The sequence below is a fragment of the Microbacterium sp. lyk4-40-TSB-66 genome (genome assembly GCF_030209475.1).
Lineage (GTDB): Bacteria > Actinomycetota > Actinomycetes > Actinomycetales > Microbacteriaceae > Microbacterium.
The window spans coordinates 1-56,795 of record NZ_JARVRW010000001.1 but is presented as its reverse complement, the minus strand read 5'-3'; the positions used below and the strand labels follow the sequence as shown (position 1 = coordinate 56,795).

Annotated in this window: 52 protein-coding genes, 1 tRNA gene and 1 pseudogene (1 of these 54 running past the window's edge); 29 read left to right on the top strand and 25 right to left on the bottom strand. The window is 70.8% G+C overall.

Translation table 11 applies throughout. The annotated features are described in order from the left end of the window. From QRO03_RS00270 to QRO03_RS00255, 4 genes are all read left to right on the top strand, one after another. Positions 1 to 517 carry the 3' end of an MFS transporter gene (locus tag QRO03_RS00270; RefSeq protein WP_285135525.1) on the top strand. The gene continues 911 nt to the left of window position 1, outside the view, so 517 of the gene's 1,428 nt are visible here — the last part of the coding sequence; its start codon lies off the left edge, out of view; the stop codon is at positions 515 to 517. A gap of 5 nt (positions 518 to 522) precedes the next feature. After that, positions 523 to 2,694, top strand: coding sequence for a molybdopterin oxidoreductase family protein (locus QRO03_RS00265; protein WP_285135524.1), 2,172 nt, complete (start codon positions 523 to 525; stop codon positions 2,692 to 2,694). Then, entirely contained in the window at positions 2,687 to 4,303 is a 1,617-nt protein-coding gene (locus QRO03_RS00260) for an FAD-dependent oxidoreductase (protein ID WP_285135523.1), read from the top strand. The genes QRO03_RS00265 and QRO03_RS00260 overlap by 8 nt, the downstream gene beginning before the upstream one ends. Before the next feature lie 321 nt (positions 4,304 to 4,624). Further along, positions 4,625 to 5,257: a LysE family translocator gene (locus tag QRO03_RS00255; protein WP_285135522.1), complete on the top strand. Its 633-nt coding sequence runs from the start codon at positions 4,625 to 4,627 to the stop codon at positions 5,255 to 5,257. Between the two features lie 161 nt (positions 5,258 to 5,418). Here QRO03_RS00255 and QRO03_RS00250 read toward each other — a convergent pair whose 3' ends face one another. Next, entirely contained in the window at positions 5,419 to 6,894 is a 1,476-nt protein-coding gene (locus QRO03_RS00250; protein ID WP_285135521.1) for an FAD-dependent oxidoreductase, read from the bottom strand. 983 nt (positions 6,895 to 7,877) lie between these two features. On the opposite strand from QRO03_RS00250, the gene QRO03_RS00245 reads away from it, so the two are divergent. Further along, positions 7,878 to 8,546 carry a TetR/AcrR family transcriptional regulator gene (locus QRO03_RS00245; RefSeq protein ID WP_285135519.1) on the top strand — a complete coding sequence of 223 codons (669 nt, stop codon included), beginning with the start codon at positions 7,878 to 7,880 and terminating at the stop codon, positions 8,544 to 8,546. Between the two features lie 234 nt (positions 8,547 to 8,780). Here the strand turns inward: QRO03_RS00245 and QRO03_RS00240 are convergent, their stop codons facing one another. After that, complete coding sequence (locus QRO03_RS00240) at positions 8,781 to 9,323, bottom strand: YbaK/EbsC family protein (protein WP_285135518.1); 543 nt, start codon at positions 9,321 to 9,323, stop codon at positions 8,781 to 8,783. A 350-nt stretch (positions 9,324 to 9,673) separates the two neighbouring features. On the opposite strand from QRO03_RS00240, the gene QRO03_RS00235 reads away from it, so the two are divergent. The 3 genes from QRO03_RS00235 to QRO03_RS00225 all read left to right on the top strand — a co-directional run bounded on the left by QRO03_RS00235 (position 9,674) and on the right by QRO03_RS00225 (position 13,470). Continuing rightward, a complete protein-coding gene (locus QRO03_RS00235; protein ID WP_285135517.1) occupies positions 9,674 to 10,915 on the top strand; it encodes an acyl-CoA dehydrogenase family protein in 1,242 nt (413 codons plus the stop codon). Positions 10,916 to 11,248: 333 nt separating this feature from the next. Then, positions 11,249 to 12,421: an AI-2E family transporter gene (locus QRO03_RS00230; RefSeq protein WP_285135516.1), complete on the top strand. Its 1,173-nt coding sequence runs from the start codon at positions 11,249 to 11,251 to the stop codon at positions 12,419 to 12,421. Between the two features lie 5 nt (positions 12,422 to 12,426). Then, positions 12,427 to 13,470 carry an ATP-dependent DNA ligase gene (locus QRO03_RS00225; protein ID WP_285135515.1) on the top strand — a complete coding sequence of 348 codons (1,044 nt, stop codon included), beginning with the start codon at positions 12,427 to 12,429 and terminating at the stop codon, positions 13,468 to 13,470. Between the two features lie 1,053 nt (positions 13,471 to 14,523). Here the strand turns inward: QRO03_RS00225 and QRO03_RS00220 are convergent. From QRO03_RS00220 to ligD (QRO03_RS00210), 3 genes are all read right to left on the bottom strand, one after another. Beyond that, on the bottom strand, positions 14,524 to 15,555 hold the full coding sequence (locus QRO03_RS00220; protein WP_285135514.1) for a COG1361 family protein: 1,032 nt from the start codon (positions 15,553 to 15,555) through the stop codon (positions 14,524 to 14,526). 228 nt (positions 15,556 to 15,783) lie between these two features. Continuing rightward, positions 15,784 to 17,661 carry an alkaline phosphatase gene (locus QRO03_RS00215; protein WP_285135513.1) on the bottom strand — a complete coding sequence of 626 codons (1,878 nt, stop codon included), beginning with the start codon at positions 17,659 to 17,661 and terminating at the stop codon, positions 15,784 to 15,786. Positions 17,662 to 17,852: 191 nt separating this feature from the next. Continuing rightward, complete coding sequence (gene ligD, locus QRO03_RS00210) at positions 17,853 to 18,881, bottom strand: non-homologous end-joining DNA ligase (RefSeq protein WP_285135512.1); 1,029 nt, start codon at positions 18,879 to 18,881, stop codon at positions 17,853 to 17,855. A 358-nt stretch (positions 18,882 to 19,239) separates the two neighbouring features. On the opposite strand from ligD (QRO03_RS00210), the gene QRO03_RS00205 reads away from it, so the two are divergent. Next, positions 19,240 to 19,866 (top strand): DUF1684 domain-containing protein, encoded by a 627-nt coding sequence (locus QRO03_RS00205; protein ID WP_285135511.1) that lies wholly within the window; start codon positions 19,240 to 19,242, stop codon positions 19,864 to 19,866. 449 nt (positions 19,867 to 20,315) lie between these two features. Here the strand turns inward: QRO03_RS00205 and QRO03_RS00200 are convergent, their stop codons facing one another. The 3 genes from QRO03_RS00200 to QRO03_RS00190 all read right to left on the bottom strand — a co-directional run bounded on the left by QRO03_RS00200 (position 20,316) and on the right by QRO03_RS00190 (position 25,109). Then, the gene (locus tag QRO03_RS00200) at positions 20,316 to 21,449 is read right to left on the bottom strand and encodes an SseB family protein (RefSeq protein WP_285135510.1); all 1,134 of its coding nucleotides are present in this window, start codon (positions 21,447 to 21,449) and stop codon (positions 20,316 to 20,318) included. Positions 21,450 to 22,138: 689 nt separating this feature from the next. Next, positions 22,139 to 24,571, bottom strand: a complete 2,433-nt coding sequence (locus tag QRO03_RS00195; protein WP_285135509.1) for an ATP-dependent helicase — start codon at positions 24,569 to 24,571, stop codon at positions 22,139 to 22,141. A gap of 61 nt (positions 24,572 to 24,632) precedes the next feature. Then, positions 24,633 to 25,109: a YflT domain-containing protein gene (locus QRO03_RS00190; protein WP_285135508.1), complete on the bottom strand. Its 477-nt coding sequence runs from the start codon at positions 25,107 to 25,109 to the stop codon at positions 24,633 to 24,635. A 141-nt stretch (positions 25,110 to 25,250) separates the two neighbouring features. Between QRO03_RS00190 and QRO03_RS00185 the strand changes: the two genes are divergently transcribed. Beyond that, on the top strand, positions 25,251 to 25,658 hold the full coding sequence (locus tag QRO03_RS00185) for a YccF domain-containing protein (protein ID WP_183418422.1): 408 nt from the start codon (positions 25,251 to 25,253) through the stop codon (positions 25,656 to 25,658). A 56-nt stretch (positions 25,659 to 25,714) separates the two neighbouring features. Here QRO03_RS00185 and QRO03_RS00180 read toward each other — a convergent pair whose 3' ends face one another. Together QRO03_RS00180 and QRO03_RS00175 are read right to left on the bottom strand one after the other, a co-directional pair. Then, positions 25,715 to 26,650: a hypothetical protein gene (locus tag QRO03_RS00180; RefSeq protein WP_285135507.1), complete on the bottom strand. Its 936-nt coding sequence runs from the start codon at positions 26,648 to 26,650 to the stop codon at positions 25,715 to 25,717. An 88-nt stretch (positions 26,651 to 26,738) separates the two neighbouring features. Beyond that, positions 26,739 to 27,107, bottom strand: a complete 369-nt coding sequence (locus tag QRO03_RS00175; RefSeq protein ID WP_285135506.1) for a VOC family protein — start codon at positions 27,105 to 27,107, stop codon at positions 26,739 to 26,741. Between the two features lie 54 nt (positions 27,108 to 27,161). Here QRO03_RS00175 and QRO03_RS00170 point away from each other — a divergent pair, with 54 nt between their 5' ends. The 4 genes and pseudogenes from QRO03_RS00170 to QRO03_RS00155 all read left to right on the top strand — a co-directional run bounded on the left by QRO03_RS00170 (position 27,162) and on the right by QRO03_RS00155 (position 29,606). Then, a complete protein-coding gene (locus tag QRO03_RS00170) occupies positions 27,162 to 27,599 on the top strand; it encodes a MarR family winged helix-turn-helix transcriptional regulator (RefSeq protein ID WP_285135505.1) in 438 nt (145 codons plus the stop codon). A gap of 124 nt (positions 27,600 to 27,723) precedes the next feature. After that, on the top strand, positions 27,724 to 28,629 hold the full coding sequence (locus QRO03_RS00165; RefSeq protein WP_285135504.1) for a DMT family transporter: 906 nt from the start codon (positions 27,724 to 27,726) through the stop codon (positions 28,627 to 28,629). Next, positions 28,610 to 29,350: pseudogene (locus tag QRO03_RS00160) on the top strand (GntR family transcriptional regulator); the annotation flags it as partial. The gene QRO03_RS00165 and the pseudogene QRO03_RS00160, both read left to right, overlap by 20 nt. 180 nt (positions 29,351 to 29,530) lie before the next feature. Then, positions 29,531 to 29,606, top strand: a tRNA-Met gene (locus QRO03_RS00155). 106 nt (positions 29,607 to 29,712) lie between these two features. Here the strand turns inward: QRO03_RS00155 and QRO03_RS00150 are convergent. From QRO03_RS00150 to QRO03_RS00125, 6 genes are all read right to left on the bottom strand, one after another. After that, positions 29,713 to 30,822 (bottom strand): mandelate racemase/muconate lactonizing enzyme family protein, encoded by a 1,110-nt coding sequence (locus QRO03_RS00150; RefSeq protein ID WP_285135503.1) that lies wholly within the window; start codon positions 30,820 to 30,822, stop codon positions 29,713 to 29,715. Between the two features lie 75 nt (positions 30,823 to 30,897). Beyond that, positions 30,898 to 31,842: a glycine betaine ABC transporter substrate-binding protein gene (locus QRO03_RS00145; protein WP_285135501.1), complete on the bottom strand. Its 945-nt coding sequence runs from the start codon at positions 31,840 to 31,842 to the stop codon at positions 30,898 to 30,900. An 84-nt stretch (positions 31,843 to 31,926) separates the two neighbouring features. Then, a complete protein-coding gene (locus tag QRO03_RS00140) occupies positions 31,927 to 32,715 on the bottom strand; it encodes an ABC transporter permease (protein WP_285135500.1) in 789 nt (262 codons plus the stop codon). Further along, positions 32,715 to 33,746, bottom strand: coding sequence for an ABC transporter ATP-binding protein (locus tag QRO03_RS00135; RefSeq protein WP_502882988.1), 1,032 nt, complete (start codon positions 33,744 to 33,746; stop codon positions 32,715 to 32,717). Before QRO03_RS00135 ends, QRO03_RS00140 begins: the two co-directional genes overlap by 1 nt. Further along, positions 33,739 to 34,404 carry an ABC transporter permease gene (locus QRO03_RS00130; protein WP_285135499.1) on the bottom strand — a complete coding sequence of 222 codons (666 nt, stop codon included), beginning with the start codon at positions 34,402 to 34,404 and terminating at the stop codon, positions 33,739 to 33,741. Before QRO03_RS00130 ends, QRO03_RS00135 begins: the two co-directional genes overlap by 8 nt. A 116-nt stretch (positions 34,405 to 34,520) precedes the next feature. Beyond that, on the bottom strand, positions 34,521 to 35,372 hold the full coding sequence (locus QRO03_RS00125) for an IclR family transcriptional regulator (RefSeq protein ID WP_285135498.1): 852 nt from the start codon (positions 35,370 to 35,372) through the stop codon (positions 34,521 to 34,523). 120 nt (positions 35,373 to 35,492) lie between these two features. Here QRO03_RS00125 and fae point away from each other — a divergent pair, with 120 nt between their 5' ends. From fae to QRO03_RS00075, 10 genes are all read left to right on the top strand, one after another. After that, positions 35,493 to 36,002, top strand: a complete 510-nt coding sequence (gene fae / locus QRO03_RS00120) for a formaldehyde-activating enzyme (protein ID WP_285135497.1) — start codon at positions 35,493 to 35,495, stop codon at positions 36,000 to 36,002. A 17-nt stretch (positions 36,003 to 36,019) separates the two neighbouring features. Further along, entirely contained in the window at positions 36,020 to 36,952 is a 933-nt protein-coding gene (locus QRO03_RS00115) for an NAD(P)-dependent oxidoreductase (protein WP_285135496.1), read from the top strand. Beyond that, positions 36,949 to 38,439, top strand: a complete 1,491-nt coding sequence (locus QRO03_RS00110) for an NAD-dependent succinate-semialdehyde dehydrogenase (RefSeq protein WP_285135495.1) — start codon at positions 36,949 to 36,951, stop codon at positions 38,437 to 38,439. The genes QRO03_RS00115 and QRO03_RS00110 overlap by 4 nt, the downstream gene beginning before the upstream one ends. Beyond that, positions 38,436 to 39,218: an SDR family oxidoreductase gene (locus QRO03_RS00105; RefSeq protein ID WP_285135494.1), complete on the top strand. Its 783-nt coding sequence runs from the start codon at positions 38,436 to 38,438 to the stop codon at positions 39,216 to 39,218. The genes QRO03_RS00110 and QRO03_RS00105 overlap by 4 nt, the downstream gene beginning before the upstream one ends. Before the next feature lie 30 nt (positions 39,219 to 39,248). Next, positions 39,249 to 40,712 carry an FAD-binding oxidoreductase gene (locus QRO03_RS00100; RefSeq protein ID WP_285135493.1) on the top strand — a complete coding sequence of 488 codons (1,464 nt, stop codon included), beginning with the start codon at positions 39,249 to 39,251 and terminating at the stop codon, positions 40,710 to 40,712. Further along, a complete protein-coding gene (locus QRO03_RS00095; RefSeq protein ID WP_285135492.1) occupies positions 40,712 to 42,121 on the top strand; it encodes an FGGY-family carbohydrate kinase in 1,410 nt (469 codons plus the stop codon). The genes QRO03_RS00100 and QRO03_RS00095 overlap by 1 nt, the downstream gene beginning before the upstream one ends. Before the next feature lie 38 nt (positions 42,122 to 42,159). Beyond that, entirely contained in the window at positions 42,160 to 42,669 is a 510-nt protein-coding gene (locus tag QRO03_RS00090; RefSeq protein WP_285135491.1) for a DUF1697 domain-containing protein, read from the top strand. Positions 42,670 to 42,782: 113 nt separating this feature from the next. Further along, positions 42,783 to 43,253 (top strand): helix-turn-helix domain-containing protein, encoded by a 471-nt coding sequence (locus QRO03_RS00085; protein WP_285135490.1) that lies wholly within the window; start codon positions 42,783 to 42,785, stop codon positions 43,251 to 43,253. A 65-nt stretch (positions 43,254 to 43,318) separates the two neighbouring features. Further along, the gene (locus QRO03_RS00080; RefSeq protein ID WP_285135489.1) at positions 43,319 to 43,675 is read left to right on the top strand and encodes an antitoxin; all 357 of its coding nucleotides are present in this window, start codon (positions 43,319 to 43,321) and stop codon (positions 43,673 to 43,675) included. Between the two features lie 22 nt (positions 43,676 to 43,697). After that, positions 43,698 to 43,922: an RNA-binding S4 domain-containing protein gene (locus tag QRO03_RS00075; protein WP_285135488.1), complete on the top strand. Its 225-nt coding sequence runs from the start codon at positions 43,698 to 43,700 to the stop codon at positions 43,920 to 43,922. A gap of 147 nt (positions 43,923 to 44,069) precedes the next feature. Here QRO03_RS00075 and QRO03_RS00070 read toward each other — a convergent pair whose 3' ends face one another. The 3 genes from QRO03_RS00070 to ykgO form a co-directional block, all read right to left on the bottom strand. After that, positions 44,070 to 44,366: a hypothetical protein gene (locus QRO03_RS00070; RefSeq protein ID WP_285135487.1), complete on the bottom strand. Its 297-nt coding sequence runs from the start codon at positions 44,364 to 44,366 to the stop codon at positions 44,070 to 44,072. After that, complete coding sequence (locus QRO03_RS00065; RefSeq protein ID WP_285135486.1) at positions 44,363 to 44,671, bottom strand: ArsR/SmtB family transcription factor; 309 nt, start codon at positions 44,669 to 44,671, stop codon at positions 44,363 to 44,365. The genes QRO03_RS00070 and QRO03_RS00065 overlap by 4 nt, the downstream gene beginning before the upstream one ends. A gap of 91 nt (positions 44,672 to 44,762) precedes the next feature. Next, entirely contained in the window at positions 44,763 to 44,885 is a 123-nt protein-coding gene (gene ykgO / locus QRO03_RS00060; protein ID WP_285135868.1) for a type B 50S ribosomal protein L36, read from the bottom strand. 79 nt (positions 44,886 to 44,964) lie between these two features. On the opposite strand from ykgO, the gene QRO03_RS00055 reads away from it, so the two are divergent. Both QRO03_RS00055 and QRO03_RS00050 read left to right on the top strand, forming a co-directional pair. Beyond that, on the top strand, positions 44,965 to 45,960 hold the full coding sequence (locus QRO03_RS00055; protein WP_285135485.1) for a GTP-binding protein: 996 nt from the start codon (positions 44,965 to 44,967) through the stop codon (positions 45,958 to 45,960). 78 nt (positions 45,961 to 46,038) lie between these two features. Next, on the top strand, positions 46,039 to 46,230 hold the full coding sequence (locus tag QRO03_RS00050) for a hypothetical protein (RefSeq protein WP_285135484.1): 192 nt from the start codon (positions 46,039 to 46,041) through the stop codon (positions 46,228 to 46,230). Between the two features lie 108 nt (positions 46,231 to 46,338). Here QRO03_RS00050 and QRO03_RS00045 read toward each other — a convergent pair whose 3' ends face one another. From QRO03_RS00045 to QRO03_RS00030, 4 genes are all read right to left on the bottom strand, one after another. Then, positions 46,339 to 47,436: an ABC transporter permease gene (locus QRO03_RS00045; RefSeq protein ID WP_285135483.1), complete on the bottom strand. Its 1,098-nt coding sequence runs from the start codon at positions 47,434 to 47,436 to the stop codon at positions 46,339 to 46,341. Then, positions 47,433 to 48,521 carry an ABC transporter ATP-binding protein gene (locus tag QRO03_RS00040; protein ID WP_285135482.1) on the bottom strand — a complete coding sequence of 363 codons (1,089 nt, stop codon included), beginning with the start codon at positions 48,519 to 48,521 and terminating at the stop codon, positions 47,433 to 47,435. The genes QRO03_RS00045 and QRO03_RS00040 overlap by 4 nt, the downstream gene beginning before the upstream one ends. A gap of 211 nt (positions 48,522 to 48,732) precedes the next feature. After that, complete coding sequence (locus QRO03_RS00035; RefSeq protein ID WP_285135481.1) at positions 48,733 to 49,662, bottom strand: NAD(P)/FAD-dependent oxidoreductase; 930 nt, start codon at positions 49,660 to 49,662, stop codon at positions 48,733 to 48,735. A 174-nt stretch (positions 49,663 to 49,836) separates the two neighbouring features. Beyond that, complete coding sequence (locus tag QRO03_RS00030; protein ID WP_285135480.1) at positions 49,837 to 50,811, bottom strand: glycerophosphodiester phosphodiesterase family protein; 975 nt, start codon at positions 50,809 to 50,811, stop codon at positions 49,837 to 49,839. Between the two features lie 142 nt (positions 50,812 to 50,953). Here QRO03_RS00030 and QRO03_RS00025 point away from each other — a divergent pair, with 142 nt between their 5' ends. Next, positions 50,954 to 51,823 (top strand): Bax inhibitor-1/YccA family protein, encoded by an 870-nt coding sequence (locus QRO03_RS00025; RefSeq protein ID WP_285135479.1) that lies wholly within the window; start codon positions 50,954 to 50,956, stop codon positions 51,821 to 51,823. 361 nt (positions 51,824 to 52,184) lie between these two features. Next, entirely contained in the window at positions 52,185 to 53,414 is a 1,230-nt protein-coding gene (ligD, locus tag QRO03_RS00020; protein WP_285135478.1) for a non-homologous end-joining DNA ligase, read from the top strand. Here the strand turns inward: ligD (QRO03_RS00020) and QRO03_RS00015 are convergent. Continuing rightward, on the bottom strand, positions 53,381 to 53,938 hold the full coding sequence (locus QRO03_RS00015; RefSeq protein WP_285135477.1) for a TetR/AcrR family transcriptional regulator: 558 nt from the start codon (positions 53,936 to 53,938) through the stop codon (positions 53,381 to 53,383). The genes ligD (QRO03_RS00020) and QRO03_RS00015 overlap by 34 nt on opposite strands. Before the next feature lie 73 nt (positions 53,939 to 54,011). On the opposite strand from QRO03_RS00015, the gene QRO03_RS00010 reads away from it, so the two are divergent. Beyond that, entirely contained in the window at positions 54,012 to 54,722 is a 711-nt protein-coding gene (locus QRO03_RS00010) for an MBL fold metallo-hydrolase (protein WP_285135476.1), read from the top strand. 243 nt (positions 54,723 to 54,965) lie between these two features. Here QRO03_RS00010 and QRO03_RS00005 read toward each other — a convergent pair whose 3' ends face one another. After that, positions 54,966 to 56,333 (bottom strand): glycosyltransferase, encoded by a 1,368-nt coding sequence (locus QRO03_RS00005; RefSeq protein ID WP_285135475.1) that lies wholly within the window; start codon positions 56,331 to 56,333, stop codon positions 54,966 to 54,968. Positions 56,334 to 56,795: the final 462 nt, after the last annotated feature.

Genomic DNA, 56,795 nt, shown 5'->3' with positions numbered 1-56,795 from the left:
CAAGGGCATCGCGATCGGCACCGCAACCGTCACCCTCGCCTTCATGGGCGCCCTCGTCGGCTCGCTCGCCCGCCCCTACGGCGGACGCCTCGCCGACCGCTTCGGCGGCACGGTCATCACGATGGGCGCGTTCACGGTGATGGGTCTCGGCATCCTGGGTGTCATCCTCACCCTGCCGATGCAGAACTTCGCCGTCTTCCTGCTGTGCTTCCTGGTGCTCTTCGCCGCCGCGGGCATGGGCAACGGGGCGACTTACCGCATGATCCCGACGATCTTCGCCCTGCGCTCCGACAACGGCATCGGCGCGCAGCGCAAGGCCGCCGCGGCCCTCGGCCTGATCTCGGCGATCGGCGCGTACGGCGGATTCTTCATCCCGCAGCTGCTCGGCTTCTCGAAGACGACGTTCGGCTCGTACACCCCCGCCCTCGGCTGGTTCGCCCTGGCCTACCTCGCGTTCCTCGCGATCACCGCCGGCGTCTACCTGCGGATGTCGAAGAAGACCGGATCCCGGATCTGACCGCCATGAGCTCCGCCGACACCCACTGCCCCTACTGCGCGCTGCAGTGCGCCATGACCGTGAGCCACGACGGCACCACCACGGTCACGGGCCGCGACTTCCCCACCAACCGGGGAGGACTCTGCGCCAAGGGCTGGACGTCGGCGGAGCTCCTGGCATCCCCCCACCGACTCCGGATGCCGCTGATGCGGCGCTCCGATGGCACCCTTGCCGAGACCACTTGGGACGAAGCACTGGATGCCGTTGCGGCGGCGTTCCGCTCGACGCGCAAGAACCACGGCCCCGACGCCAACGCAATCTTCGGTGGCGGCGGACTCACCAACGAGAAGGCCTACCAGCTGGGCAAGTTCGCCCGCGTGGCTCTCGGCACCTCGCGCATCGACTACAACGGCCGGTTCTGCATGTCGTCGGCCGCGGCGGCATCCAATCGCGCTTTCGGCATGGACCGCGGCCTGCCCTTCCCCGTCACCGACCTCGACGACGCCGCGACGATCCTGCTGCTCGGCTCCAACGTCGCCGCGACCATGCCACCCTTCCTCGCCCACCTCGCCGGGGCTCGCGCCGCGGGCGGCCTCATGGTCGTCGACCCGCGCCGCTCAGCCACCGCGCGCCTCACCGAAGACGGCGCCGGCACTCACCTGCAGGCGGCGCCCGGCACCGACCTCCCCCTTCTCCTCGGCCTGACGCACATCGTCCTCGCCGAGGGCCTCGCCGACCGCGCCTATATAGAGGCGCGCACGAGCGGATTCGATGCGCTGCGCCGGAGCGTCTCGTCGTGGTGGCCCGAGCGCACCTCCGCGACGACCGGGGTCCCCGTCGCCGACCTCCGAGCCACGGCTCGCCGCCTCGCTGCGGGACGCGCGTACATCCTCACCGGACGCGGCGTCGAACAGCACGTCGACGGCACCGCCACCGCGACCGCCGCGATCAACCTCGCGCTCGTGCTCGGCCTCGTCGGCCGCGAGGGCTCGGGCTACGGCACCCTCACCGGACAGGGCAACGGCCAGGGCGGACGCGAACACGGCCAGAAGGCCGACCAGCTGCCCGGCTACCGCTCCATCCGCGACTCCGAAGCCCGCCGCCACGTCGCCGGCGTCTGGGGCGTCGACCCCGACGAGCTTCCGGATGCCGGGATCCCCGCGACCGCCCTGCTCGGCGAACTCGGCGGGCCGGTGAAGACGCTGCTGGTCGCGGGCTCCAACGTCGTCGTCTCGGCCCCCGACGTCGAGGCCGTCCGCGCGCGGCTGGAAGCCCTCGACACCCTGATCGTCTGCGACTTCTTCCTCTCCGAGACCGCGGAGCTCGCCGACATCGTGCTGCCGGTGCTGCAGTGGGCCGAGGAGGAGGGCACGATGACCTCACTCGAGGGCCGGGTGATCCGCCGCCGCCGCGCGCTGGCGGGGCCCGACGGTGCCCGCAGCGAGCTGTGGATCATGTCCGAGATCGCGCGGCGCCTGGGCGCGGCATCCACCTGGTCGACCGATCCGTCGGAGGTCTTCGACGAGCTCGCCCGCGCCTCGGAGGGCGGCGTCGCCGACTACTCGGGCCTCTCGCACGCGCTGCTCGACACCGGCGTCGAGGCGTTCTGGCCGTACCGCGCCGAAGGCACCCCGCGCCCGTTCACCGAGCGCTTCGCCCACGCCGACGGGCGCGCGCGTCTCGTGCCGGTGGAGGCCACTCCCCCGACGCCGACCGACCGCGGCGGCGACCTCACCCTCGTCACCGGCCGCTACCTGCAGCAGTACCAGTCGGGCACGCAGACCCGCCGCGTCGCCGAGCTGAACGGCGCCCGCCCCGAGGCCCGGCTCGAGATCCACCCGGCGACCGCGTCGCGGCTCGGCATCCGCGAGGGCGCGCTCGTCGCGGTGTCGAACGAGCGCGGCACGGTGAAGGCGCGGGCGAGCGTGACGACCGACATCCGCCACGACACCGTCTTCCTGCCCTTCCACTACGCCGGCGACGAGTGCGCGAACCGCCTGACCGAGGCGCTCGTCGACCCGACCTCGGCGATGCCGGAGTTCAAGCGCACGCGCGTGCGGGTGGCTCCGGATGCCGCCGTGCCCGCGGTGGCGGCGGGAGAGCACGGGCCGGTGGTGGTGTCGGAGCATCCGGGGGTCGGGCCCGCGGCATCCACTTCTTCCCGTGTCAGCGGAATCGACGAGGAGATCCATGTCTGAGCGTGTGGTGCTGGTGGGCTACGGCCCCGTCGGAGCGCGGCTGATCGAGGGACTCCTGCCGGCCGTGCGCGAGGGGCGCATCGACCTGACGGTCATCGGCGCCGAGACGCACGACGTGTACAACCGCGTGCTGCTCGCCGAGTACGCCGTCGGCCGCGCCGACCGCGGAGGCCTCGACATGGGCGACCGACGCGTCGCCGAAGTAGCCGGCGTGAACTTCGTGCTCGGGATGACGGTGGTCGGCGTCGACCGCGACCGTCACGTGGTGCGCCTGCACGATGGCATCCGGATTCCGTACGACCGTCTCGTGCTGGCGACCGGCGCTCGCGCGAACGTGCCGACCCTCGCGGGACTCGAGCGCGCGCAGCGGCACCGTGCGGCCCGGCCGGCCGTCGCCGCGGAGCTCGACCACGGATCCGCCCCGCTGCCCCGCGGAGTCGTCGCACTGCGCGATCTCGCCGACGCGGAGCACGTGCGCGCGGCGGTGTCGGCCGGACAACGGATCGTCGTGCTCGGCGCGGGCGTGCTCGGCATGGAACTGGCGCTGGCCGCCGCCGAAGCCGGCGCCGAGGTGGTGGTCGCGTACCACTCCGCCGCCCCGATGAACCGCACGCTGGACGAGAACGGCGGACGCGTACTCGCCGCCGCAGCCGCCGCGGTCGGTGTCGAGATGATGCACCACGCCCGCGCCGAGAGCATCGTGCAGCGCTACGACGACCACGGACAGGCGTGGTTCGACGGCCTCGTCTGCGCCGACGGCAAGGTGCTCGCCGGCGACCTGCTCGTACTGTCGTGCGGGGTCGCGGCGCGCACCGAGGTGGCATCCCTCGCCGGGCTCGCCACCTCGACCGGCGTGCTGGTCGACGGGGCATCGCGCTCGTGGACCGACCCGAACGTCTTCGCCATCGGCGACTGCGCGCACGTCGCCGATCCCGCCGACGCGGGTGACGACGGCCGCGTGCCCGGCGGACCGAGCGGGCTCATCGGCCCCGGCTGGCGGCAGGCCGACCGGCTCGCGGCGCTACTGGCTGCGGGGCCTTCAGACGCGGCATCCGCGAGCTCGGCTCTTGCCTCGGGGGCCGCGGCATCCGCTGTTCCGGCGCCGGTCGAGCGCCTCGGTGTCGTCATGCTGAAGGCCGAGGGCATCGACGTCGTCGCCGGAGGCGCGGTCGACGCCGACCCCTTCTCGCACGCTCCCGGATGCCACGGACCCCAGGTCACCCTCTGGGCCGACCCCGCGCGCGGCGCGTACATCAAGCTCGTCACCTTCGACGGCGTGCTCACCGGTTTCGTCGCCGTCGGCATGCCGCGCACCGGCGCCGAGCTCACCCTGCTGTTCGAGCGGGGCTCCGAGCTGCCCGCCGACCGCTCGTCGCTGCTGCGGCTCGACGCCCCCGACGCGGGCATGGCCGTCGTCGCCGACCCCTTCGCGGCGGATGCCACGGTGTGCTGGTGCAACGGCGTGAGCGCGGGGGCGATCCGCGACGCCGTCGCCGCCGGAGAGCCGACGGTGGCGTGCGTGAAGGCGTCGACCCGCGCCGGCACGGGCTGCGGCGGCTGCGTGGGGCGGATCACCGAGCTGATCGCCCGGGAGGCCGTGCCCGCGTAGGGCCGTGGAGGGGGCGGGCCGAACTCCGGACGATCGGCCGCCCACCCCACGCATTCCGCGTCAACCGACCCGCGAACCCGCAGTCGTCCGGAGATGCGCACGCCCCCCTCATCGAGCGAAACGCCCCCGCGCGCGGACGGCTGGGCGCCGAGCACCCGCCGGACCGCAACGCGCCTCGGATCCCGGCGTGCCGAACTCCGGAAAAATTGGCTCGAACCTCCCGTGAGCCATGGCTGGGGGCCCATGGCATCGGGTTTCTCCGGAGTCCGGACGGCGATCCCGCGAGACGCCATCGAAACGCGACGGCAGTACGCTTCCGGCATGCCTCCGATCGAGAACCTCGTGGCCTTCGTCGCCGCGTCGGTCGTCATCATCGTCATCCCGGGTCCGAGCGTGCTGTTCGTCATCGGTCGCTCCATCGCGCTGGGCCGCCGCGCCGGCGTGCTGAGCGTCGTCGGCAACGCGCTGGGCACCGTGCCCGCGGTACTCGCGGTGGCGTTCGGCGTCGGCGCGATCGTCGCCTCGTCGATCGTCGCCTTCACCGTCGTGAAGATCGTCGGCGCGATCTACCTCGCGTGGCTCGGCATCCAGGCGATCCGACACCGCAACGCGCACGTCTCCGGCGCCGCGATCGCCCCCACCTCGTCCTTCACCCTGCTGCGTCAGGGCTTCGTCGTGGGACTCACCAACCCCAAGACCATCGCGTTCTTCGTCGCCGTGCTGCCGCAATTCGTCGACCCGCACGCCGGTGCCGTCTGGCTGCAGCTGCTCGTGCTCGGCCTCGTCTTCCAGGTGCTCGCGCTCACGTGCGACAGCACCTGGGCCCTCGCCGCCGGCACCGCGCGCACGTGGTTCGCGCGCTCCCCGAAGCGCATTTCGACACTGTCGGCGACCGGCGGCGTCATGATGATCGGCCTCGGCGGCGCGCTGGCGTTCACCGGCGCGAAGAGCTGAGGCGTTTCGCCCGAAACCGAGAGGGCGCGTCGAGGCCGCTGATGGACCCCGGCGTCGGCCCCGGCGGCGCGCCGGCGTTCACCGGCGCGAAGAGCTGAGGCGTTTCACCTGAAGCCGAGAGGGCGCGTCGAAGCCGTTGACGGACCCGGCGCGCCTTTCGCTCACCCGGCGGAGGACAGATCCCTGGATGCCGCGCCCTCGACCCGCGTACCGTCCGGGGCGTAGCGCGAACCGTCGACGGGACTGTCCCACGACCGCTCCGCGTCGTTCCACGTCAGCGGTGTCGGGGCGTCGATCGTGCGCGTCTCACCGTCGACCGTCGACACCGCCGCGGTGCGGACACCGCGCCGCGCGAGCACGCCCTCGCCCTCGGCCGGGGGCCGCACGGGCGCGGTCTGCGCCTCTCCCCGCGCCGCGCTCGACACCCGCGCGCGTCGAGCGGCCTCGCCGATGCCGCGTCCGAGGTCGGCGGGCACCGTCATCCGGGTTCCGATCGTGCGCATCCACTGGGGCCGGTCGCCGCGGGAGACACCGCGGATCTCATCCGTCAACCGCATCGCCGCGGCGGGGGCGTTGGTCAGGCCCCAGCCGCCGTATCCGGTGGCGAAGCGCAGGCGGCCGAGGCCGCGCGGCATCCCTCCGATGAACGGCACGAGGTTGTGCGACTGGTAGTCCTGCCCCGACCAGCGCGCGATCTCGGAGCCGACGGGCAGCGTCCGCCGCGCCCAGGCGGCGAGGTCGTCGGCGAGCGCGCGCTCCGAGGGCGCCGAGCCAACGGGATGCCGCGCCCCGGTCACGATGAGCACCGGACGTCCGAGAGACGACGGCGCGGCCACGACACTGCGGCCGCCGGCGCCGACCTCGCTCCACATGCCGCCCGGGGCCTCGGCATCCCCGTCCATCTCGAACGCGATCGCCCACGATCGCAGCGCGCGCGTCTTGAGGTCGTAGAGGCCGCGGCGGGAGAGGGGTGTGCCGGTGGCGAGCACGACCGTGTCTCCGTAGAGCGTGCCGTTCTCGGTCGCGACGTGCCCCCGAGGAAGCGCGCGGACGTCCGACACCCGGACCCCCGTGTGGATCGCGGCACCGGCGTCGACCGCCGAGCGCGCGAGCGTGTCGGCGAGCAGCACGGGATCGAGGGCGAGCTGGTCGTCGAGGGCGATGGCGCGCACCGGGGTGCGTCCGCCGAGGTCGCCGGGGCTGTCTTCACGCACGGGGAGCCCGGCCTCGCGCGCCGCGTCGCGCACGGCGTCGAGGGCGACGTCGGTGGCGAGTCCCCGCCCGAAGGTGAAGGCCGTCCGGCGATCGGCGGCGCCGCCGGCGCGGTCGGCGAGCCACTCCTGGCTCGCGCGGTTGGCGTCGACGTACGCACGGACGAGGCCCGCCGGGTGATGCCGCCGCAACGCCGCGAGCGTCGTCCCCTGCAGCAGGGATGCCATCCCCACCGACGCCGCGGTCGCCCCCTCGCCCACCTCGCCGGCGTCGACCACGGCGACGTCCACGCCCGCTTCGGCGAGCATCACCGCGGTGGACAGGCCGGTGATCCCCGCCCCGACGATGACGACGTCGTGCCGCGCATCCGCCTCGAACGGCGTTGCGACGGAGGCCCGGTCTCGGTTCCACAGGGAGGAGGTCATGCGTCCATCCCACCCCCGGCGCCGGCCCCGCGGCATCCGCTTGCCTCGGGGGGTGCGATCGTCTAGCGGGCGGGCTGGGCGGGCGTGGCGGGCGGGCTGGATGGGCGGGCGGGCGGGGCGGGCGGGCTGGGCGGGCGGGCGGGCCGGGCGGTGCGGGCCTCGCCGTGCGGCGGCCCGGCGGTGCTTTTCTCGCGCATAAACGCGATTCGTGCGCATAAACACGCTCTCGCCGTGTTTCTGCGCGCCGATCGTGTTTATGCGCATGACCCAGCGCCGCGCGCACCGCCGGACCGCCCGCACTGCGGCCCCGCCTCTGTTGCCCATAAACACGATTCGTGCGCACAAACACGCTCTCGCCAGGTTTCTGCGCACAGATCGTGTTTATGCGCGCGTGACGCAGCGCCACCCGCACGGCCGAGGCGCCGGCCCCGCGGCATCCGCTTACCTCGGTCGGTGCGATCGTCCGACGGCTGGCCGGCCCGGGGAGGGAACGTGGACGGCCCGGCGACGCGGGTCGGAACGTGGACGGCGCGGCGACGCGGGTCGGAACGTGGTCGGGCAGCGGCGCGCACACCCGGGCTTCTCGCGTAAACGCGATTCGTGCGCATAAACACGCTCTCGTCGTGTTTCCGCGCACCGATCGTGTTTATGCGCATGATTCAGCGCCGCGCGCACCGCCGGACGCCCCGCACCGCGGCCCCGCCTTGTTGCCCATAAACGCTATTCCTGCGCAAAAACACGCTCTCGTCGTGTTTCCGCGCACCGATCGTGTTTATGCGCGCGTGACGCAGCGCCACCCGCACGGCCGGACGCCCCGCACCGCCGCCCGCCAGCTCCCGCTCACGCACCGCCGCACCGCCGCCCACGCCCAGCACCGCCGCGCTCCCGCCCCCGCACCGCCCTCCCCCTCATCCCCACCCGAACGTCACTCCGGAACCGCCGCCCGCACCGCCTCACCGCCGGGCCGCGGATATGCTCGGCACGTGACCGACAGCGCCGCCCCCTCGAGCCGCACGGCGGTGGTGGCCGCCGCGATCGACCTCTTCGTGGAGCACGGGTACGACCAGACCTCGGTCGAGCAGATCGCCCAGGCCGCGGGGGTCTCCCGCTCGACCTTCTTCCGCCAGTTCGGCGGCAAAGAAGACGTGGTGTTCGCCGATCATGAGGTGCTCATCGCCGAAACGCGCGCGTACCTGTCGCAGCAGCACGACGACCCGTGGGCGGCGGTATGCGAGGCGTCGGTGCGGGTGTTCCGCCACTTCGCCGCCGACCCCGAGCTCGCCCGCCGCCGGTACAAGATCGTGCGGGAGGTCTCGGGACTACGCGACCGCGAGATCGTCACCGTCTTCCGGTACGAGCGCCTCTTCGACCAGTACCTGCGCGATGCGCTCCCCGGCCTCGACCCCCTGGATGCCGTCGGCTTCGCCGCCCTCGTCACCGCGGTGCACAACCACGTGCTGCGCCGGCTGATGCGGGGCGCCCGGGTGCCGGCATCCGTTCTGCGTCGTGCGCTCGACGACGCGCTCCGCCGGTACGGGGTGCATCCCGACGGAGCGGACGCCGCGGGCGACGACCTCGTCGTCGCGGTGTTCCCCCGCCGCATGCCCGCCGCGGAGGTCACGCGGCGCCTCCGGGCGAGCCTGCCCGACTGACGCCCCGCGGCCGCGCACGCGACCAGCCCACGCGGCGCCTCCGGGCGAGCCTGCCCGACTGACGCCCTATGGCCGCGCACGCGACCAGCCCAGGCGGGGCCTCCACCGGGGTGAGCCTGCGCCCATCGGCGAGCGATGCGATCGACGGCCCCCAACCCCTCACCCGACCAGCGCCCACGCCGAGGTGACGCGGCGCCTCCGGGCGAGCCGACGGGTCTGACGCCCCGCGACCCTTCACACGACGGGCTTCGCGAGCCCTTCGACGACCTCTGCCGACGGCAGGGATGCCAGCACCTCGCCCGGCAGGAACAGCTTCGCGCCGCGGATCCCCGCGCCGACGATGGCCCGCGGGAGCGCGGCGACCCGCGCATCCAGCAGCAGACGCCAGTCGGATGGGATGCCGAGAGGCGTGATCCCGCCGTACTCCATCGCCGTCTCCGCCACGGCGGCATCCATCGGGGCGAACGTCGCCTTTCGCGCGTCGAGGAGCTTGCGCACGACGCCGTTGACATCGAGCCGCGTGGTGGCCAACGCGAGGCAGGCGGCGGTGCGAGTGTCGGCGCCGCGGGTGCCCTGCACGACGAGGCAGTTCGCCGAGATGTCGAGGCTCTGACCGTAGGCCTCGCAGAACGCCGCTGTGTCGGCGAGCGCGGGATCGACCGCGGCCACCTCGATGCGCGCCGCGACGTCGGCGGGCAGCTTGTCGATCGCGGCCGCGACGGGCGCCGCGAGCAGTTCGGGGTGGTCGACGGCGGGCAGGAAGATCAGCGAGCTCACGCCGCGACCCTACCCGCTCGGCATCCTGCTGCCAGCGGGTCGTCCGCCGGTCGCCGCTGAGTGTCCACGACACCCGGACACCCCCGCGAGAACGTCCGGGTGTTCCGGACACTCACCCTCACGCGCCCCCACCTCACTGTCCACAACACCCGGACACCTCGCGAGAACCTCCGGGTGTTCCGGACACTCACCCCCGCGCACCCGAACCCCCACCTCACTGTCCACAACACCCGGACACCTCGCGAGAACCTCCGGGTGTTTCGGACACCCACCGCGAGAGCGGAAACCCGCCCCATCGACTCCGCGCGGAACAGTGACACCCAGTACCAACATGAGCGATACTGGGGACCATGACCATCGACGCCGATGCCCGCACGCTCCCCGGTGAGCGCGTCGCCCACTACGATCTGCTGGGCCGCCGCGACACCGACTACTACGCGGTGTTCGCCGACATCCCCGATGCCGACCGTGCCGTCTGGGACCGCGCCAAGGCCTTCGCCGACGAGGTCGGCACGCGCATGCAGAACGAGTGGGATGCCGCGACCTACCCCGTCGAACTGGTCCAGCGCATGGGCGAGCTCGAGCTGTTCACCGACGGCATCGAGCACCCCGAGCTTCCGCACACGTCGCCGCTGGCCGCGGGCCTGGTCAACATGGAGGTGTCGCGGCACGACGGCTCGCTCGCGACGGCCCTCGCCGTGCAGGGAGGGCTCGCGCTCCGCACCCTCGCGCTCTTCGGCTCCCCCGAGCAGCAGCGACGGTGGCTGAAGCCCCTCGCCGACGGCACGGTGCTCGGCGCGTTCGCCCTGACGGAGCCCGACCACGGCTCCGACTCCGTCTCACTCGAGACCACCGCCACCCGAACGGCGGACGGCTGGTCGCTCAGCGGCACGAAGAAGTGGATCGGCAACGGCGCCTCCGGCGGCATTACCTTCGTCTGGGCGCGGGTCGACGACGACGGCGCCGACGATCACGGCAAGGTGCGCTGCTTCCTCGTGGAGCAGGACACCCCGGGCTACTCGGGCACCGTCATCACCGGCAAGGTGTCGCTGCGCGGCATCCATCAGGCCCACATCGCCATGGATGACATGCGACTGCCCGATGACGCCGTACTGCCCGGGTCGCACACCTTCAAAGACGCGTCCCGCGTGCTCTACGCCACCCGGTCGGGAGTCGCCTGGTCGGCGCTCGGCCACGCGACCGCGTGCTACGAGATCGCGCGGACGTACTCCACCGAACGCCTGCAGTTCGGAAAGCCTCTCGCGGCTTTCCAGATGGTGCAGGAGCGCCTCGCCCAGATGCTCGACGAGCTCACCGCGATGCAGCTCTACTGCCGCCGCCTCGCCGACCTCGAGACCACGGGGGGCCTGCGCCCCACCCAGGCGTCGCTCGCGAAGTACCACAACACCCGCGCCGCGCGTCGAGTGGCCTCGATCGCGCGCGATCTGCTGGGTGGCAACGGCATCCTGCTCGAGAACGGCGTGATGCAGCATCTCGCCGACATCGAGGCCATCCACACGTACGAGGGCACCGAGAGCGTGCAGGCACTCCTCCTCGGCCGCGACATCACCGGCATGAGCGCGTTCGTCTGACCCCGGATGCCGGGGCCGCGGCATCACCAGCGTCAGCGCATTCATCTGACCTCGGATGCCGGCGGCCCGGCGGCAGCGGACATCACCGGCGTGGGTGCGTGCGTTCGACTCCGGATGCCCGGCGGCCGGCGGCTCGGACGGGTGGGGCGGGCCAGCGAGTCCGTGCCGGAACCACGCCGATCCCCCGCGGGCCGCGCCGGGCGGGGGACGGACCATGACTCCACTGCGGTCGGGTGAAGTGTCGAGCGGATGCCGGCATCCGGCGTCCTATCCGCGCCCGGGGCGCCGCGCAACCTCGCACACCATGTCGGAGGCCCCCGCTAGCTTGTGAACATGGGCCTCTTCTCTCGCCATCCCGCGCCTCGCGACGCGGTCGCATCCGTCGCCAAGGCGGTACAGGCGCCACCCAAGAGTCTCTGGTCCGACGGTTTCGGGCGGCTCGCCGTCCGGGCCGTGCAGATCATCATCGTGGTGATCCTCGTGGCCGGCATCATCTGGGGCATCCAGCAGGTGACGCTCGTGATCATCCCGCTGATCCTGGCGCTCATCTTCGCCTCGGCCTTCGGCCCGGTGACGATGTGGATGCGCCGCAAGGGCGTGCCGGCGGTCATCGCGACCCTGCTGACCCTGCTCGCCGTCGTCGTCGTGCTCGCCGCGCTCGGGTGGCTCGTGGTCAACGCCGTGGTCAACCAGTGGGACTACCTCAGCTCGCAGGCGGTCGAGGGCTTCCAGAAGGCGCAGGACTGGTACCACACGCTGCCCTTCGCGATCTCGCAAGACCAGGTCGACCAGGCGATCCAGGGGATCCAGGGCTTCGTCACCAGCTCCGCCTTCGGCACCGGCGCGCTCGCGGGAGTGGGTGCCGTCGCGTCGTTCGTGACCGGCTTCGTGCTGATGGTCGTCATCCTGTTCTTCTTCCTCAAAGACGGCCCCCGCATGTGGGAGTTCGTGCTGCGCCCGTTCCACGGCAGCGACTACGACCGCGCGCGTCGCATCGGCGACAAGACCGTGACGGTGCTGGGCTCGTACGTCCGCGGCACGGCATCCGTCGCCGCGGTGGATGCGGTCGGCATCGGTGTCGGTCTGGCCATCCTGCAGGTGCCCCTCGCGCTGCCGTTGGCCGTGCTGGTGTTCCTGTTGGCGTTCATCCCGATCGTCGGCGCGGTGACCGCCGGTATCCTCGCGGCACTCGTGGCACTGGTCACCAACGGCCCGATCGTGGCCCTCATCGTCGTCGGCATCGTCGTGCTCGTGAACCAGCTCGAGGGCAACTTCCTGCAGCCCGTCCTCATGGGCCGGTCGATGAAGCTGCACTCGTTCGTCGTGCTGGTGGTGCTCGCCGGTGGCACCGCGATCGGTGGCATCCTCGGCACCCTGCTCGCCGTGCCGCTCACCGCGGTCGTCTGGGGCATCGTCACCGTCTGGAACGGCCCCGACAAGCCGGCCGAGTGGGCGCGCCGCAAGAAGCGTAAAGACCCCGTGCCCCTGTCGGGTGACGAGAGCTGACGCGCATGCCGTACGACATCCCGGCGCCGATGCTGGCGAAGTCGGTGCCCGAAGTTCCCGAGCATGCCAAGGTCGACGGCGGCTTCAGCTACGAACCGAAGTGGGACGGCTTCCGTGCCCTGGTGTCGTGGGACGGAACCGACGTCGAGATCGGCAGCCGCGGCGCGAAGCCGCTCACCCGCTACTTCCCCGAGCTCGTCGAGGCGTTCGCCGAAATCCTGCCCGAGCCGTGCCTCATCGACGGCGAAGTCGTCGTCGCGCGCGGTGAGCCGGGTGCGCAACGCCTCGACTGGGAGGCCCTGTCGCAGCGCATCCACCCCGCGGCCTCGCGCGTGACCATGCTGTCGCAGGAGACGCCGGCGATGTTCATCGCCTTCGACCTGCTCGCGCGCGGTGATCGCGACCTGCAGGCGGAGCCGTTCTCGGAGCGCCGCGCACAGCTCGAGGAGCTGCTGGGAACCGTGCCTCACCCCGTGCACGTCACCCGCACCACCGACGATCCTGATCTCGCCCGCCGGTGGCTCGCCGAGTTCGAGGGGGCGGGCCTCGACGGCGTCATCGCCAAGCCGCTCGCCCAGCCGTACGCGCCCAACAAGCGCACGATGTTCAAGATCAAGCACGCCCGCACCGCCGACGTCGTCGCCCTGGGCTATCGCATCCACAAGTCGGGCGAGGGCGTGGGGTCACTGCTCGTCGGTCTCTACGACGACGAGGGTCGGCTGCACGGCGTCGGGGGCGTCTCGGCCTGGACCGATAAGCGGCGCAAGGAGCTGATCGACGAGCTCGCTCCCCTCGTCGAACGGGATGCCGAGGGCGAGGCCGTCGTCGGAGAGACCGACCGCTCGCGCTTCTCGGCATCCAAAGACGTGTCGTTCGTGCGTCTGCGCCCCGAACTCGTGCTCGAGGTGCGCTACGACCAGCTCGAGGGCATGCGTTTTCGCCACACGGTGCAGTTCGACCGGTGGCGCCCCGACCGCGATGCCCTCTCCTGCACCTTCGCGCAGATCGAGACGGTCAGCTCGTACGACCTGGGCGGCGTGCTCGACTGAGCCGCCCGGCGGGCAGCCCGCGCCGGGTCACGTTTCGTGCACAGGGGCGGTCATCGAACGCCCCAGTGCACATCCCGCGCCCCACTCCGGGCTGACTGCCCCCTTGCTCGCCGTGCCCCGCCTCGACTCGTGGCGCGTGGCGAGCCTCGTGATCGGCAGCCCGCCCATGGGTCACGTTTCGTGCACAGGGGCGGTCATCGCGCGCCCCAGTGCACATTCCGCGCCCCACTCCGGGCCGGCCGCCCCGGTGCACGTCTCGCGCCCGCACCACTCCGCGGCTCGGCCGTCGCCGCGTTCCGCTCCGGCTGCCCAGGCGCTCAGGGCCGCGGGATCAGCAGCCCGCTCCGGGTCACGTCTCGTGCACAGGGGCGGTCGCTGCGCGCCCCGCTGCACATCCCGCGCCCCGCTTCGGGCCGAGTGTCCCGTGCGCAGCCCGACCGCGCACCACTCGGCGGCTCGGCCGTCGCCGCGTTCCGCTCCGACTGCCCAGGCGCTCAGGGCCGCGGTATCGGCAGCCCGCTCCGGGTCACGTTTCGTGCACAGGGGCGGTCATCGCGCGCCCAGTGCACATCCCGCGCCCCACTCCGAGCTGGGTGCCCCGTGCGCAGCCCGCGCGCGCAGCTAGCGGCGGCCCGGTCGTCGTCGCGCTCCGTGTGGTCCGACTTGGCTGTGCCGCTCGCCCCCGCCACCGTCTCCGAGCGATCGTCGGCTGAACGTGGGGCGCATCTCGCCATTCGGGGCGGACCTTGCACGCCCCAACACGCCGATCCCGCCCCAAACCCGACTCAACGGCCAGCGGCCCAGCGACCCGTACAGCCCGGCGCCGCGGACTCACGCCCCCTTACACGCTCACCCCCCCGGTTCGGGGCAGCCGCCCCCCGGGTCCGGGGCGCATCCCGCGGTTCGGGGCGGACCTTGCACGCCCCAACACGCCGATCCCGCCCCAAACCACGGCCGGCACACCAACCGAGCGGCGCGCGGCGTATCCACCGCCGCGCCGCCCGGTCGAGCGGTCTGCGCAGCTACGCGCTCCGGCTTCAGCGTCCTGCGCCCCTACCGCGCGCCAACCCCCACCGCCTCTGACGCCTCAGACGCCGCGCCGACCGACACCGCGGCATCCGCCTTCCGACGCGCGCGCCGCCGCGTCACGACCACCGCGGCCACCGCCCCCACGAGCAGCAGCAGCAGCACAGCAAGGCCCGACCACGACACCGCGGCCGTCGTGAATCGCTCCTCCATGAGGGCGGGAGCGGTGACGGCGTCGTCGCCGAGCACCACCGGACGCACGGTGGTCGTCCCGAACAGGGCGAAGATCGGCCAGGCACTCGTCTCGGTCACGAGGGTGGCGGTGTCGCCGGGCAGCAGTTCGGCCGGATCGCCCTCGAGCGAGGCGGCGTCGACGCCGGCGCCCGAGACGGCGGCGAGCGCACCGAGGCGCACGTTGCCGCTGTTCTCGACACGCGTCTCGACCCGGAGCACACCGGGCGCGAAAGGGATCCATGACGGGGTGAAGGTCGTCGCGACGTCAGCGACCTGCAGGGCGGGCACGATGTCGCCGGCGACCTGCAGGTGAACGCGCACGCCGACGCGGTTGGTCACGGCGACCCCGTCGCTCGATCGGGTGACCCCGACGACGATCCCGGCGGGGTGATCACCGGGGATGACACCGGCGGGCACGTCGATGCGCACGGGGAGCACGCGGGTCTCGCCCGGCGCGACGGTGACGGTGCCGGCATCCAGGCCTCCGACGATGATCCAGGCGCCGGAATCGTGCGGGTCTCCCGCGGCGATGTCGAAAGCGCCGCTGTCGCCGACGACCCCGTCACCCGACGCGACGACGTAGGTCGCGGGCTCTGTGCCGAGGTTGGTGACGGAGATGGCGTCATCGACGCCCGCACCGGGGTCGATGGTGTGGCGGAGGGAGATCCGCCCGTCGGGCCCGTCGGCGGTGGCCGGGGCGACCGACCATTGCGCGGCGGAGCTGGATGCGGGCGCCGGATCGACGGTGACCGCGGCGGCGGGCATGGCGGAGAGGAGCAGGACGACGGCGACGGCCGCCGCCGAGAAGGAGGTGCGGGAGAACACGGAAATCCTCGAGTCGGGGGGAACGGAAGGAGCCGGTACGCGCCCTCGGGGAGCGCGCCGACACGACGGGCGCCAGCCGGCGCGCCCCGCAAGGAAGCGCACCGACGGGTGCCAGCCGGCGCGCCCCGCAAGGAAGCGCAGCGACGGGCGAGCCGGCGCGCCCCTCACGGAAGGGCACCGACGGGCGAGCCGGTGCGCCCCGCGAGGGAGCGCACCGGCCGGAGGGGATCAGTCCTTCGCGAAGAGCGTGAGGGTGATCTCGCTGCCGTAACGACCGCTCTCGGCGGTCGCGGGGATGGTCAGTGCCAGGTCGGCGGCGACGACGGTCTCGCCCACGCGCTCGACGCGACCGGCGTCGGCCAGGGTGGCGGGCTTGTCCAGCGTCGCGGTGCCACCGGCGGCGGCCCCCGCAGCCGTGCGCACGACCTCGGGGGTCCAACTGAGGTTCTCGGCGCCGAACCAGCGGTTGCCGGCGACGAACGCCGAGGCCGAACCCGACAGGGTCCATCCACGACCCTGCGCCTGCGCCTCGTTGCGGGAGTCGTTCACGACGACCTCCGGCAGCTCCGCCTGCTGCGCCGCCGCGTCACCGGCGAAGGTGACCGGGCCGTCGGTGGCGGGGAGCGCGAGGCTCAGCTGACCGGCCTGTGCGGGCAGCGGCACCGACGCCTCGACGCCGACCGCGTCACCCTCGGCATCCGCGTGTCCGAGGACGTCGAAGATCGTCTCGCCCAGGTCGGTGTTGTCGAGGTATGCCCCGCGCACGAAGTCCCAGTTGGTGGCGCGGGCCGTGAGCGCCTCGGATCCGGCGCCCTTCGCGTACAGCGGGACGAGCGCGTTGGTGTGCCCACCCGAGTGCCACGACACGTTCGGAAGCTGACCCTCGGCACCCGTCAGGGCGGTCCAGCCCTTCTCAGCACCGGCGCCGGGACCGGCGAGGTAGCCGGTCTCGTGGTCGGCGGTGACGATGACGAGGGTCTCGTCCCAGCTCGAGTTCTTCTCGACCCAGTCGGTGACGGCGTCGACGGAGTCGTTGAACGACAGCTGCTCCTCGACGATGCGCGTGGTCTGGTTGGCGTGACCGGCCCAGTCGACCGCACCGCTCTCGACCATGAGGAAGAAGCCGTCGTCGTCCTTCTCGAGCACGTTCAGCGCGGCCCGGGTCGACGTGGCGAGCGAGGGCACGTCGACGTTCGCCGGGTCCGTTCCGGGCAGCACGGTGTTGTTGGCGATGCCGGGACGGTTGTACTGGAACGTCTCGGCGACTCGAGCGAGGCCGAAGAGCTTGTCGGGCACGTTCTGTCCCTCGGCGACGCGCTCGAAGTCGGCCTTGCTCTCGACGTACGAGAACGGCGTCTCACCCTGCGTGACGCGTTCGAAGTCGGGCTGCGAGATCCACGACCCCGCGCCGAAGTGCGACGCCCGTGCGGTGTTGGCATCCGTGTAATTGGGGTGTCCCCCACCGATGAGCACGTCGACGCCCGAGTCGATCATCTCGGTCGCGAGCCCGTGGTAGTCGTTGCGGCTCTCGTTGTGGGCGATGAAGCCGGCGGGCGTCGCGTGGTTGAAGGGCACGCTCGTGACCAGGCCCACCTTCTTGCCGACCTCCATGGCCTGCTCACCGACGGTCAGCAGGCGGGTACCGTCGGGGGCGAAGCCGAGCGTGCCGTTCGTGGTCTTCACCCCGGTGCCGAGGGCGGTGCCGGCGGCGGCGGAGTCGGTGGCACCGGATGCCACCCACGAGAAGTCGCCCCACGCCTCTTCGGGCGTGTACGCGGCGCGACCGCCCGCCGAGTAGTGCGACTGGGCGAGCTGCACGGGGAAGTCGTCGTAGACCTCGCTCGGGGTGCCGGGCACCTTCGTGGCCGCACCGGACTTCGGCGCGACCTCCACCTGCTGGTAGCTCGTGCCGTTGTCGTACAGGCGGGCGGCGTCGAACTGGTTGTACCCGCCGCCGTCTGAGATGAGGACGATGACGTTCTGGGGGACGGGGGTCTCCGTGGTCTCCGCCGAGGCGACGACGCTGGGGGTGGCACCGAGGGCTACGCCCGCGACGGTGCTCATGACGATCAGACGACGCGTGCGTCCGGTCGTTCGCTTGTTCATGTGTTCGCTTCCGTTTCGTATGGGATTCACCGACCGCCGGGGGCCGGTCGGGTTCCACGTTGACGGAAGGGCCTCTCGTGAGAACGAATCTCAGGACACCCGGGGGTGAACGTTCACCCCGCGTCCTCACCGTTGGGTGAACACTCGGGTGTGCGCTGGCATCCCTTTCTGGAAAATGCGACGATGCCGTCTCAGTCGGATGCCGGGGCCTTCGCCCTCGACGGCTGCACGCGCGGGGGCTCCCCGGGCATCTTCGGGAACTCGGGCGGGAAGGGAAGCTCGCCGAGACCGTCGTCGAGATCGCGTTGCCACCACTGCAGCAGGGTGTCGACGCGTCCGGGTTTCGCGGAGAAGCCGGCCCACGGATCGCCCACGGATGCCAGGCGCTCAGGGATCGACCGCACGGTGAACGCGAGGGGGTCGAGGTCGTCGAGTTCATCCCACGACACCGGCGTCGACACGGTCGCGGTGGGCAGCGCGCGCGGCGAGTAGGCCCCCGCCATCGTGCGGTCGCGATTCGCCTGATTGAAGTCGACGAAGATGCGCTCCCCGCGCTCCTCCTTCCACCAGTTGGTGGTCACGGCATCCGGCATCCGTCGCTCGAGCTCGCGCGCTGCGGCGATGACGGCGTGCCGCACGTCGAGGAACTCGTGCGTGGGCTCGATGGGGCAGAAGACGTGCAGCCCGCGGTTGCCGCTGGTCTTGATCCAGGCCTCGAGGCCCGCCTCGCGCAGCACCGCGCGCAGCTCGTGCGCCGCGACGACCGCCTCGGCGATGCCCGTGCCGGGCTGCGGGTCGAGGTCGATGCGCAACTCGACCGGGTGATCGGCGTCGCTCGCGAGCGAGGCCCACGGGTGGAACACGATCGTGTTCATCTGCGCCGCCCACACCGCCGACGCGATCTCGCCGAGGAAGAGCTGCGGATGCCGACGCCCGCTGTTGTACGTCACGGTCACGGCCTCGACGAACGGCGGCGCACCCTTCGGCGGGTTCTTCGAGAAGAACGCCTCGCCGCCCACGCCCTCGGGGAAGCGCTCGAGCGAGACCGGCCGGTGTCCGTTCGCGGCGATGAAGGGGTCGGCGACGGCGATGAGGTACTCGGCGAGTTCGCGCTTGGTGATGCCGACCTCTGGCCAGAGCACCCGATCGGGGTTCGAGATGCCGACCTCGCGATCGCCCTCGGGGCCCGGCACGGTCAGCGTGATGCGGGGGGATGCCATGTCCCGACGCTAGTGCCGGCCACGGTGCCGTGTCTGCCCGTTGCGTGCTGCCGTCGCGGGGCGAGGGGTCGCGATGTGTCGCGCGGGCGTGCCGTCTGGCGACGAACTCCGCCCTTTCCCACGGGTGTGGTGCCTCTGCACGCGGGCGTGGGGCCGCGTCGCGCGGTCCGGGGGGGGCACGCGGGCGGGAGGCGCGGTCCGGCGGGCGTGGGGCCGCATCACGCGAGTGTGGGGCCGCGTCGCGCGAGTGTGGGGCCGCGTCGCGCGAGCGGGGCGCGGGCGGGAGCACGTCGACCGGGGCAGCGCGTCGGTGTCCACCCCGGGCCGTCGGCATCCACCGTCCGCCTACGCTCGACGTATGACCACCGCCGCCGCCCGCTCCGCCCTCGACATCGCCGACTGGCGCCTGCGCGTCTTCGCGCTGTACGACGCGGTGCGCGAAGCCGACGATCCCGAGGACGCGCACGAGTTGTGGCGCATCGAGCGCGACGCGCTGTTCGCGGACCACCCCGCCACTCCCCTGCTCCCGGAGCAGCGCGACGGGTTCGTCGGACTCCCCCTGGCTCCGTACGACGCCGCGTGGCGCTTCGAGGTCCCTCTGCTCGACGCCGACGAGGCGTCGTTCGTCGCGACCACCGGCACCGACGGAGAGGTCGGTTTCGAGCGCATCGGGCGCGTGGAACTGCCCGACACCGGCTCGCTGGACGTGTGGCGGCTGTCGTCCTACGGTGGCGGCCTGTTCGTTCCGGTTCGGGATGCCGCGGCCGGCCGCCCCGGCGGCACCTACGGCGGTGGGCGCTACCTGCTCGACACCATCAAGGGCACCGACCTCGGCCGGGGCGAGGCCCCTGACAGCCTCGTCATCGACTTCAACTTCGCGTACAACCCCTCGTGCGCCTACGACCCGATGTGGGCGTGTCCGCTGGCTCCCGCGGGCAATGTGCTGCCGGTCGCCGTGCCGGTCGGGGAGATGTACGGCGTCTGAGGGACTAACGGCGAGCGGAACTCCGGTGCCCTGTGAGGGGGCGGCGAGCAAGACTCGGCCAGCCCGATCGACGCCCTGTGCGGGTCGAGGTGAGCCGAAGTCCGAACGATGCGCGCGCAGCCCCCAGCGCACCCGATGAGGCGCACCGTCACCCGGAAACTCCGGATTTCGGCCCGCCCGGAACCCGCAAGCGCGCACCCGACAGCCCCGGACAGGAATCCGTCTGCACGTGCCGCGGTCCCCGCGGCGGGCCGAGGACCGGGCCGCACTCCCGAACGAATCCGTGCGCAGCCCTGGGCGCGCCCGCTTCGGCACTCCGGCATCCGGAATTTCCGGAGTTCGGCCCGACCCGACGCCCGTACCGGCACCGTCGGCCATGCGTACACGACCATCTGGCCGCACGCCGACGGCCGCCCCCGTACAGAAGGCGACCAGCGGGTCGTCGACGCTCAGGCGATCGGCGCGTCGTCTTCGGCGGCGAGGGCGACGACCGGACCGAGCTCGTCGCGTCCGAGGCGGATCCACGGACCGGCCGGGTCGATCAGGATGCCGGTGAGCCCGGCATCCTGCGACAGCGCCTTGGCGAGCTGCATCGTGCGGATCGGGAGGGGCTGGTCGCCGCGGCCGAGTGCCAGCAGCTCGAGCGGGTGCGAGAACACCTCGAGGAAGCGCTCGCCCGTCGCCGCGCGCGACTCGGCGACGCCCATCGGGCCGCCCTCTTCCGTCTGGTTCACGGCGATCCACATGGGTGCGTCGGCCACGATGGCCTCGACGACGGTGGATGCCGTCGACTCGCTCCGCGCGTCGCACAGGGCCGTTTTGATGCGCAGCTGCGGGTCGACTTCGGCGATCATGCGCTCGAGCAGCGGCTTCGGCAGCACCGCGCGCCCATCGGCAGCGGCGGGGTTCAGCACCATGCCGCCGTACGGGCCGTCGATGATGTGGCGCAGCAGCGTCAGCACGGGCTGGGCCATCGCCGATGTGTCGCGGTCGCCGTCGGCCTCGACGCTGGCCCGCAGGGCCATGCCGCCGCTGTAGCCGAGCACGAGCTGCTCGTCGCCGTTGTTCGCCACCGCGAGGGGCAGGTCTTTTCCCTCGGCCATGAGGGCGCGGGCGTCGCCCTTCACGCGGAGGAAGACGTGTCCCTGCAGGAGCTGACGGGCGACGTTGAGCAACTGGGCCGGCTCGGCCTGACCGACGATCTCGGCGAGGGCGTTGCTGAGCAGGACGTTGTCGCGGAGGCCCGGCAGGGTCTCGGGAGCCTCCGGCGCCACCATCGCGCCGGGCTGGCGCGCCGAGGGACGCGCGGCGGTCGGCGGAGCCGATGCCTCGGCGGGGGTCTCGGGACCCGCACCGACACCGCGGAACGACGACATCGAGATGCCGACCGTCGGAGTCGTCTCCGCCTGCGCGGGCGCCTCCGCCTGCGCGGGGGCGGCGGCAGCGTTCGCCTGCGCGGCCGGAGCGGCGTCGCTCGGGCCGGCGGGGTCGACGGGCTGCTCACCCGGTTCGATCACGGTGTCGGGCCGGTCGGTCGATGCGTCGTCGGAATCGGACTTCTTGCGGCGCGAGAAAAGAGCCATTGGGCAAGCCTAGCCGGGCGCCCGCGCGGCGGCGGGCCGTGCCTTGGCGCGGCGCGGGATGGTCCGCGGGGCGGGGCGCCCGGCGCCCAGACGGCGGGGGCCGGCGCGCGGGCGGGGGCCGTGCGTTCGCTCGGCGCCGGATGGCCACCGGCGCGGCGCGGTTTGGGGCGCGTTTCGCACATTGGGGCGTTCAACACCCGCCCCAAAGAACAGAACACGCCCCAAACCGGCCCAGGCGCCCCGCACCGCGCCCAGGGCTGCCACACGACGGGGCCATATGCGTTCGCCCAGCGCGCGATGACCACCGGCGCGGCGCGATTCGGGGCGCATTTCGCACATTGGGGCGGTCAACACCCGCCCCAAAGAACAGAACACGCCCCAAACCGGCCCAGGCGCCCCGCCACGCGCCCGGGGCGGCCACGCGGCGGGGCCATGCGTTCACTCGGCGCCGGATGGCCACCGGCGCGGCGCGGTTCGGGGCGCATTTCGCACATTGGGGCGGTCAACACCCGCCCCAAAAGAACAAAACACGCCTCAAACGGGCCCGGCACGTGTCTCGAGGCGCCGCGCGGCGGGGGCCGCGCCGGTCGAGCGAGGTACCCGGCCGCGCTCGCCCACCGCGGACGCCCGCCGCACCCGAACCGTGGCCGCCCTCTGCCACCGACGAACGCCGGCGCCGCGAACCCGCGCTACAGCTTGGCGATCGGCGCGATCTTGACCAGCAGCTTCTTCGGCCCGACCGTGTCGAAGCGCACGTGCGCCACGCGCTTCGCACCCTCGCCGGTCACGGCATCCACGCGCCCTTCACCGAAGTCGTCGTGGCGGATGCGGTCTCCGGACGCCAACTCCATGTCGCCGTTGTCACGAACTTTCGCGGGGATGCGGTTGGGGAACTTGCTCGGGTCGGCCGGCGCGCGTTTGGGGAGCGGAACGAGGTCGTCTCCGTAGCGGTTGCCGCCTCCGGGCTGACCGGGACGACGCCCCCGGGCGTTCAACGCGCGCGATTGCGAGCCGCCGCGGCCGTTGACGTCGCCGGGCGACTGACGCCAGTCGATGAGGTCGGCGGGGATCTCCTGCAGGAAGCGGCTGGGCATCGCCACGGTCACTTCGCCGAACTGGGCGCGGGTCATCGCGAGCGATACGTGCAGGCGCTTTCGTGCACGGGTGATGCCGACGTAGAACAGGCGCCGCTCCTCCTGCGGACCGCCGGGTTCGTTCGCCGAGATCCGGTGCGGCAGCAGGTCTTCTTCGACACCGGTGAGGAACACGGCGTCGTACTCGAGGCCCTTGGCGGTGTGCAGCGTCATGAGCGACACCGAGCCCGATGCGTCGTCGAGGTCGTCGGCATCCGCCACGAGGGTGACCTCGGTGAGGAAGTCGATGATGGTGCCCTCGGGGTTGTTCCGGGCGAATTCGCGGGTGACCGCGACGAGTTCGTCGAGGTTCTCGAGGCGCGCCTCGTCTTGTGGGTCTTTGCTGGCGCGCAGCGCGTCGAAGTAGCCGCTCTTGTTCAGCAGCAGGGTGAGTCCCTCACTGACCGAGGTGGAGGGGGCGAGCTCTCCGGATGCCGGGAGCATGACGGCCGTCGCCTCGGTCAGCACCGCGTCGAGCTGGTCGATGGCCTTCTGCAGCTTCGGGCCGACGCCGATCTGAGCCGAGTTGGCCAGGGCGTCTCGGAAGGTGATGCCGTGCTCGGCGGCGTAGCGGGCGATGGCGGTCTCGGTGACGTCGCCGATGCCCCGACGCGGGCGGTTCAGGATGCGACGCACCGCCATGCCGTCGGCCGGATTGGCGACCGCGACCAGGTAGGCGAGGGCGTCTTTGATCTCAGCGCGCTCGTAGAACTTGGTGCCGCCCATGATCTTGTAGGGCACCGCCGAGCGGATGAAGATCTCTTCCAGCGCGCGGGACTGCGAGTTCGTGCGGTAGAACACCGCGACCCCCGAGTAGTCGACGCCCTTCTTGTGCAGCGTCTCGATCTCATCGGCGACGAACTGCGCCTCGTCGTGCTGCGAGTAGCCGGTGAAGCCGATGATCGGGTCGCCCGCGCCGACGTCGGTCCAAAGCTTCTTGTCTTTGCGGTCGAAGTTGTTCGAGATGACCGCGTTCGCGGCCGACAGGATGTTCTGCGTGGAGCGGTAGTTCTGCTCGAGCAGCACGACCTTCGCACCCGGGTAGTCGCGCTCGAACTCGCTGATGTTGCGGATGTCGGCGCCACGGAAGGCGTAGATCGACTGGTCGGAGTCGCCGACGACGGTGAGGGAGCTCGCATCGTCGCCTGCGGGCTCGGCATCGAAGATCATCATGCCGCCGGAGGAGAACGGCTCGGCATCCGACCCCGGGGGCCGCGTGAGTTCGTGGATGAGCGCGTACTGCGCGTGGTTGGTGTCCTGGTACTCGTCGACCAGGATGTGCCGGAACCGCTTGCGGTACACGTCGGCGACCTGCGGGAACGCGCGGAAGAGGTAGACCGTCTGCGCGATGAGGTCGTCGAAGTCGAAGGCGTTGGCCCTCTGCAGCTCGCGCTGGTAGGACGAGAAGATCTCGACGAAGACGCGTTCGGCCGGGTCGCTCATGTTGGCGGAGCGTGCGTAGGACTCGGCGTCGGCCAGCTCGTTCTTGAGCTTCGAGATGCGGCTCTGCGTGCCGGCGGGGGTGAGCCCGAACGAATCGCCCTCGTGCTCTTTCACGAGTCGCTTGATGAGCGCTCGAGAGTCGCCGGAGTCGTAGATGGTGAACGCCTTGGTGAAACCGAACTGCTCGGCCTCGCGGCGGAGGATGCGCACGCACGCGGAGTGGAACGTCGAGATCCACATGCCGTCGGCTTTCTGCCCGATCAGCTGATGCACGCGCTCGCGCATCTCGCCCGCCGCCTTGTTGGTGAAGGTGATCGCGAGGATCTGGCTCGGATACGCCTCGCGCGTGCGCAGCAACGACGCGATGCGCCGCGTGAGCACGCTCGTCTTTCCGGAACCGGCGCCCGCGACGATGAGCAACGCCTGGCCGCGATACGTCACGGCCTCGCGCTGAGGGCCGTTCAACCCCTCGAGGAGGTCGGCGTCGGGTCGGGCCGCCGACGGCAGCGGGCCGTCGACGATGAGGGGCGTGGAGGCGTCGGTCATGGCGGGGTCAAGTCTAAGCGGGACCCCCGACATCGGCCCCGGCGCGACCGTGCAGCCCGACCTAGGGGCGCGTCTCGCCCGCCGCGCCCGACGACAGCAGCGACTGCGCACGCGAGAAGTGCTCGGCATCCACCGTCACGTCCCAGCGCTCGGCCTCGAAACCCTGCACCGACGAGAAGTCTCGACGTCCGCCGGTGAAGGCGTGGCCGGCGAAGCCGAACACGGCACCCCACACCGCGCCGAGCACGAGGCCCATCAGCAGCAGGCCGAGGAAGCCGCCCGGGCTCAGCAGCCCGATGAGCACGCCGATCATCAGGCCGAACCACGCACCCGAGGCCGCACCGAGACCCGCGGCGCGACCGCGCGTCATGCGTCCGGTGACCTGCTCGACGATGCGCACGTCGTGTCCGACGATCGCGGTGTGCTCGACGGGGAACCCGGCGTCGGAGAGACGATCGACGGCGGCCTGTGCCCCCGTGTAGTCGCTGAAGCTCGACAGGATGCGGCGTTCGGGCGTGGCGCGGGTGACGTCAGACATGGTGGGTTCCTTCCCTCGGTGGACCCACGGTAAACGGGGCGGGTGATGTGCGGCGGGCGCTTGCGCGCCGTTCGACACCCGGATAGGTGAAGCCGTGTCAAACCGTGGATGCCATCCAGCGGCGGCCGCGAAGATGGACTCATGCGCCTGATCCTCAACATCCTGTGGCTCGTCCTGTCGGGCTTCTGGCTCTTCCTCGGCTACCTCGCCGCGGGCGTCGTGCTGTGCATCCTGATCATCACGATCCCCTGGGGCATCGCCTCGTTCCGCATCGGGTTCTACGCACTGTGGCCGTTCGGACGCGAAACGGTGTCGAAGTCGACCTCGGGCCTCGGCTCACTACTCGGCAACATCGTGTGGGTCGTCCTCGCCGGGTGGTGGCTGGCGCTCGGTCACATCTTCACGGGTCTGCTGCTGTGCGTGACGATCATCGGCATCCCGCTGGGCATCGCCAACTTCAAGCTCGTGCCCGTGTCGCTCATGCCGCTGGGCACCGAGGTGCGCGAGATCCGTCGCGGCGGACCGTTCGACAACACGCTCGGGCGCTGACCGCGCTGCGGCGCGACGCCGGGCGCTGACCATCGTCCGAGCCCCGGAACTCCGCGTCAGCGCGCCCGGGTGGAGCTGCGCGTCGGCAGGGCGAGCACGATCCCCACGACCGCGACGATCACCCCGACCACCGTCGCGGCCGTGACGATCTCGACCGGGAACGCTCCGTCGCGCCCACCGGCCAGACGCGCGAGGTCCCACGGCAGGATGCCGATCTGATCGTTCCAGGAACGCACGGCGTCGCGCGCCCCGACGACGGCGATGGTCGCCGCGGGGAGCGCCGACGCCACCCCGACTCCGGCGAGCGCGATGCCCACCGCTCGGCGCGGGCCGATCTGCGCCGAGAGCGACCAGCCGGCGACGACGAAGACCCACGCCACCAGGGCGAAGGCGACCGTCAGGTAGAGCGCCCGCAGGACGGGCGACGACCACACCTCCGGCCAGATCCCGGCGGGACCCGAGAACGACACCGCCAGCAGCGCGACGACGCACCGCAGCACGATGGCACCTCCGACCGCGGCGATGATCGGCCACGGCGACCGGCGTCCGAGGAGCAGGCGCACCGCGACGGCGAACGCCAGCCAGCACCCGACGGCCAGCGCGACGCTCCAGAGCCCGTCGCGCGGGGTCTGCACCACGCGCGTCGCGACGAGGATGCCGCCGGGGACGACGATCATGAACCACCGGTCGAGCGGAAGCAGCCCGAGGCTGGACTCGCGCGCCCGCCACGGTCGCGTCGAGGCGACCCACGTGGCGCGAGCAGCAGCGGCTCCGGGGCGACGCACGAGTCGGGTGCGGGCGGAGATCATGCCGATGCCGACCCAGACGATCCCCAGCAGCAGCAGGAGGCGGGCGACCCACTCGGTGGTCGGACCGACCGCCACGGGCTCCCGGGCGAACGGGTCGATCGCGACCGCGACGACCGCACCCGCGAGAAGGAGCACCGCGGCGACGACCAGAGCCAGGATGCCTCGCCCCGCCGCCGTCGCCATGCACCTACGTTACCCGCCGCACCTCGCGCCCCCGACCGCTCCACCCGCGCACGCGATCGTCGCGACGACGGAGCCCGACCGGCTGCGCTCAGGCCTTGTCGTGGAGGGTCACGTGGTAGCCGTCGGGGTCGGCGAAGGTGAAGGTGCGCCCGAAGGGCCCGTCGGTCGGCGCCATGACGATGCGGTGCCCGTCGGCGGCGAGCGCATCGTGGATCTGCTGCACGTCGGTGGCGTGGAGCCACACGGCCGCGCCGATTCCGGGCTGGTCGACGCCCGTGAGGTCGGTGCCGGGGGCGAGGTCGCGCAGCGCGAAGGCGATCGGCGCCGTGTCGAAGACGACGGCGAGGGGCGGTCCGGCGGGCGAGCGCCGCAGGCCGAGGTACTGCGCGTAGAACGCGTGGGAGGCGGCGAGGTCGCGCACCTGCAGTGAGATGAAGTCGGGTCCGGTGACGGGCATGGCGTGCTCCTTCGTGTCAGTTATCTGACATGCAGACTATGTCAGAATACTGACATGGCGCAAGAGGTGATCGATCTGGACACGTCGCTCGGCTATCTCCTGAAAGAGGCGGCGAGCGCACTGCGCGCGGCGATGGAAGACGTGCTGCGCCCCCTCGGCATGACGGTCACGCACTACTCCTGCCTCGAGCTGCTCGCCCAGCGCCCCGGCCTGTCGAACTCCGACCTGGCGCGCGGAGCCTTCGTCACGCGCCAGTCGATGAATGTGCTGCTCCAATCGCTCGAACGCGACGGGATCGTCGAGCGTCCCGATGCGGCTCCCGTCGGCAAGGCCCTCCCGACCCGCCTGACAGCGAAGGGGCGGCGCTCGCTCGAGGCGGCGAGCGCCGCCGTCCGGTCGGTCGAGAAGCGCATGCTCAGCGGGATGACGGATGCCGAGCAGACCGCCGCTCTGCACGCACTGCGTTCGATGGCGCAGGCCCTGCGCGCCTGACCGGCGCCGCGGTCCACCCCGACGGCCGCACCCCGACGGCGATCGACGCGTCGGAGCCATCGCCGCTCCGGAGCCCGCTCGCCGCGCGCCACGGCATCCATTCGGATTGTGTAACAATCCATCCATGCTGCCCGCCCTCGCCGTCCTCGCCGCGGCCCTGTGCTTCTCGACCACCGGCACGGCGCAGGCGCTCGCGGGCGTCGACGCCTCCCCCCTCGCGGTCGGTGCCGCGCGGATCGTCGTGGGCGGCGGCATCCTCGGTCTGCTCGCCCTTCTGCGTCGTCGACCCCGTGCCCCGGTACCGGCGACGCGCGGGTCCATCACGGGACTCATCGCACTCGGAGCCATCGGCGTGCTCGCCTATCAACCCCTGTTCTTCCTCGGCACACGCGAGAACGGCGTGGCCATCGGCACGGTTGTCGCGCTCGGGTCCGCGCCGATCGCCACCGGAATCGTGGATGCCGTTCGCCTGCGCCGCGCCCCCTCACCGCGCTGGATGCTCGCCACCGCGATCGCCCTCGCCGGCGTCGTGCTCGTGTCGGGGGTCACCGGCGGCTCGGTCGCGCTCGCCCCGGGCGGTCTGCTCGCCTCGGCGGGCGCGGGAATGTCGTACGCCCTCTATACGGTGTGCGGCAAGGCGCTGATCGAGAGGGGGTGGGATTCCACCCGCGTCATGGGCACGGTCTTCGGTGTCGCCGCGGTGGCGAGCCTCCCCGTGCTGCTGCTGGCCGGATCCTCGTGGTTGTTCACCCCCCACGGTCTCGCGCTCGCGCTCTGGCTGGGAGTGGTCACGACGACGATCGCGTACCTGCTGTTCGGCTGGGGACTCGCTCGGCTGACCGCCGTCACGGTGTCGACCCTGACGCTCGCCGAGCCCCTCGCGGCGACGCTGCTCGGGCTGTTCGTGCTGCACGAGCAGCTCACCCCGATCGGCGCCCTCGGTCTCGCGCTCATTGCGGTGGGCCTCGCCGTCGTATCGGCACCGTCACGTCGACGCGAGGAGGTTCCGGATGCCACGGCCCGCGCCTGACGCGTCCGCGCGCGCCTCCGCCACCGGGCAGGGTGACACGGGGCCCGACGGGCGCGGCGGGGCCGAACGCGGTGGCAGCGGGCGCGTCGGGGCCGAACGCGGGGGCAGCGGGCCCGACAGGCGCGTCCGGGCCGAACGCGGGGGCAGCGGGCCCGACGCGGGCGCCACGGAGATCCGCGGTCGGGTCGGCGCGGACTCCCCCGGCCCCCGCGCCGCCGATCTCGTCGCCGACGCCGTGCGCGCCGGCATCCTCTCCGGAGACCTCGCCCCCGGCACGCCCCTGCGCGAGGAGGAACTCAGTGCGGCCCACCGCGTCTCCCGTCACACCGCCCGGACCGCCCTGACGCGTCTCGCCGCCGAGCGACTCGTGACCGCCGAGCCCTATCGCGGCGTGCGGGTCTCGCTGCTCGACGACGAGGCGCTCGTCGCGCTGCAGCAGCTGCGGTGCGCCCTCGAAACCGAGGCGCTGCGGATCGTCCGCGACCGCGGCATCCGTCCCTCCGCCATCGATCGGGCTCTCGACGACCTCGCCGCCGCCGAAGCCTCCGGCGACTGGCCCGCCACGCTGGCCGCGCACGCGAGCGTGCATCTCGCGCTCGTCGCCGCGGCGGGCTCTCCGCGGATCGCGGAGGAGTACCGCCGCCTCGATTCCGAGATGCACCTGCTGTTGACGCACGTGCGACCCGCGTACGCACCCGGTGCACTGACGGCGGAGCACCGCGCATACGTGGAGGAGGCGCTGGTCGACCCGGAACACGCGGTCCGGGCCCACCTGGAGCACTCGACGCGAGCGATCATCGACGGTCGACGCGGGCGCCGAGCGCCACATGACGACACACCGCGTCACTTCGCGCAACGCCCGCCCGCCGCTCTCGCGGCCCGGGTTAGCGTGGGGGCACATCGCGGCGATCCGGGCGGTCCCGGGCCTCGGCTCATAACCGAAGGCGTGGCGGGTTCGACTCCCGCCGTCGCGTCCACTTTTTCAGGGCGGCTGCTCTCGGCGTACTGCGCACAGCGCATGGACCGGGTTTTTCAATCGCTCCGCCTGAGCATCTCCCGCGGCGACGACGCGACTGCTACCGGCTACCCGGTGACGGCGTAGCGGGCGATCGCCTCAGGATCGAGTATCACGCCGAGTCCGGGCGCGTCAGGGACACGGAGGTCCCCGGCTCCGTCGATGTGCAGAGGAGTCATGAAGAAGTCGCGTCGCTCGGGGGTCCAGCCCGGAGGGTCCCACGGGAACTCCAGGTACGGTCCGGCGTCGACACCGGCGGCGACGTGAAGGTTGGCCAGAAGCCCGAGACCGTTCGACCACGTGTGAGGCGTGAACGAGCGGTGGCGGACGTTCGCGGACTCCGCGATCTGGCGCGCGCGGTACATGCCCACCGCGAGGGCGACATCCGGCTGGTAGATGTCGTACGCGTCCGCCTCGATGAGCTGGGTGAGCTCGGGCAGACTCCGAACCATCTCCCCTCCCGCGACCTGCATGCCACTGACCGAACGGACCCGACGCGCACCCGCCACGTCGACCTGTGGGAGGGGCTCCTCCAGCCAGAGCACATCCAGCTCGGCGAGCTCGGTCGCCAAGCGTTGCACTTTCGCGAGCGGCAGCGCCGCCTCGACGTCGCCCGCCATCCGCCACATCTGATTCAGATCGACCATGATGTCGAAGTCGTCCCCGACGGCGTCCCGAGTGGCCCGCACGGCGGCGACCCCTTCAGTGAGGTGCTCGCGCGCGATCCGGATCTTCATCGCACGAAAACCGGCTTCGCGGGCGGCGAGGGCGACCTCGGCTCGTTCCGCGGGTGACTTGAGCTCGCCGCTGGAGGCGTAGGCCGGGAGTCGGTCGCGGGCACCACCGAACAGCACGCTGACGGGGAGCCCCGCGACCTTGCCGATGATGTCCCACAGCGCTGCTTCGAGCGGCCAATAGCGTCCGCCGTGGAAGTTGATCGTCTCGATGCGACGCACCTGCAGGAGGATCTGCATCGGATCGGTTCCGATAAAGAGCGAGCGATACGCATCGAATCCGTCCATGGTGTCGCCGGATCCGTATCCGACGAGGCCGTCGTCCGTTCGGACGGTGACGAGGGTGGCGGGAAAGTCGGTCCGCGGCTGCGGATCCCACGCCGCGCGGAACGGCGGATCGAGAGGGAGGTTCAACCGGGTGAGTTCGATGTCCGTGATCTTCATGTCAGTGCTCTCCGATACGACGAAAGGGCGCCGCGCAGCGAGGAACGGCGCGACGCCCTGTTCGTGCGGGTGGGGTCAGATCAGGCCCTGCTCGGTGAGCCAGTCGCGGGCCACGTCCTCCGGGTCTTCGCCGTCGACGTCGACCTGACTGTTGAGCTTCTGCATCTCTTCGGTGGTCAGCAGCGGAGACACCTCGCCGATGATGTCCGCGATGGCGGGGTATTCGTCCAGGGTCGCCTGCTTCAGGGTGAAACCGGCCTGGTAAACGGGGAAGAACTGCTGGTCGTCCTCCATCACCACGAGGTCGAGCGCGGGGATGCGCCCATCGGTCTGGAAGACCTCCCCGAAGTTGCAGTCGTCGCCCTTCTGCGTCGCGGTGTAGATGACGCCGGTGTCGAGGAGGGCGACGTTGGAGTCGGGCACGGTGATGCCATACGCGGCCTTCAGCCCGGGCCACCCGTCGTCACGCGTGGAGAACTCGCTCTCGATGCAGAACGTCTGATCCGCGGCGGGCAGCTTCGCCACGTCGGACAGCGTCTTCACGCCGAGCTCTTCCGCCTTGTCCGCGCGGATCGCGAAGGCGTACGTATTGTTCAGCGGTGCGGGGTCCAACCACGCGATGCCGTTGGCGGCGTCCGCCTCCTTGGTCGCCTCGAACTGCGCCTCGGCCCCCTGCACGGGGGTGGTGTTGCCGTTGTAGGTGATCCAGGACGTGCCCGAGTACTCCCAGTACCCGAGGAACTGATCCGTCTCGAGGGCCTGTCTGACGTTCGCGGAGCCGACGAGCTTGGTGTTGGCCTGAACGTCGGCACCGTGAGCCTGCAGCAGCTGCGCCGTGATGTGCGCGAGCACGAACTGTTCGGAGAAGTCCTTCGCGCCGATCTCGCCGGAGAGGCCGTCGAGTTCGTCGCCCTGCCCGCCTGCGGCACCGCCGCCGCCGCCGCCACCGGAGCAGCCGGACAGGGCGAGCACGCCTGCGCCGACGATGGCGAGGGCGGGGAGAAGCAGTCGTCGCTTCATGGTGTCTCCTTGAGTGTGTTGAGGGGTGGTGCGGGGGAAGTGACCCCCGGTGGCGGGTACCTGAGTGCGACCCCGTCGTCGGGGTCAGATACCACGCGGAGTGAGGAGGTCCTCAGCGACCGCCGCGATCCAGTCGATGAGCAGAGCGATGCAGGCGACGAGGACGGCGCCCACGACGAGCACGGGGTAGCGCTGCAGCTTCAGCCCGTTGACGATCATGTCGCCGAGGCCGCCCGCGTTGATGAAGGTGGCGATGGTGGCCACACCGACGCAGAACACGAGCGCCGTGCGCAGTCCGGCGAGGATGACGGGAACGGCGAGAGGCAGTTCGATGCGCGTGAGGACCTGGCTGGGTGTCATTCCCATGCCGCGCGCAGACTCTCGCACGCTCGCGTCGACCTGCTGTATGCCGATCATCGTGTTTCGCAGAACGGGGAGGAACGCGTACACCACCAGGGCGACGAGCGCGGTCGAATAGCCCGTCTGCCAGATGATCGCGAGCAGGATGACCACCCCGACCGCGGGCGTCGCTTGGCCGATGTTCGCGATCGCGAGGACGATCGACCGAACGATCCTCGAGGGCGTCTTGGCGACGGCGATGCCGACCGGGATCGCCAGGACGGCGATGAGCGCGGATGCGGCGAAGGTGAGACTCAGGTGCTCGCCGATCCGCAGCGCCAGGTACTCCGGGTTGATGGTTCTCTGCTCGATCGAATCCAACTGGAGCGTGGACACCCAGACGAACAGCGCGAGCAGGATGACCACCACGACGATCGGAGTGGTGAAGCGCTTCAGAGTGAAGATGCGTCGCTTGCTGAGAGGCACGGCGCGGCGCGCCGCGACGATCGTCTGGGTCTCCGTGGTGATGGTCATCAGGCACCCGCGGATGCCACGCCTGGCACGTCGGCGCCGAGGACGTCCGAGATGCGTTCGACCGTGAGGGAGCCGACGGGACGTCCATCGGCGGCGACCACGTCGATGGCGGGAACACCCAGCAGGACGAGCGTGTCCAGCGCATCGCGCAACGTGGCCGTGACCGACACCGTCGCGAGGCCGTGTGTCCCCTGCGCGCTTCCGAGTCGCGCCTCGCTGACCGGGATCAGCGCGAGGCGTTTCAGTGCCGCCCCGTGCCCAATGAAGGAACGGACGTAATCGTTGGCCGGCGCGGCGAGGATGTTCGCCGGGGTGTCGAACTGCTCTATGTGGCTGCGGTCGGAGAGGACGGCGATCCTGTCGCCCAGCTTGATGGCCTCGTCGAAGTCGTGGGTGACGAACACGATCGTCTTGCCGAGGGTCTCCTGAAGTCGCAGGAACTCGGCTTGGAGCTTCTCCCGGGTGATCGGGTCGGTGGCCCCGAACGGCTCGTCCATGAGCATCACGGGCGGATCCGCTGCCAAGGCCCGAGCAACCCCGACTCGCTGCTGCTGCCCACCGGAGAGCTGTTTCGGGTAGCGGGCGGCGAAGGTCGACGGATCGAGTTGCACGGTGTCCAGCAGCTCATCGACACGGTCCGCCGTCTTCTGCTTGGACCAGCCGAGGAGCCGCGGCACCACGGCGATATTCTCGGCGATCGTCATGTGGGGGAAGAGGCCGATCTGCTGGATGACGTACCCGATGTGGCGGCGCAGTTCGTTCGGATTGAGGGAGAGGACGTCGCTCCCGTCGATCGTGATCGTCCCCGAGCTGGGCTCGATGATGCGGTTGATCATCTTCATCGTCGTGGTCTTGCCGCACCCCGACGGGCCGACGAACATGATGAGTTCTCCGGGGAGGACGTCCATGGAGAAGTCGTGGACGGCAGGCTCGTCTTGTCCCGGGTAGACCTTGGTGACGCGGTCGAGCGTGATGCCGACTCCGCTGGTGTTGCGCGCAATGGCTGCGACGCCGGTGGCCGATTCAGACACGGAGCCCCCTTGAGGTGGTCATGCGGGTGATGAGGACGAAGGCACCGTCGATGAGCAGCGCCAGGATGACGACGCCCAGCGTCCCGGTGAGTGCGAAGTTGAGGGCGTTCTTCGAGCCCAGCGACGACAGCCCCTGGAAGATGAACTGGCCCAGACCGGGGCCGGCGACGTAGGCCGCGATGGCGGCGATGCCGATCGTGAGCTGGGCGGCGACGCGGACTCCGGTGAGGATGATCGGCCACGCGATGGGCAGCTGGACCGTCAGGAGGATCTTCGCGGGTGACATGCCCATGCCCTTGGCCGATTCCATGATCGCCGGCGATACCTCGCGCAGACCCACGACCGTGTTCCTCACGATGGGCAGGAGCGAGTAGAACACCAGCGAGATGACCGTAGGGGTCCATCCGAGACCGAACACGGGCGTGATCAGCGCCAGGAGCGCGAGGGACGGGATCGTCAGCGCGACGCCGGCCGCGGCGATCGTCAGTGACCTCGGCACCGGTCGGTTCCACACGGCGACGCCGATGAGCACACCGATCACGGTGGCGATGAGGATGCTCACGGCGACGACCGCGAGGTGCTGGAGGACGAGGTCGAGAATGTCATCCCATCGCCGGCCCCAGAAGGTGAGGAGGCCGTCGAGGTCGAAATCGGTCACGTCTGCGCTCCTCTCTTCATCGAGATTCACCGATCCGCTCGGTGTTGGAGTGAACATACGGCCGCACCATGCATATGCACAACGATGCTTGCACATATGGCAAATGCGCTTCCGCGTCAGGGCTGGGTGTACCCGAGGTTCGAGGACAACTCGCGCGCACTCACGGCCACGAATCTGGCGAGACCGTCGAGGCGCTCCCCGATTCGGGACTTCGGCGCGCTCACATTCAGGGCCGCCACGATCCGGCCGGTGAAGTCGCGGATGGGCGCGGACGCGCCCACAACGCCCAGTTCGAGCTCCTCGTCGAGCAGGGCGTACCCGCTCTCTCGGATCCGGCCGAGCTCATCCTTGAGGCTTTCGAGGTCGGAGACGACGATCCGGTCTGCGGGCGGGGCCTGCAGAACCGAGAAGCCGGCGATGTGCGGGGGCACGGGTCCGACGATGGCCTGATCCTGGCCGTGCTCGTCGTACCAGCGGACGAGCGCCTCCTCATCCCAGTCACTCAGCAGCACCCGACCGGACGGGGTTCGCCATGCCGCCGTGGTGACACCCTCCCAGCCCGTGGTGCGGAACTCGTAGGGACTGAGCTCACTGGCGATGGTGAGCACGTTGCCACCCCGGAGGACGCACAGATGCGTGGTCTCCCGTGCCCGCTGCGCGACGCGGCGGAGCACCGGCTGCGATTCCCGAGCGAGGCGACTCTCGACGGTGAGCGCGGCCAGCGCATAGAGGCGGGATCCGAGCCGGTAGGCAAGTGTGCTGTCATCGCGGTCGAGCAGTCCGGCGTCCGCGAGCGTCGCGAGTGTGCGGGAGACGACCGCTTTGTCACGTCCCGTGAGCTGCGCCACGCGCGACACTCCGAGCCCCGCCGCCGCCACCGCCTCCGCAGAACCGAGCAACTCGATGATTTCGATATCTCGCGCTAGTCCGGAGGAATTGCGGCGGGGGCCTGAAGAGGGAGTCGACATCACCCAAATCTAATCGTTTGCCATATTTGCATCAAGGGGTGTCCATAGGGCATCCGTCACCTAATGTGTTGCCATCGGCTCGGCCGCCCGGCGGCAAGCTCAACGAAGAGAGGAACCGCGATGACCACCCTGCGCATCGGAGAGAGCTTCATCGGGGACGGCGTCAACGCCGCTCACATCAATACCGTGGCCGGGCCCCGCAGCGGACCGGCAGGCGTCGCCTGGGCGACCGCCCTCGCCTCCCCCAGCTCGGGCCACGTCCCATTCGTCGCCGTTCTGGCTCCCTCACTGCCCGTGAAGCCGCTCACCTTATTCGTCACGAAGTCAGCGCCGACCACGGATGAGCACAGCACCCACATCTGGGGTCCTGCCCAGGCCGGAGTCGCAGCCGGCGTGGCCGACGCGGTCGCGGCCGGCGTGATCTCCCCTCCTGAAACGGACACGGATGTCGTGATCGCCGCCGTCTGGGTCAATCCCGGGGCGGACGACGCGGACGCGGTGTACCGCAACAACAGGGAGGCCACCGCGACGGCGCTGCGCAACGGTGTCGAACACCTCCCCGCGCTCGACGCGGTGCTCGAGGCGCGCCACGCGCCGCGCAATCCCTTCTACACCGCACCGACGTCGTGATCCGGGAAGGCAAGAACGTGACCGACAACACACTCACCATCGGCTTCATCGGACTGGGCAACATGGGTTCGGGGATGACGAAGAACCTGCAGCAGGCAGGATTCCCTCTCATCGTCACCGACATCCGTCCCGAGGCCGCGACAGAGCTGATCGACAACGGCGCCCGGTGGGCCGATACGGCAGCTGAGGTCGCCGCCGGGAGCGACGTCGTCATCACGATGCTTCCGACGCCCCGACACGTCGACTCCGTCGTGAACGGACCGACGGGCATCCTGGCGGGGATCCGGGATGGCGGCACGTGGATCGACATGTCCACCTCCGTCCCCGACGTCGCTGCCGCCGCGCGCCGGGATCATGCTCATCGAGATCTGCACGTCCTCGACGCGCCGGTGAGCGGAATGTCGGTCGGCGCGGCGGCCGGTCGACTGCAGATCTTCGTCGGAGGCGACGCCGACGACGTCGCCCGGCTGCGTCCCGTGCTCGAGGCGATGGGCGATCCGGAACGCATCCTGCACGTCGGCGGCCACGGTGCGGGCTACGCCGTCAAACTGATGCTCAACCAACTGTGGTTCTCGCACCTCGTGGCGACGGCAGAAGTCCTCGCCGTGGGAGTCAAGGCAGGCGTCGATCTCGAGGTGCTCCGCACGTCCATCATCGCGAGTCCCGCGAACTCGAACTTCGTCGAGAACGATGTGCTGTCCGTGTTGGATCACGGAGATTACGACGAGGGATTCGCCATCGCACTGGCCTGCAAGGACCTGGGATTGTCGATCGACCTGGCCCGTACCGTCGGTGTGCCCGTGGAGCTGTCCGCGGTCGTCGAACAGGTATACCGCCGCGCGAAGGCGCAATACGGCGACCTCGCCGGAGAGATGACACCCGTGAAGCTCTATGAAGACCTCGCCGGAGTGTCTCTGCGCCGCGTCGCCACGCCGGAGGGTGCCCGATGAGCGCGACCGATCGCGACGAGCACGCTTTCGTCGCATCGCTGCCGACGGACTTGTACATCGCCGGCGAATGGCGCGCCGCGTCCACGGGCGACCGCTTCGACGTGATCGATCCGGCGACGGAGAAGGTGCTGGCGAGAGTCGCCGACGCCAGCGTCGCGGACGGGGAGTCGGCGCTGGCCGCCGCACACGCCGCGCAGCACGAGTGGGGTCGGACCGCGCCGCGCGAGCGGGCGGAGATCCTCCGTCGCGCGTTCGACCTGGTGACCGCGCGTGCCGACGACTTCGCGCTCGCGATGACCCTGGAGATGGGCAAACCGCTCGCGGAGGCTCGCGGGGAAGTCGCTTACGGAGCGGAGTTCCTTCGGTGGTTCAGCGAGGAGGCTCCGCGGATCGCCGGACGGTACTCGACCGCGCCGGACGGCCGGAACCGTCTCCTCGTCGTGCAGCGGCCCGTCGGTCCGAGCCTGCTCATCACACCGTGGAACTTCCCTCTCGCGATGGCGACCCGCAAGGTGGCCCCCGCAATCGCCGCGGGGTGCACGATGGTGCTGAAACCTGCGGCGCTCACCCCCCTCACGGCACTCCTGTTGACCGAGGTGCTCAAGGAAGCCGGGCTACCGGCGGGTGTGTTGAACGTCATCCCGACCACTCATGCCGAAGCTGTCACCGGTCCGCTCATCAAAGATGCGCGGCTGCGCAAACTGTCGTTCACAGGGTCGACGGAGGTCGGAAGACGCCTCATCGTGGACGCAGCCGACCAGGTTCTGAAGGTGTCGATGGAGCTCGGAGGGAACGCCCCGTTCATCGTGTTCGACGACGCCGACATCGACGCGGCCGTGGACGGCGCGGTTCTGGCGAAGATGCGGAACGGGGGCGAGGCGTGCGTCGCTGCCAATCGCTTCCTGGTCCACGAGAGCGTCTGCGCGGAGTTCACGGAGAAGTTCACCGCGCGAATCGCGGCGTTCGTCACCGCCCGGGGAACCGAACCGCACTCGACGATGGGACCGTTGGTCGACGCCGCCACCCGAGACAAGGTCGCCGCTCTCGTCGAGGGCGCCGTCACCGAAGGGTCGCGCGTCGCACTCGGCGGATCCGTCCTCCCCGGTCCCGGGTACTTCTACGCGCCCACCGTGCTCGTCGACGTGCCGCACGATGCGGCGATCCTCAGGGAGGAGATCTTCGGACCGGTCGCGCCCATCATCACGTTCACGTCCGAAGAAGAGGCGGTTCGCCTCGCCAACTCGACTCCGTTCGGCTTGGTGTGCTTCGCGTACACCCGTGACCTGAAGAGGGGCTTGCGTCTCGCAGAGACCCTGGAGACCGGCATGTTGGGGCTCAACGCCGGCGTCGTGTCGAATGCGGCAGCACCGTTCGGCGGGGTCAAGCAGTCGGGCCTGGGTCGCGAGGGCGGCGCGGAAGGAATACACGAGTACCTGGAAACGACCTACGTCGGCATCGCCGACCCGTTCGCAGAGACGGCTGAATGATGGATGTCACCGAATTCGGCCCGTCCTTCTTCTCCCTCCAGGGGAAGACGGCGATGGTCACCGGCGGCAACGGCGGCCTCGGGCGTGCGTTCACGCTCGCACTGGCATCCGCCGGAGCGGACGTCTTCGTCCCCTCTCTCGTCGACGACGACGGAACGACACAAAAGCTGGTGGAATCACTCGGCCGCCGCTACGTCTTCGCACAGACCGACGTGACCGCGCCGGACGCCCCACGTCACGCCGTGAAGTCGTGCGTCGACACCCTCGGCGGGCTCGACATCCTGGTGAACTCCGCCGGCATCAATCTGCTCAGCGACGACGTCACGGCCTTCGGTCGCGAGAAGTGGGATCCGATGATCGCCGTCAATCTGACGGCGACCTTCGACTTCGCCCGCGCCGCGGCATCCGTCATGATCCCCCAAGGTTGCGGGAAGATCGTCAACATCGCGTCGCTGTTCTCCTTCCTCGGCGGCCGACAGTCGCCGGCGTACGCCGCGTCGAAAGCCGGGGTCGTCGGCTTCACGAAGGCGTACGCAGACGAACTGGGCGGGTTCGGGGTACAGGTCAACGCGATCGCGCCCGGCTATTTCGCCACGCCGCTCACCGAGAAAACCCGATCGGATGCCGCGGCGAACGCCCGCGTCATCGACCACGTGCCGGCTGGACGGTGGGGAGACCCCGCCGACCTCATGGGCGCCCTCGTCTTCCTCAGCAGTCGCGCGAGCGACTACGTCACCGGCCACACCCTGGTCGTCGACGGCGGTTACCTGCTGCGCTGACAGCTCCTCCCCCACTCCTGAAAGGTCGTCATGGCAGATTCCCTCTCGTTCCTCGGTCGCGCTGAGATCGTCGCTCGCCTCTCCGACATGCTCGGTCCCGACGCCGTCGACACGAATGAGCAGTCGCTGCGTGAAGCGAGCGTGGACCGGTTCAAGAAGTACAGCGCCGTCCACGGGATCTTCGACGGCCCGTTCCCCTGCGCGATCGTCTACCCCCGCGACACGGAAGAGGTCTCGGCGGTCCTCCGCTTCGCAAACGACAACCTCGTCGCGATCGTGCCCCGCACGGGGCGAACGGCCACGGAGGGCGGACTCGAGACGGTCGTCGCCGATTCGATAGTGCTCGACGGCTCCCGCATGGACCGGGTCCTGAAGATCGACACGCAAGACATGATGTTGACCGTCCAATGCGGAGTTCCCCTGCAACGCGTGGAGGACGAGGTGCGAGCGCTGGGCTACACGACGGGCCACTCTCCGCAATCCAAGCCCCTGGCCCAGTACGGGGGTCTCGTCGCGACCCGTTCGATCGGCCAGTTCTCGACCCTGTACGGAGCCATCGAAGACATGGTCGTCGGACTCGAGGCCGTTCTCGCCGACGGGACCATCACGCGCATCAAGAACGTCCCGCGGCGTGCAGCCGGCCCCGACATCCGCCACCTCGTCATCGGCAACGAGGGCGCCTTCGCGTTCGTCACCGAGGTCACCGTGAAACTCTGGCCGTACCAGCCCGAGAACAATCGGTACTTCGGCTTCCTCACGGAGGACTTCGGCACGGGCGTCGATGCACTGCGTGAGTTGGTGGTGCAGGGATACCGTCCGTCCGTCGCTCGCGTGTACTCCCCCGAGGACGCCCGCCAGCACTTCGCTCACTTCCACGACGGCCGCAATGTCGTCATCCTTGTCGCCGAGGGCCCGCGTCGTCTCGCCGACGCCACGGCGGAGGCGATCGAGGAGGTCTTCTCCGACAGGCAGCATGTGCGTGTGGAGGATTCGCTCGTCCAGCAGTGGTTCGACAACCTCAACTGGGGCCAGGACAAGATCGATCGCGAGAAAGCCGACATGCTCGCGCATTCCCACCTCGGTTACACGACCGAGGTCTCGGTCGACTGGTCGCGCGTCGTCGAGCTCTACGAATCGGTGATGTTGCGCGTGCGGGCAGAGTTCGCCCACGCGGACGATCTGACGATGCTCGGCGCTCATTCGTCGCACAGCTATCAGACCGGGACCAATCTCTACTTCGTCTACGACTACACGATCGGTTGCGACCCGCGGGACGAGATCACCCAGTACCACGAGCCACTGAACGCGATCGTCGTCGAGGAGGCACTGCGTCTGGGCGGCTCGATGGTGCACCACCACGGCATCGGCAAGTACCGCACACCGTGGACCGCTGAGGAACACGGGTCCGCGCTCGAACTGCTCGTCCGGGTCAAGAAGGCTCTCGATCCGCACGGGATCATGAACCCGGGCACCATCTTCCCCCTGGAACGCTGATGCCGTACGTCGTCGCGATCGACAACGGGTCGCAGTCGACGAAAGTCCTCATCGTCGATGAAACCGGGCGAATTCACGCCAGCGCCCGGGCGGCCCTGCGACCCTACGAAAGCTCATCGACCGGGCAGGTCGTGCATCCTGACGACGACGTGTGGGACTCGATCCGCACGGCGTGCCGTTCGGCGATGCAGCGCTTCACCGCTGATCCCGCAGAGATCGTCGGCGTGGGGCTGTGCACGATTCGGTTCTGCAGGGCTCTCATGCGCGAGGACGGCACCCTGGCGGAGCCGATGATGAGCTGGATGGATGCCCGGGTGGGGCGCGCTCACACCCCCGCAGCCGATGTGGCGAAGGTCACCACGTCATCCGGTTACATCAACCACCGTCTGACCGGCTCCTTCACGGATGCCGCGGGCAACTACCAAGGAGTCTGGCCGATCGACCAGCACACGTGGCAGTGGAGTCTCGACGACGCGGCATACGCGTCGACCGGCATGTCGAAGGATCTGCTGGCGCAGCTCATAGAGCCGGGTGGGCTGCTCGGTCGAGTGACCGACGACGCCGCCGTCGACACGGGACTGCCGTCCGGCGTTCCGGTCTTCGCCACGGCGAACGACAAGGCGGTCGAGGCGCTTGGCGCGGGGCTGGGCGCATCCGACGACGTACTTCTGTCGTTGGGCACGTACATCGCCGCGATGACGCCGACCGGCGGCGCCGAATCCGGCGCGGCGCACTGGTCCAATTTCGGCGCTCGTCCCGGGCAGTATCTGGCCGAATCCGGCGGAATCCGCCGCGGAATGTGGACGGTCAGTTGGCTGCGATCGCTTCTTCAGTCGGAGACACCCGACGCCGAGGACCCCTACGCGCTCGACCACGCCTTGGGCCGCGAGGCGGCAGAGGTCGCCGCCGGCTGCGATGGCATCGCGGCCGTGCTGGACTGGCTGGCACCCGCGGATGCTCTTCATCGCCGCGGCGCCTTCGTCGGCTTCTCCGGCATGCAGGGACGTGGACATCTGCATCGAGCAATCCTGGAGGGAATCGCCTTCACCATGGCGGATCACATCGACGCGATGGCGGCCGAGCTCGATCGATCGTTCCGCAGCCTCATCGTGACCGGTGGCGGTGCGCGTTCGGACGTCCTCCTGCAGATCCTCGCGGACGTGACGGGTCTCCCGGTGCGACGTGCCGCCGTCGACGATGCGGCCGGCATCGGGGCGGCCGTATGCGCCGCGGTGGGCGCGGGTCTTCACCCGGACTGGGCATCGGCATCGACAGCCATGACGGCCACGATCGACGCCGCAGCTCCGTCGGCTGAACGTGAGCGCTACGCCGCCCTCCGCCCGTGGCACCGGGGCGTGCGCGCACGGGTGGCGCAGTTGTCGGAATGGTCCGAGTCCCACCGAGGGTGACCGTGCCCTTCCTGCCGACACGGCGGTAGCCTCCGCTCATGCTCCACGTCGCGTTCGTCCGCAACCTCAACCAAGGGCAACGCGGGCACGTCTCGACGACAGACCTCGTTGCCGCATTCGACGATGCCGGATGCCATGACGCCTCACCCTTCCAGAGCAACGGCACGATCGTGTTCTCCGGGGAGGCGGCGCACGCCGCCGACGCCATGTGCGCCCTCGCCGCACGCACCGGCGTCGAACGGAAGGTCTTCGTTCTGGCGTGGGAGGACCTCGCCGACATCGTCGACGCCCACCGCCACGCGGATGATGCCGCACGTCGCGAACTCACGCTGCACGCACCCGTCCGCCTCGCGCTCGACGAACAGTATGGAGAAGGAGCGGCCCGACGTCGGTGTCGCCTGCTGCAGACGGAGGTGGGCTGGACCGTCACCGCCAACGAGCGCGACCGCGAGTCGAACGCGACGCCCGTGATCGAACGACTGACCGGCGCTCCCGCGACCTCGCGGGGGCTGCCGACGCTCATCCGCCTCATCGACCGTCCCCGCTGACCCCCGGCGCGCAGCGGCGAATACGGCGCCCGACGGGCCACCGCCCCGTGAGCCTTACGACCACTTCCCGGCTGGGGCGACGGCGGGCGTAGGTTATATCACGGGGGTATGCCGTGACCACGAGATTCGACCGCACCCGCGCTGCTCAGCTGGTCCGCGCCGCGCGCCTCGACCGAGGGATGTCCCAAGCCGAGCTGTCTCGGGCCGCGGGAATGAGTCAGCCCAACGTCGCCGCGATCGAGACGGGAACGAGAACCCCCAGCGACGACGCACTGATGCGACTCCTCCAAGCCGCCGACTACCGCCCCAGCCTCGCCGTCGAAGCGAACGCCCAAGAGATCGTCGACGCGGGTGCGCGACACGGGCTTCGCGACATCCGGGTCTTCGGCTCCGTTGCGACGGGCGCAGATCACTTCGCCTCCGACATCGATCTCCTGGCCCGCGTCGAGAGCGGCCGCGGGTACTTCGACATCGCCGCCTTCACCCATACCGTTGAACAACTCACGGGCTTCCCCGTCGATGTGATCGTGGATGACGAACGACGTCCTGCTTTCCTGGCATCAACCACGATGGCGACGCTGTGACAGATCCCGAACGTCCGACCACACGTTTCACGCGTGCTCCGCGAGCGCAGAACTCGGCGAGAGACGTGACCCACGAGAACTTCCTCGACAGCCTCGACGCGATCGATGCTTTCATTCGGCATGCGACGAGCGGGGGGAGAGGTGATCTCCGCCGCAACTCGCCCGCCTACGCCTCCGGCTCGATGGCCGTGATCCGTGCGGCGGCCCTCTTCGAGGTCGACGCCTTCGCCGACTTCCTGACGGGCACCCCGGATGAGGTCGTGAGGGCTCTCCTGACGATGCGCAACTTCGCGTCCCACTCCGGCTATCGCGCGATGGACGACGAGTTTCTCTGGATGTCCCTCACCGTCGAGCTGCCGCCGCACGTCGCGCGGTGGCGGCGTGCTGCGCACGTCGGAGGGTCGGACTCGACCGCGTCGTGAGCACGACTGCCAGACTGGAGCGATGAGCTCCCCCGCACCCCAGGACGTCCCCGTCGGCAGCGAGGGGATCCGCCTTGGCGCGTTCCTCAAATTCGCCGGCGTCCTCGACTCCGGCGGCGACGTGAAGGAGGCGATCATCGACGGCTACGTCCAGGTCAACGGTGAGATCGACCGCCGACGCGGGCGGCAGCTGCAGGTCGGTGACGTCGTGACGTTCGAGGGTCGTTCGTTCCGCGTGCAGGCCTGATCTACGCTCCGGCGACGCAGCGTCGCACCCGACGGTCATCCGCCGCTCGCGGGGAGCCCCGTCACGACGAAGGGCCCGCCTCCCCGAAGGAGAAGCAGGCCCCGCCACCCGGCATCCCGCGCTCGTGACACGCGATGCCGGCGCAGCTCAGTGCTCGTCGTAGTGATCGGTGTGCAACGCGTGACGGTGGCCGTCGTGCACGTAGTCGGCATGGTCGTCGTGCTCGATCTTCTCGTGCCCGCAGTCGTCACCGTGACGGTGCTCGTCGACTCCGTGCTCCGCCTTGGACTCGTGCTCGTCGTAGTGATCGCCGTGCAGGGCGTGGTGGTGGGTGCCGTGCACGTAGTCGATGTGGTCGCCGTGCTCGATCTTCTGGTGGCCGCACTCGTCGCCGTGGGCGTGCTCGTCGACGGAGTGCTCGGCGTGGGTCTCAGCGGTGCTCATTGTTCGTTCCCCTGGTCGTTCGGTTCCTGGACGTGGGCGATCGCATCGAGCACGACGTGAGCGACGTGCTGGTCGGCGAGGGCGTAACGGATCTCCTTGCCCTCGCGTTCCGAGCTCACCAGGCCCGCCTGCCGCAGGGTGCGCAGGTGTTGCGACACCAGCGGTTGCGACAGTCCGGCCCGGTCGGCGAGCGCGCCGACCGTCAGCGGTTCACGGCTCAGCAGCCACACGAGGGCGAGACGCGAGTCGTTGCCGAGAACCTTGAACAGCTCGGCGGCCTCGTCGAGCCCGGTGATCTTGTCCACGGCATCCACGAGACCATACACATGCAGAGATTGCAATGTGTTTACGTAACCGGGAACGGTTCTCGTTCGCGTTATCGCGACCGCGCGATACTCACCCCTGTCGCCCCTTGAAGCGCGGATTGAGCTTGTTGATCACGAACACCCTGCCCCGGCGGCGAACCACCTGCGCCCCGGGCTGCTTCTTGAGCGACTTGATCGATGCGCGGACCTTCATGTCATCCTCCTTGTTGATAACGGTTATCAAAAACACGGTAAGGTGTCGGAAGCCCCCGGACAAACGAGAGATGGATGCCATGAGCCGCACGATCGCCATCATGGGCGTCTGCGCCCCCGAACGCCGCGCCTATGCCGAACGCACAGCGGTCGCGCTCGACCGCACGCTGCACCTGCTGCGGCTCAGCGACCTGCGGTCCCCGCACGCGCTCCCCCATCCACGCCCGCGCGCCGACGCCGAGGCCGCCGTCGTCGACCTCGGCAGCGACGTCGACCTGATCCACGCGATCGGCGCGCGCGGCGGCGCCGAGGTCGAGGCGGTCTGCGTGGTGGACGCCCGGCACATGATCGGCGATCTGCTCGACGACGTGCCGCTCGTGGCATCCGTTCGCCCGGGTGACCCGCGCGGCGACGTCGGGGCGCGCGCACGGCAGGCCGCGCTCGCGCTGGAGCTGGCGACACGGGTCGTCTGGATCAACTGGGAGCAGGTGCCGACTCCTGCGCTCGCCGTGCAGATGGCCCTCGCGTCGCACCTCAACCCGACCGCCGTCGTGCGGCTCTCGCGCGATCCGCTGAGCGACCTGCGGTCGGAGGCGGTGCACGACGGCGAAATCCTCGAGCGCGCCGGCTGGGTCCACGCGCTCAACGGCCAGCACGACCCGTACATGCGCGACAACCGCGTCATGACGCTGCACTACGAGCAGCTGCGGCCCTTCCACCCCGCACGCCTGTCGGCCGCCCTCGACCGTCTGGACGACGGCGCCGCCGGACGCCTCGTGCGCTCGGCCGGGTTCTGCCGGCTCGCGTCGCGTCCCGGCATCCTCGCCCGGTGGGAGCACGTCGGGTCGGCCATGTGGATCGAGCCGCTGGGGACGGACGACGGACGCATGGGGATGGGCCAAGAGCTCGTCTTCACCGGTCTCGACCTGTCGGCTCCGAAGCTCGCGCACCTGCTCGACAACGCCGCACTGACGGACGAGGAGCTCGCCGCCGGACCCGCGGCGTGGGCTGCGTTCGACGACCCGCTCCCGGCCTGGCCGGCCGTGGACTCCTCGATCCCGGATGCCACCGACTGACCGCACCGAGGACGCCGCAGCCCCACGTGCGATGTCAAGCCGGTCGACCGCGCGCGGTCGAGGCGGCACGGTAGGCGCATGAGCACTCCTGACATCCCCTCCCGCCACGCCGACGACGCCCGCGCCGACTCCGCCGCCCCCACCGATGCCGTCACCGACGAGGTGCGCGAAGACGCCGCGCAGGCCGAGAGCCACGTCACCCTCGACGACCACACCGGAGAGGTGCTCGATCCCGACCCCGGTTTCCCCGCCGCCGAGGGACACGCCTGACCCCGACGAGGCTCCCCTGGACGGAAGGGCGCCGATCGTCCGCGTCACCGCGCTGACCGCGCGCCCCTCCGGCGGAGCACCCGTCGACGGAACCGTGACCGCCCCCGTTCAGGCGATGCGCGTCCCCGGCGGCAACCTCTTCGCGGGCGTGCGGGTGCGGGCGATGCCCCAGACCATCAGACCGACGGCGAGCACTGCTTGCGCCAACAGGCCCACGAACCAGCTCGGCGTCGTTCCCGCGACCTGCTGCTCGGGCGTCTCGTACGTCGGCGGCTCTTGACTCTGCAGGTACTGCCCACAGAAGTCATTGATGCGTACAGGCTCGGGCGGGATCTGGGCCAGGCGTACCCCGTAGGCGATCTGCGAGAACAGGTCGGTGGGCGTGCCATACCTCTCGTCGTACGTCGGCGGCGTCGCGTCGGCCAGGATGACGAACGGGTTCGCCGCGAGCACCCACCACACCCGGTCGAAGCGCGGTACGTCGCCGAGCGAGGTCGACTCGATACACCCCAGCTCATCGGGCGGCGGGCACCCCTCCGTACCGATCGGACCGTAGGGGTCGCATCCGTCGGGCAGCGAGCCGAGGTTGTAGTCGCGTGTGACCGTCTCCTGCGTCGTGCGCAGGGCCGTCGCCCCGAGCCCGAAGGCCAGGAGCGTCCCGATCGTGAGGGCGGCGATGAGGAGGTACGTGCTCGCGACCGAGAAGAGAGGCCGGGCGACGATGGCACTCAGACCGACGCCGATCGCCGCGACGACACCCACCTCGATCACCAGGATCACCAGTGAGCTGACGATCACCAGGGGGTTCAGCGCGCCGGCGAACGTCGCGACGAGCAGGAAGGGCAGTGCGACCACGAGGAACGCCAGCCCCGAGATCCAGGCGGCGAGGAATTTGCCGACCACGATCTCGGTGGTCGTCGCGAGGGTGACCTGCACGGGTGCGAGGGTGGCGGCATCCCGATCGCCGTTGACGGCACTGCCGCTCAGCGTCGGCGACACCAGAAGCACGAGCAGTAGAACGAGCATGATGACGATCGAGAAGAACCACTCGTTGCCGCCGGTCCACAGCGCGAACGACGCGAACGAGAGCACGAGCAGACCGATCAGGATGACGGCGAAGATGCCGAGCAGCACGTACCACGCGACGGATCTCGCGCGCTGACGCAGCTCGATCCCGATGATCGTGCGGAGGCGGTGGAGGCTCATGCGACGCTCCCGTCGTCGGGGCGGTTCGCGGGCGGTGTCTGCCCCGGTGGGACGTCGGACGACGGGGGTGCCGGCTCCGGCGGCGAGGTCGGCCGCGGGGGCTTCGGCGACGACGCCGGCGGGGCGACGGCCTCGGGTGACGCCGGACCCGCCGGCTCCGCCCCCAGGTCGAGGAAGGCGTGCTCGAGGTCGCCGACCGCGGGGGCGAACTCGACCACGGGGAGCCCGGCGCCGATCAGGGCCCGGAGTCCCGCGACGGCACCGGCCTCGTCGGTGAACGGCACGAGGACGTCGCGCCGGTCGACGCCCACCTCATCGCCCGCGCGCCCGAGCGCGGCGGCGACATCGAGTCGCACGGCATCCATCGGTCGCGCGACATCGGCGGGTACCCGCACGCGCCAGGCCCGCACGCGGCGGGTGGCGGCGGCGACGCGGTCGCCGCCGACCGTGCGTCCGTCGACGAGGAAGACCGCGTCGTCGACGACCTCTTCGAGTTCCGAGAGCACGTGGCTGGAGATGAGGATCGTGCGCCCCTCCGCTGCGAGTCGACGCAGCAGCACGCGCAGGGCGATGCGCGCCTGGGGGTCGAGACCCGAGGCCGGCTCGTCGAGGAGCAGCACGCGCGGGTCGTGGACGAGCGCTCGCGCGAGGGCGAGACGCTGCTTCTGTCCGCGCGAGAGCACGCGGGCCGGCGACGCGGCGAGCGCGCTCAGGTCGACGAGCGCGAGCAGCTCGTCGGCCCGTGCGCGCGCGGCGTCCCGTGACAGGTCGTAGAGCTGCGCGGTGGCCACCAGCACCTCGCGCGCGGTGAGACTGGGCCAGGCGCCGAGGGAGTCCGGCATCCATCCGAGGAGCCGCCTCACCCCGGCGGGGTCGGCCACGGGATCGACACCGCCGAGGCTCATCCGCCCCGCGTCGGCCTGCAGGAGCGATGCGAGCATGAGCATCAGCGTCGTCTTGCCCGAGCCGTTCGGACCGACCAGCCCCGTCACCCGTCCGGGTGCCGCGGTGAAGGTGACCTCGCGTACCGCGTGGACCGCACCGAACGACCGTTTGACTCCCGCGACGTCGATTCCGGCATCCATGCGCCCCACCCTAGAGGGGGCCTCCGACACGGCATCCGGTCCCGCACCGCTCGCGAATGCGGGATCGGCGGAGGATTCCGCGGCTCGATCACCAATCCTCCGGACGCTGACGCCCGCGCGTGTCGGCGCCCGGAGGCGCGCGTCGCGCCCTCGTCCGGGAGCTCGCGTCGGGCACCTGCCCCCGGTCGAATCGCAGACCGGGTGTCGGATCTCAGGATGCCGCGAGCGCCCGCCCCAGTGCATCGCCCGACGTCCACGCCGTGCGCACGGCCGCGCTCTCGCCCCACACATCCCCGCAGGCGGACAGCCCGGGCGAGCGGAAGTACGGCCGCCCCGTCGCCTGCGCCGGCCGCGCGAAGGTCCAGCGATGCGCATGAGCGCTGGCGGGCTCGGCGTCGATACGCAGCAGGCGACGGGTCGCCGCCAGCACCGGCGCGATCGCGCCATCGGGGTCGTCGAGGTGCCGACGGGCGCGATCGGCCGTGGTGTGCACGACGAGCACGGGGGCGCCGTCTCCGCGGCGGTCGCCGTCGTCGGCGATGAACGACACATCGGCGTCGCCGTCGGCGAAGGCGCCGTGCAGGTCGGCGTCCCACTGCCGCTCGTCCCAGCGCAGCACGACGGCGATGACGGGCTCCCACTCCTGCGGACCCCCCGGGGCGTCGCCGGTCAGGCGGGCGGCCTGCGGCGCCGGCATCGCGAGCACCACCTCGCCGGCCTCTTCCCCGTCGACCCGATACGGCTCCACCCTTTCGACGACCCGCGCGGACTCGACGTCGAGCCCCTCGGCGAGATCCAGGGCGAGCGTCCGCAGGCCGAGGGGGGCCGCCCACCGCATCGGCCCGGGTTTGGGCGTCTGCCCACCGTCGGCGTCGATCACCTGGAACGTGTCGGTCCAGGGGCGGGCGAGCTCCCGCTCCTCCCAGTCGGCGACGACGTGCCCGAAGTCCGCGGCCTCGCCCACCACGAAGTACGACGCCCCGAGGTCGACTGGCCGACCGTCGATCGTGCGGCTCGACAGGCGACCGCCCACGCGCCGCCCACGATCGAGCACCCGCACCGTGCGCCCGGCATCCTGCACCGCTCGAGCGCACGCCAGGCCCGAGATCCCTCCGCCGACCACCGTCACATCCACCGTCATGGGGTCATCCTCGCCCGTCAGGCACCGGCCCGACTCGGGGTTGCGCGGCGCGTGTGGTCCAGCGCTCGCGTACGCAACTCCGGAAAGCCGCCGCCGCGGCCGCACCGGATGCCGGGGAGGAGACGAATCCGGCCCGATTCTCCGGAGTTCGGCACATCGGCCGACCACTCACGCTCACCGGCGGAAGAACTCGACCCCCAGCTCCGGGTGGTCGACGAAGACGCCGTCCAGCTCGGCATCCCGCAAGACGGCCCACTCGCGTCGGAAATCGCCGAAGGCACCGTCGCCGCCGGGCAGCCGATACGGCGGGAGGAGGAAGGCGTTCTCCGGTCGGCAGGTCCACGTGAAGACCGCCAGACCGCGCGCCCGTGCCTCCGCGACGAATCGGGCGGGGACATGGGCGTCTCCGTCGGGCTCGAGGATCAGCGCCTTGGCCGGACTGATTCCCTCGACCTCCGCGGCGAGCGCGTCGAGCCCCGCCGGTGTGAGCATCGAGGCGTACGTCGCCGCGTCCGCGCCGTCGCGCTCTCGTAGATCCCACGGCGCCCCCTCGCTGTCGATGAGCTGCACGAGGGGGAACGGGATGCCGCGACCCCGCAGCCGCGAGAGCACCAAGGGTTCGAAGGACTCGATGACGAGGGAGTCCGCGGCATCCGCCCATCCCGCCTCGCGCAGCTCCGCGTCGACGAGCTCCGCCATGTCGAAACCGAGCCGGGCGAAGGATGCCGCGTGCTTGATCTCGAGCACGACCCGCACACCGCCCGCGCGGGCCAGGTCGAGCACGTCGGTCAGCCGCAGGACGGGCTCGGTGTCGTCGTGAGCCGCACTTTCGGGCCGGAGCGCCGGGATGCGCTCGCGACACCGGAGCGTCCGCAGTTCATCCCAGGTGAAATCCTCGGTGAACCAGCCGGTGAGACGCTCGCCGTCGACGACCTTGGACGTGCGCCGATCAGCGAACTCGCGGCGGGTGGAGACGTCGGTGGTCGACCCGATCTCGTTCTCGTGCCGCACGACGAGGACGCCGTCGCGCGAGGGGACGACGTCGGGCTCGACGGCATCCACCCCCGCCGAGATCGCGAGCCGGTACGAGCCGCGGGAGTGCTCCGGCAGATGCCCCGGGGCGCCGCGATGACCGATGATGAGGGGCACTCCGGCAGCGTACGAGTCCCAGGTGAACGGCAGTATCGCTCATAGCAGAATCCCAGTCACCCCAGCGAATCGAACACGCTCCTCAGCTAGTGTTGTCTGACAGCACGGTGCTGTGATCACCATCTTTGGAGTGTGAGTTCCCGTGGCCCTCAACAACCCGGCATTCAACAACCCGGCGTTCCAGGACCCTCGAGCCGGTGGCGTCAACACGCGCTACAGCCCGCCCCCGGCCGTCGATCCCGCCGCCGCCGCAACGATCGAAGGCGCGTACGCGGCTCCGTCCGCGAGCGCCGTCGACACCGGCCGCATGACGGTCGAAGACACCGTCATGAAGACGCTCGGCCTCTTCGGCATCCTCGTCGTGACCGCCGTCGTCGGCTGGGTCTGGACGATGAGCGGCGTCACCGCCGCCAACCCGCGTCCCAGCGTCGCCCCCATGCTCATCGGTGGCCTCGTCGGCTTCGTGCTCGCGATGGTCGCGACGTTCAAGAAGAAGCCCTCGGTCCCCGTCTTCATCGCCTACGCGGCGTTCGAGGGTCTGTTCATCGGCGGCATCTCGGCGTTCTTCGAGTTCCAGCTCCCCGGCATCGTCGTGCAGGCCACCCTCGCGACCCTGTCGGTCGTCGGTGTGACCCTCGCTCTCTTCGCCAGCGGCAAGATCCGCGCCTCGAAGCGCGCGACCAAGATCTTCATGATCGCGATGGTCGGCTACCTCGTCTTCAGCCTGCTGAACGTCGGTCTGATGCTCTTCGGTGTGCTGCCTGACGGTATGGCCTTCGGTCTGCGCAGCGCCACGATCGCCGGCATCCCGATCGGTCTGATCCTCGGCGTGCTCGTCGTGATCATGGCCGCCTACTCGCTGGTGCTCGACTTCGATCAGATCCAGCGCGGCGTCCGCAACGGCGCTCCCCGCGTCTACGGCTGGGTCGGCGCCTTCGGCATCATGGTCACCGTCGTGTGGCTGTACGTCGAGATCCTGCGCATGATCGCGATCATCCGCGGCAACAACTGACGCACCGCTCCGCACGAAGGGCCGTCCCGTTTCGGGACGGCCCTTCGTCGTCGCCGCGCCCTCCCGGAGCGTGTGAGTGTCCACAACACCCGGACGCTTCCAGAATCCGTCCGGGTTTCTCGGACACTCAACGCCCCGACTTCGCCCCCAGCGCACCCACCCGGGCCCACGCACGCCCCACGCCCCACGCCCCACGCCCCACGCTGAGATCGAGCGTCCACGACACTCCGCACCGCCGCGCACGCACCGGCGCGTCCTGGACACTCAACGCCGCGCTACAGCACCACGCGACACCGCAACCCCCGCCCCACCCACCGCAAGGGGTGCGCGACCCGGGATGCCGCGGCGCTAGCCTCGCGACATGAGCCCCGCGAAGACTCCCCCCGAGATCCTCGACGTCGACGGCCACGAGGTGCGTGTCACGAGCCCCGACCGCGTCGTCTTCCCCGAGCCGGGCCTGACCAAGCTCGACCTCGTGCGGTACTACCTCTCGGTCGCGGAGGGCGCGCTCCGCGGGGCGGGCGGGCGGCCCATGGTGCTGAAGCGCTTCTCCAAGGGCCTCGATCAGGAGCCGTTCTTCCAGAAGCGCGTCCCCGACAACCACCCCGCGTTCATCGACACCGCGACCCTGCGCTACGCCTCCGGCACCTCCGCCGAAGAGACGGTGATCCGGGATGCCGCGGGACTGGCGTGGGTCGTCAACCTCGGCTGCCTCGACCTGAACCCGCATCCGGTCCGCGCCGAAGACCTCGACCACCCCGATGAACTGCGCGTCGACCTCGACCCGATGCCCGGCGTCGATTGGTCGCAGATCGTCGACGTCGCGTTCATCGCGCGGGAGGTGCTCGAAGACCACGGCCTCGTCGGCTGGCCGAAGACCTCGGGGTCTCGCGGGCTCCACATCCTCGTGCGCATCCGCCCTGAATGGGATTACACCGCCGTGCGCCTGGCGGCCGAGACCCTCGCCCGGGAGGTCGAGAACCGCGCGCCGGGGCTCGCGACCGCGCGCTGGTGGAAGGAGGAGCGCGGCGAGAGCGTCTTCGTCGACTTCAACCAGAACGCGAAGGACCGCACCGTCGCCTCGGCCTACTCGATCCGTCCGCTCCCCGATGCCCGGGTGTCGACACCGCTCTCCTGGGACGAGGTGCGCGACCGTCGCCCCGACGAGTTCACCGTGCTCACCGTGCCCGAGCGCTTCCGCAGCATCGGCGACCCGCACGCCGGCATCGACGACGCGGCCGGCTCCCTCGATGCCCTGCTCGCCCTCGCGAAGGAGCTCGGCCCCGCCGAGAAGCCCCCGCGCGGCTCCGACGGCTCCGGCCGCCGCGCCTCGACGATGCCCCTCATCGAGGTCGCGCGCACCAAGACCAAGCCCGAGGCCCTCGACGCTCTCGAGACATGGAAGCAACGGCATCCGGATGCCACCGCCGCCCTGCACCCGGCCGACGTCCTCGTCGACGGCATGCGCGGCTCGAGTTCGCTCTGGTATCGCGTGCGCGTGAATCTGCAGCACGTGCCGGATGCCGAACGCCCCCCGCAGGAGGACCTGATCGCCGATTACGACCCCTGGGCGGGCCGCTCCGGTTCCTGACCCGGCGAGAGGGAGCCGACGAGGTGGGCGATGCCGTACCGGTAGGCGGCGTCGAGGTCGCCTCCGAGGCGGAACGCGCCCGCGAGCTCCATCGTGACGAAGCCCGTCGCCCAGGCCGTGAGCAATCGCGCCGCGTCGAGGGCGTGCTCCTCCCCCACCGCTGCCTCGGCGGCGCGGAGCACCGGCTCGCTCGTCGCCGCGAGCCGGTCGGCATCCACCGCTGTCGTGAACAGCATCCGGAACGCCTCGGGACGCTCACGGCCGAATCGCCGAAACGTCAGCAGGAGGTCTTCGAGACGGTCGGATGCCGCCCCGAGACGCCGAGCGAGCTCGTCGGCGGCCGCCGCGCCCACGAGTCGCAGCAGTGCGTCGCGATCACGCACGCGCTTGTACAGCGAGGGCGCCTTGACCCCCACCGCCTGGGCCACAGCCTGCATCGTCACGGCGGGAGACCCGCCCGCCTCGAGCAGACGGGCGGCGGCGTCGACGATCTCGTCCAGCGACGTTCTCTCCGGTGTCGGCATGATCACCCCTTCATGGCTACGCTTCTAAGCTATCATGGCTATAGTTCGTAGCCATCAGTACGAGAGGTCCGTCATGAGACTCACGCCCACCCTCCACCGCATCGGCAACGACATCGTCGCCGCCTACCTCATCGTCGCCCCCGACGGCATCACCCTGGTCGACGCCGGGCTCCCGGGCATGTACGCCGACCTCACCCGAGAACTGGATGCCATCGGCCGAACGCTCGGCGACGTCCGGGGCGTCGTCCTCACCCACGGCGACAGCGATCACGTCGGCTTCGCCGAGCGCCTCCGCCGGGAGCGCGGCATCCCGGTGTTCGTGCACGCGGCCGACGCCGGTCGGGCGCAGGGCGGCGACAAACCGAAGGCGACGATGGGGCCGATGCGCATCGGCCCCCTGCTGAGCTTCGCGGCCTTCGGCATCCGCAAGGGAATGCGTCCGCAGTGGCTCACCGAGGTGCGCGAGGTCACCGACGGCGACGCCCTCGACCTCCCCGGTCAGCCCCGCGTCATCGGCATGCCCGGTCATTCCCCCGGGAGCATCGCGGTGCATTCTCCCCTCGCGCGCGCCGTGTTCGTCGGTGACGCCCTCACGACGCGTCACGTGCTGACCGGCCGCACCGGCCCCGGCCCCGCACCGTTCACCGACGACCCCGCCGAAGCCCTCGCGTCACTGTCTCGGATCGAGCACCTGGATGCCGACTGGGTGCTCCCCGGTCACGGTCCGGCGTTTCACGGCTCACCGTCCGCCGCGGTCGACGCCGTGCGGGCAGCCGACAGCTGACGGAGCGGGAAGCTGACGGGCGGCACTCTCGGGTCGGGCAGAGGCCCGCGTTCCGGGGGCCCGTTGCCGCGGCAACCCCCGCGTCGGCCCGAGACCCGCGTGCGTAACTCCGGCGATCCGGCCGGTGCTTCCCCGGTCGGCGGCATTCGGGTCCAAAGAACCGCCATTCTCCGGAGTTGCGCACCGGGGGTCGCGCCGCCGATCGGGGATCGACCCATTCCCGTCGGCGGACGGCGACCGGCGTCAGCGCCGCCGCGGATGCGACAGCGCGGCGCCGCACGCCGCTGCGAGGACCCCCATGCTCCGAGCCGGGCTCATCGCCGTCGCCGCATCGAGGGCCCCGGCCGAGAGTCGCTCGCGCACCCCGGCGTCGGTCAGGATCTCGACCAGCGCGGCGACGAGTGCGTCCTCGTCGCCGTCCGGAACCAGGATGCCCCCGCCTCCGGCGAGCATGTCGCGCGGGCCGTAGCGGATGTCCCACGCCACGACCGGCGTGCCGTGCGCCAGGGCCTCGGCCATCGCCAGCCCCTGCCCTTCGAATGCCGAGGTGGTGAGGTACACCGCGGCCCGATCGAGGACCGCGCCCGGGTCGGTCGTCAGACCGGGGAGCGACACCGATCCGCTCAGACCGAGTTCGTCGACCAGCGCCTCGAGCTCGGCGCGCTGCGCGCCCTCCCCCCAGAGCTCGAGTCGGGCCCCGGGGACCTCGGCGGACACCCGACCGAACGCGCGGACGGCGCGGTCGAGGCGCTTGCCGGGCGCGAGACGACCCAGGATGACGACGCGTCCCGGGTCGCGATCGGCGGCCGGCACGGTCGCTGCCGGAGCGGGGACCGCGTGCGCGACGACGAGATCGTTCGCGGTGGTTCCGAAGCGCTCGCGCACGTCGTCGCGCTGCTGGGCGGTCGGCCAGAGCACCGCGTCGAAGCGTGGCGCGACCTCGAACCACCGCGACCACAGACGGTTGAGGTCCGAATCGGCCCGGTAAGGCGGCTCGAGGTGGATCGTGTGCACGGTGTGCAGGATGCGCACGTCATCGTCACCCCACCCGACGAGGAGCTCGCCCAGCTGCCGCGATTCGCAGATCAGCACGACCGGGCGGGGGTTCTCGGCGCGCAGGTCCGCCGCGATCCGCGTCAACCATGCCCGATAGAGTGCGCCGAACCCGTCGATGACGCCGACCGGTTCACCCGCGGTGTCGCGGACGAGGATGGGCGCGCGCGTGAGATGCCAGTCGGGATCGAGGACGACCGGAAGGGAGACCGCGCCCCCCGCGACGTCGCGGTACGCCAGCCCCGGATCCGGGTGACCCTCGTGAGCCGCTTCGCGCAGCCAATCGGCCGCTCCCCCGGCGGATGCGACGGCCTCGTCGAACAGATTGCGGAAGATCTCGGATGCCGATGCGGCCCCGCGCTCGACGAAGGTCGCCCGGTGCGCGGCGTGATCGGCGACGGCTCCGGGGTCGACGGTCAGGAGCAGCGGCGGCGCCCCCGCTTCGGTCATCTGCCGCGCGCGCGCCAGAGCGGAGATCGTGTACCCGCCGTCGAGGTCGGGGATGAGCCTGCTCGAGAGGATGAGGTACCAGGCGTCGGGGAACTCAGCGTCGCTCACGCCCCCATCCTCCCGCACGCGCCCTGATCCCTCGCGCACTCCGCGAACGCGCCCCGCCGCACGCCGCGATCCGGCCGGGGCCCCGTTTCGGGGCAATATCCGCCGCTCGGGGCGCGATCCGCCCGCCCCGAACCGCCGATCTCGCCCCACACCCACCACGCCGCGCTCAGCGCGAAGACACTGCGCCGCCTCCCGGAGCGGGCATTCCCTGCACCTCGATCAGGCCAGGCGTCCCGCCCTCCACCCGGCGCGCCGCAGGCGCGCCCCTACCCCGCGCAGGCAGACGACAGAGCAACGGCGACGACGACTCGCAGAGAGCGGAGTGCCGCATCCCTCCGGGTCGATCGGGGTAGGGGCCCCGCCCTCCACCCGGCGCGCCGCAGGCGCGCCCCTACCCCGCGCAGGCGGACGACAGAGCAACGGCGACGACGACTCGCAGAGAGCGGAGTGCCGCATCCCTCC

Coding starts and splice junctions, on each gene's coding strand:
- QRO03_RS00265 (WP_285135524.1), top strand. CDS start 523: ATGAGCTCCGCCGACACCCACTGCCCCTACTGCGCGCTGCAGTGCGCC.
- QRO03_RS00260 (WP_285135523.1), top strand. CDS start 2,687: ATGTCTGAGCGTGTGGTGCTGGTGGGCTACGGCCCCGTCGGAGCGCGG.
- QRO03_RS00255 (WP_285135522.1), top strand. CDS start 4,625: ATGCCTCCGATCGAGAACCTCGTGGCCTTCGTCGCCGCGTCGGTCGTC.
- QRO03_RS00250 (WP_285135521.1), bottom strand. CDS start 6,894: ATGACCTCCTCCCTGTGGAACCGAGACCGGGCCTCCGTCGCAACGCCG.
- QRO03_RS00235 (WP_285135517.1), top strand. CDS start 9,674: ATGACCATCGACGCCGATGCCCGCACGCTCCCCGGTGAGCGCGTCGCC.
- QRO03_RS00230 (WP_285135516.1), top strand. CDS start 11,249: ATGGGCCTCTTCTCTCGCCATCCCGCGCCTCGCGACGCGGTCGCATCC.
- QRO03_RS00225 (WP_285135515.1), top strand. CDS start 12,427: ATGCCGTACGACATCCCGGCGCCGATGCTGGCGAAGTCGGTGCCCGAA.
- QRO03_RS00215 (WP_285135513.1), bottom strand. CDS start 17,661: ATGAACAAGCGAACGACCGGACGCACGCGTCGTCTGATCGTCATGAGC.
- ligD (WP_285135512.1), bottom strand. CDS start 18,881: ATGGCATCCCCCCGCATCACGCTGACCGTGCCGGGCCCCGAGGGCGAT.
- QRO03_RS00205 (WP_285135511.1), top strand. CDS start 19,240: ATGACCACCGCCGCCGCCCGCTCCGCCCTCGACATCGCCGACTGGCGC.
- QRO03_RS00200 (WP_285135510.1), bottom strand. CDS start 21,449: ATGGCTCTTTTCTCGCGCCGCAAGAAGTCCGATTCCGACGACGCATCG.
- QRO03_RS00195 (WP_285135509.1), bottom strand. CDS start 24,571: ATGACCGACGCCTCCACGCCCCTCATCGTCGACGGCCCGCTGCCGTCG.
- QRO03_RS00190 (WP_285135508.1), bottom strand. CDS start 25,109: ATGTCTGACGTCACCCGCGCCACGCCCGAACGCCGCATCCTGTCGAGC.
- QRO03_RS00185 (WP_183418422.1), top strand. CDS start 25,251: ATGCGCCTGATCCTCAACATCCTGTGGCTCGTCCTGTCGGGCTTCTGG.
- QRO03_RS00180 (WP_285135507.1), bottom strand. CDS start 26,650: ATGGCGACGGCGGCGGGGCGAGGCATCCTGGCTCTGGTCGTCGCCGCG.
- QRO03_RS00175 (WP_285135506.1), bottom strand. CDS start 27,107: ATGCCCGTCACCGGACCCGACTTCATCTCACTGCAGGTGCGCGACCTC.
- QRO03_RS00170 (WP_285135505.1), top strand. CDS start 27,162: ATGGCGCAAGAGGTGATCGATCTGGACACGTCGCTCGGCTATCTCCTG.
- QRO03_RS00165 (WP_285135504.1), top strand. CDS start 27,724: ATGCTGCCCGCCCTCGCCGTCCTCGCCGCGGCCCTGTGCTTCTCGACC.
- QRO03_RS00150 (WP_285135503.1), bottom strand. CDS start 30,822: ATGAAGATCACGGACATCGAACTCACCCGGTTGAACCTCCCTCTCGAT.
- QRO03_RS00145 (WP_285135501.1), bottom strand. CDS start 31,842: ATGAAGCGACGACTGCTTCTCCCCGCCCTCGCCATCGTCGGCGCAGGC.
- QRO03_RS00140 (WP_285135500.1), bottom strand. CDS start 32,715: ATGACCATCACCACGGAGACCCAGACGATCGTCGCGGCGCGCCGCGCC.
- QRO03_RS00125 (WP_285135498.1), bottom strand. CDS start 35,372: ATGTCGACTCCCTCTTCAGGCCCCCGCCGCAATTCCTCCGGACTAGCG.
- fae (WP_285135497.1), top strand. CDS start 35,493: ATGACCACCCTGCGCATCGGAGAGAGCTTCATCGGGGACGGCGTCAAC.
- QRO03_RS00110 (WP_285135495.1), top strand. CDS start 36,949: ATGAGCGCGACCGATCGCGACGAGCACGCTTTCGTCGCATCGCTGCCG.
- QRO03_RS00105 (WP_285135494.1), top strand. CDS start 38,436: ATGATGGATGTCACCGAATTCGGCCCGTCCTTCTTCTCCCTCCAGGGG.
- QRO03_RS00100 (WP_285135493.1), top strand. CDS start 39,249: ATGGCAGATTCCCTCTCGTTCCTCGGTCGCGCTGAGATCGTCGCTCGC.
- QRO03_RS00095 (WP_285135492.1), top strand. CDS start 40,712: ATGCCGTACGTCGTCGCGATCGACAACGGGTCGCAGTCGACGAAAGTC.
- QRO03_RS00090 (WP_285135491.1), top strand. CDS start 42,160: ATGCTCCACGTCGCGTTCGTCCGCAACCTCAACCAAGGGCAACGCGGG.
- QRO03_RS00075 (WP_285135488.1), top strand. CDS start 43,698: ATGAGCTCCCCCGCACCCCAGGACGTCCCCGTCGGCAGCGAGGGGATC.
- QRO03_RS00070 (WP_285135487.1), bottom strand. CDS start 44,366: ATGAGCACCGCTGAGACCCACGCCGAGCACTCCGTCGACGAGCACGCC.
- ykgO (WP_285135868.1), bottom strand. CDS start 44,885: ATGAAGGTCCGCGCATCGATCAAGTCGCTCAAGAAGCAGCCCGGGGCG.
- QRO03_RS00055 (WP_285135485.1), top strand. CDS start 44,965: ATGAGCCGCACGATCGCCATCATGGGCGTCTGCGCCCCCGAACGCCGC.
- QRO03_RS00050 (WP_285135484.1), top strand. CDS start 46,039: ATGAGCACTCCTGACATCCCCTCCCGCCACGCCGACGACGCCCGCGCC.
- QRO03_RS00045 (WP_285135483.1), bottom strand. CDS start 47,436: ATGAGCCTCCACCGCCTCCGCACGATCATCGGGATCGAGCTGCGTCAG.
- QRO03_RS00040 (WP_285135482.1), bottom strand. CDS start 48,521: ATGGATGCCGGAATCGACGTCGCGGGAGTCAAACGGTCGTTCGGTGCG.
- QRO03_RS00035 (WP_285135481.1), bottom strand. CDS start 49,662: ATGACGGTGGATGTGACGGTGGTCGGCGGAGGGATCTCGGGCCTGGCG.
- ligD (WP_285135478.1), top strand. CDS start 52,185: ATGAGCCCCGCGAAGACTCCCCCCGAGATCCTCGACGTCGACGGCCAC.
- QRO03_RS00015 (WP_285135477.1), bottom strand. CDS start 53,938: ATGCCGACACCGGAGAGAACGTCGCTGGACGAGATCGTCGACGCCGCC.
- QRO03_RS00010 (WP_285135476.1), top strand. CDS start 54,012: ATGAGACTCACGCCCACCCTCCACCGCATCGGCAACGACATCGTCGCC.